This is a genomic window from Serratia sp. (in: enterobacteria), from assembly GCF_051654945.1.
Classification (GTDB): Bacteria; Pseudomonadota; Gammaproteobacteria; order Enterobacterales; family Enterobacteriaceae; genus Chania.
Map to the genome: position 1 here is coordinate 345,565 of NZ_JBOFZA010000118.1, position 57,671 is coordinate 403,235.

54 protein-coding genes (1 of these 54 running past the window's edge) are annotated in these 57,671 nt (G+C 54.1%); 31 read left to right on the forward strand and 23 right to left on the reverse strand.

Translation table 11 applies throughout. The features are described 5' to 3' along the window. The first annotated feature begins 204 nt into the window (after positions 1–204). Positions 205–684: a tetratricopeptide repeat protein gene (locus tag ACRDCA_RS26955; RefSeq protein WP_438692246.1), complete on the forward strand. Its 480-nt coding sequence runs from the start codon at positions 205–207 to the stop codon at positions 682–684. 10 nt (positions 685–694) lie between these two features. Beyond that, entirely contained in the window at positions 695–1,126 is a 432-nt protein-coding gene (locus tag ACRDCA_RS26960; RefSeq protein WP_438692514.1) for a GNAT family N-acetyltransferase, read from the forward strand. Between the two features lie 11 nt (positions 1,127–1,137). Here the strand turns inward: ACRDCA_RS26960 and ACRDCA_RS26965 are convergent, their stop codons facing one another. Further along, positions 1,138–1,461 (reverse strand): hypothetical protein, encoded by a 324-nt coding sequence (locus tag ACRDCA_RS26965; RefSeq protein ID WP_438692247.1) that lies wholly within the window; start codon positions 1,459–1,461, stop codon positions 1,138–1,140. Positions 1,462–1,635: 174 nt separating this feature from the next. Here ACRDCA_RS26965 and ACRDCA_RS26970 point away from each other — a divergent pair, with 174 nt between their 5' ends. Genes ACRDCA_RS26970 through ACRDCA_RS26985 form a run of 4 tightly spaced genes read left to right on the forward strand, consistent with a single transcriptional unit; the run spans position 1,636 to position 4,005 of the window. Further along, entirely contained in the window at positions 1,636–2,022 is a 387-nt protein-coding gene (locus ACRDCA_RS26970) for an ArsC family reductase (protein WP_438692248.1), read from the forward strand. Next, positions 2,019–3,146 carry a succinyl-diaminopimelate desuccinylase gene (dapE, locus tag ACRDCA_RS26975; RefSeq protein ID WP_438692249.1) on the forward strand — a complete coding sequence of 376 codons (1,128 nt, stop codon included), beginning with the start codon at positions 2,019–2,021 and terminating at the stop codon, positions 3,144–3,146. Before ACRDCA_RS26970 ends, dapE begins: the two co-directional genes overlap by 4 nt. Beyond that, positions 3,143–3,817 (forward strand): M15 family metallopeptidase, encoded by a 675-nt coding sequence (locus ACRDCA_RS26980; RefSeq protein WP_438692250.1) that lies wholly within the window; start codon positions 3,143–3,145, stop codon positions 3,815–3,817. The genes dapE and ACRDCA_RS26980 overlap by 4 nt, the downstream gene beginning before the upstream one ends. A gap of 2 nt (positions 3,818–3,819) precedes the next feature. Next, the gene (locus ACRDCA_RS26985) at positions 3,820–4,005 is read left to right on the forward strand and encodes a YpfN family protein (protein ID WP_438692251.1); all 186 of its coding nucleotides are present in this window, start codon (positions 3,820–3,822) and stop codon (positions 4,003–4,005) included. Positions 4,006–4,034: 29 nt separating this feature from the next. Here the strand turns inward: ACRDCA_RS26985 and ypfH are convergent, their stop codons facing one another. The 6 genes from ypfH to dapA form a co-directional block, all read right to left on the reverse strand. Then, complete coding sequence (gene ypfH, locus ACRDCA_RS26990) at positions 4,035–4,724, reverse strand: esterase (RefSeq protein ID WP_438692252.1); 690 nt, start codon at positions 4,722–4,724, stop codon at positions 4,035–4,037. Between the two features lie 107 nt (positions 4,725–4,831). Further along, positions 4,832–6,841 carry a tRNA(Met) cytidine acetyltransferase TmcA gene (locus ACRDCA_RS26995; RefSeq protein ID WP_438692253.1) on the reverse strand — a complete coding sequence of 670 codons (2,010 nt, stop codon included), beginning with the start codon at positions 6,839–6,841 and terminating at the stop codon, positions 4,832–4,834. A 183-nt stretch (positions 6,842–7,024) separates the two neighbouring features. Beyond that, entirely contained in the window at positions 7,025–7,891 is an 867-nt protein-coding gene (gene ypfJ, locus ACRDCA_RS27000) for a KPN_02809 family neutral zinc metallopeptidase (protein WP_438692254.1), read from the reverse strand. 279 nt (positions 7,892–8,170) lie between these two features. Next, the gene (gene purC, locus ACRDCA_RS27005; RefSeq protein ID WP_021178747.1) at positions 8,171–8,884 is read right to left on the reverse strand and encodes a phosphoribosylaminoimidazolesuccinocarboxamide synthase; all 714 of its coding nucleotides are present in this window, start codon (positions 8,882–8,884) and stop codon (positions 8,171–8,173) included. Between the two features lie 278 nt (positions 8,885–9,162). Continuing rightward, positions 9,163–10,215, reverse strand: a complete 1,053-nt coding sequence (bamC, locus tag ACRDCA_RS27010; protein ID WP_438692255.1) for an outer membrane protein assembly factor BamC — start codon at positions 10,213–10,215, stop codon at positions 9,163–9,165. 16 nt (positions 10,216–10,231) lie between these two features. Beyond that, a complete protein-coding gene (dapA, locus tag ACRDCA_RS27015) occupies positions 10,232–11,113 on the reverse strand; it encodes a 4-hydroxy-tetrahydrodipicolinate synthase (protein WP_025120778.1) in 882 nt (293 codons plus the stop codon). A gap of 109 nt (positions 11,114–11,222) precedes the next feature. Here dapA and ACRDCA_RS27020 point away from each other — a divergent pair, with 109 nt between their 5' ends. Together ACRDCA_RS27020 and bcp are read left to right on the forward strand one after the other, a co-directional pair. Further along, a complete protein-coding gene (locus tag ACRDCA_RS27020; protein ID WP_071998208.1) occupies positions 11,223–11,828 on the forward strand; it encodes a glycine cleavage system transcriptional repressor in 606 nt (201 codons plus the stop codon). Between the two features lie 2 nt (positions 11,829–11,830). Continuing rightward, entirely contained in the window at positions 11,831–12,295 is a 465-nt protein-coding gene (gene bcp, locus ACRDCA_RS27025) for a thioredoxin-dependent thiol peroxidase (RefSeq protein ID WP_021178751.1), read from the forward strand. 44 nt (positions 12,296–12,339) lie between these two features. On the opposite strand, the gene ACRDCA_RS27030 is transcribed toward bcp, so the two are convergent. Next, positions 12,340–13,416 (reverse strand): AI-2E family transporter, encoded by a 1,077-nt coding sequence (locus ACRDCA_RS27030; protein WP_438692256.1) that lies wholly within the window; start codon positions 13,414–13,416, stop codon positions 12,340–12,342. A gap of 302 nt (positions 13,417–13,718) precedes the next feature. Between ACRDCA_RS27030 and ACRDCA_RS27035 the strand changes: the two genes are divergently transcribed. Continuing rightward, positions 13,719–15,188: a beta-barrel assembly-enhancing protease gene (locus ACRDCA_RS27035; protein WP_438692257.1), complete on the forward strand. Its 1,470-nt coding sequence runs from the start codon at positions 13,719–13,721 to the stop codon at positions 15,186–15,188. 19 nt (positions 15,189–15,207) lie between these two features. Then, positions 15,208–15,561 (forward strand): arsenate reductase (glutaredoxin), encoded by a 354-nt coding sequence (gene arsC / locus ACRDCA_RS27040; RefSeq protein WP_438692258.1) that lies wholly within the window; start codon positions 15,208–15,210, stop codon positions 15,559–15,561. A gap of 44 nt (positions 15,562–15,605) precedes the next feature. On the opposite strand, the gene ACRDCA_RS27045 is transcribed toward arsC, so the two are convergent. The 4 genes from ACRDCA_RS27045 to ACRDCA_RS27060 are packed head-to-tail and all read right to left on the reverse strand — an operon-like array spanning position 15,606 to position 19,698. Beyond that, complete coding sequence (locus ACRDCA_RS27045) at positions 15,606–16,931, reverse strand: MFS transporter (RefSeq protein ID WP_438692259.1); 1,326 nt, start codon at positions 16,929–16,931, stop codon at positions 15,606–15,608. Continuing rightward, on the reverse strand, positions 16,928–17,581 hold the full coding sequence (locus ACRDCA_RS27050) for a hypothetical protein (RefSeq protein ID WP_438692260.1): 654 nt from the start codon (positions 17,579–17,581) through the stop codon (positions 16,928–16,930). Before ACRDCA_RS27050 ends, ACRDCA_RS27045 begins: the two co-directional genes overlap by 4 nt. Positions 17,582–17,632: 51 nt before the next feature. Then, positions 17,633–18,982, reverse strand: coding sequence for an amidase (locus tag ACRDCA_RS27055; protein WP_438692261.1), 1,350 nt, complete (start codon positions 18,980–18,982; stop codon positions 17,633–17,635). Continuing rightward, positions 18,982–19,698 carry a DUF2848 domain-containing protein gene (locus ACRDCA_RS27060; protein WP_438692262.1) on the reverse strand — a complete coding sequence of 239 codons (717 nt, stop codon included), beginning with the start codon at positions 19,696–19,698 and terminating at the stop codon, positions 18,982–18,984. Before ACRDCA_RS27060 ends, ACRDCA_RS27055 begins: the two co-directional genes overlap by 1 nt. Before the next feature lie 125 nt (positions 19,699–19,823). On the opposite strand from ACRDCA_RS27060, the gene ACRDCA_RS27065 reads away from it, so the two are divergent. Next, a complete protein-coding gene (locus ACRDCA_RS27065; RefSeq protein WP_438692263.1) occupies positions 19,824–20,504 on the forward strand; it encodes a GntR family transcriptional regulator in 681 nt (226 codons plus the stop codon). 36 nt (positions 20,505–20,540) lie between these two features. Here ACRDCA_RS27065 and hda read toward each other — a convergent pair whose 3' ends face one another. Next, entirely contained in the window at positions 20,541–21,242 is a 702-nt protein-coding gene (hda, locus tag ACRDCA_RS27070) for a DnaA inactivator Hda (RefSeq protein ID WP_025120768.1), read from the reverse strand. A 171-nt stretch (positions 21,243–21,413) separates the two neighbouring features. Here hda and ACRDCA_RS27075 point away from each other — a divergent pair, with 171 nt between their 5' ends. The 9 genes from ACRDCA_RS27075 to ACRDCA_RS27115 all read left to right on the forward strand — a co-directional run bounded on the left by ACRDCA_RS27075 (position 21,414) and on the right by ACRDCA_RS27115 (position 30,545). Beyond that, positions 21,414–21,908, forward strand: a complete 495-nt coding sequence (locus tag ACRDCA_RS27075; protein WP_438692264.1) for an E3 ubiquitin--protein ligase — start codon at positions 21,414–21,416, stop codon at positions 21,906–21,908. Between the two features lie 799 nt (positions 21,909–22,707). Continuing rightward, positions 22,708–23,088, forward strand: a complete 381-nt coding sequence (locus tag ACRDCA_RS27080; protein ID WP_438692265.1) for a hypothetical protein — start codon at positions 22,708–22,710, stop codon at positions 23,086–23,088. A 139-nt stretch (positions 23,089–23,227) separates the two neighbouring features. Further along, a complete protein-coding gene (locus ACRDCA_RS27085) occupies positions 23,228–23,785 on the forward strand; it encodes a helix-turn-helix transcriptional regulator (protein WP_438692266.1) in 558 nt (185 codons plus the stop codon). Positions 23,786–23,984: 199 nt separating this feature from the next. Next, positions 23,985–24,545 (forward strand): fimbrial protein, encoded by a 561-nt coding sequence (locus ACRDCA_RS27090; RefSeq protein ID WP_438692267.1) that lies wholly within the window; start codon positions 23,985–23,987, stop codon positions 24,543–24,545. Between the two features lie 58 nt (positions 24,546–24,603). Next, the gene (locus ACRDCA_RS27095) at positions 24,604–25,332 is read left to right on the forward strand and encodes a fimbrial biogenesis chaperone (RefSeq protein ID WP_438692268.1); all 729 of its coding nucleotides are present in this window, start codon (positions 24,604–24,606) and stop codon (positions 25,330–25,332) included. 46 nt (positions 25,333–25,378) lie between these two features. Next, positions 25,379–27,937 carry a fimbria/pilus outer membrane usher protein gene (locus ACRDCA_RS27100; protein ID WP_438692269.1) on the forward strand — a complete coding sequence of 853 codons (2,559 nt, stop codon included), beginning with the start codon at positions 25,379–25,381 and terminating at the stop codon, positions 27,935–27,937. Between the two features lie 2 nt (positions 27,938–27,939). After that, positions 27,940–29,091, forward strand: coding sequence for a fimbrial protein (locus ACRDCA_RS27105; RefSeq protein ID WP_438692270.1), 1,152 nt, complete (start codon positions 27,940–27,942; stop codon positions 29,089–29,091). A gap of 175 nt (positions 29,092–29,266) precedes the next feature. Next, positions 29,267–30,058, forward strand: a complete 792-nt coding sequence (locus tag ACRDCA_RS27110; protein WP_438692271.1) for a winged helix-turn-helix domain-containing protein — start codon at positions 29,267–29,269, stop codon at positions 30,056–30,058. Continuing rightward, complete coding sequence (locus ACRDCA_RS27115) at positions 30,048–30,545, forward strand: hypothetical protein (protein ID WP_438692272.1); 498 nt, start codon at positions 30,048–30,050, stop codon at positions 30,543–30,545. The genes ACRDCA_RS27110 and ACRDCA_RS27115 overlap by 11 nt, the downstream gene beginning before the upstream one ends. A 68-nt stretch (positions 30,546–30,613) precedes the next feature. Here the strand turns inward: ACRDCA_RS27115 and uraA are convergent, their stop codons facing one another. The 3 genes from uraA to ACRDCA_RS27130 form a co-directional block, all read right to left on the reverse strand. After that, entirely contained in the window at positions 30,614–31,903 is a 1,290-nt protein-coding gene (uraA, locus tag ACRDCA_RS27120; protein WP_438692273.1) for a uracil permease, read from the reverse strand. Positions 31,904–32,109: 206 nt separating this feature from the next. After that, entirely contained in the window at positions 32,110–32,736 is a 627-nt protein-coding gene (upp, locus tag ACRDCA_RS27125; RefSeq protein WP_024484908.1) for a uracil phosphoribosyltransferase, read from the reverse strand. Continuing rightward, on the reverse strand, positions 32,736–32,963 hold the full coding sequence (locus tag ACRDCA_RS27130) for a hypothetical protein (RefSeq protein ID WP_438692274.1): 228 nt from the start codon (positions 32,961–32,963) through the stop codon (positions 32,736–32,738). Before ACRDCA_RS27130 ends, upp begins: the two co-directional genes overlap by 1 nt. 27 nt (positions 32,964–32,990) lie before the next feature. On the opposite strand from ACRDCA_RS27130, the gene purM reads away from it, so the two are divergent. From purM to speG, 3 genes are all read left to right on the forward strand, one after another. Then, on the forward strand, positions 32,991–34,028 hold the full coding sequence (gene purM, locus ACRDCA_RS27135; RefSeq protein ID WP_438692275.1) for a phosphoribosylformylglycinamidine cyclo-ligase: 1,038 nt from the start codon (positions 32,991–32,993) through the stop codon (positions 34,026–34,028). Then, complete coding sequence (purN, locus tag ACRDCA_RS27140; protein ID WP_438692515.1) at positions 34,028–34,666, forward strand: phosphoribosylglycinamide formyltransferase; 639 nt, start codon at positions 34,028–34,030, stop codon at positions 34,664–34,666. The genes purM and purN overlap by 1 nt, the downstream gene beginning before the upstream one ends. Before the next feature lie 111 nt (positions 34,667–34,777). After that, a complete protein-coding gene (gene speG / locus ACRDCA_RS27145) occupies positions 34,778–35,335 on the forward strand; it encodes a spermidine N1-acetyltransferase (RefSeq protein ID WP_438692276.1) in 558 nt (185 codons plus the stop codon). A 40-nt stretch (positions 35,336–35,375) separates the two neighbouring features. On the opposite strand, the gene ACRDCA_RS27150 is transcribed toward speG, so the two are convergent. After that, positions 35,376–35,882 (reverse strand): DUF1993 domain-containing protein, encoded by a 507-nt coding sequence (locus ACRDCA_RS27150; RefSeq protein ID WP_438692277.1) that lies wholly within the window; start codon positions 35,880–35,882, stop codon positions 35,376–35,378. 364 nt (positions 35,883–36,246) lie between these two features. On the opposite strand from ACRDCA_RS27150, the gene ACRDCA_RS27155 reads away from it, so the two are divergent. Beyond that, positions 36,247–36,933, forward strand: coding sequence for a bactofilin family protein (locus ACRDCA_RS27155; RefSeq protein ID WP_438692278.1), 687 nt, complete (start codon positions 36,247–36,249; stop codon positions 36,931–36,933). A 12-nt stretch (positions 36,934–36,945) separates the two neighbouring features. Here ACRDCA_RS27155 and pstB read toward each other — a convergent pair whose 3' ends face one another. From pstB to ACRDCA_RS27170, 3 genes are read right to left on the reverse strand one after another with little or no spacing between them, the layout of a single operon-like run. Further along, entirely contained in the window at positions 36,946–37,758 is an 813-nt protein-coding gene (gene pstB, locus ACRDCA_RS27160) for a phosphate ABC transporter ATP-binding protein PstB (RefSeq protein ID WP_438692279.1), read from the reverse strand. 28 nt (positions 37,759–37,786) lie between these two features. Beyond that, positions 37,787–39,439: a phosphate ABC transporter permease PstA gene (pstA, locus tag ACRDCA_RS27165; protein WP_438692280.1), complete on the reverse strand. Its 1,653-nt coding sequence runs from the start codon at positions 39,437–39,439 to the stop codon at positions 37,787–37,789. Beyond that, positions 39,436–41,595: an ABC transporter permease subunit gene (locus tag ACRDCA_RS27170; protein ID WP_438692281.1), complete on the reverse strand. Its 2,160-nt coding sequence runs from the start codon at positions 41,593–41,595 to the stop codon at positions 39,436–39,438. The genes pstA and ACRDCA_RS27170 overlap by 4 nt, the downstream gene beginning before the upstream one ends. A 256-nt stretch (positions 41,596–41,851) precedes the next feature. On the opposite strand from ACRDCA_RS27170, the gene ppk1 reads away from it, so the two are divergent. Both ppk1 and ppx read left to right on the forward strand, forming a co-directional pair. Next, positions 41,852–43,915, forward strand: a complete 2,064-nt coding sequence (ppk1, locus tag ACRDCA_RS27175) for a polyphosphate kinase 1 (RefSeq protein WP_025123699.1) — start codon at positions 41,852–41,854, stop codon at positions 43,913–43,915. Between the two features lie 10 nt (positions 43,916–43,925). Beyond that, a complete protein-coding gene (ppx, locus tag ACRDCA_RS27180; RefSeq protein WP_438692282.1) occupies positions 43,926–45,485 on the forward strand; it encodes an exopolyphosphatase in 1,560 nt (519 codons plus the stop codon). 299 nt (positions 45,486–45,784) lie between these two features. Here ppx and ACRDCA_RS27185 read toward each other — a convergent pair whose 3' ends face one another. After that, entirely contained in the window at positions 45,785–48,028 is a 2,244-nt protein-coding gene (locus ACRDCA_RS27185; protein WP_438692516.1) for an EAL domain-containing protein, read from the reverse strand. A gap of 435 nt (positions 48,029–48,463) precedes the next feature. On the opposite strand from ACRDCA_RS27185, the gene ACRDCA_RS27190 reads away from it, so the two are divergent. The 3 genes from ACRDCA_RS27190 to ACRDCA_RS27200 all read left to right on the forward strand — a co-directional run bounded on the left by ACRDCA_RS27190 (position 48,464) and on the right by ACRDCA_RS27200 (position 53,850). After that, positions 48,464–48,631, forward strand: coding sequence for a YfgG family protein (locus tag ACRDCA_RS27190; protein ID WP_065686557.1), 168 nt, complete (start codon positions 48,464–48,466; stop codon positions 48,629–48,631). A 165-nt stretch (positions 48,632–48,796) separates the two neighbouring features. After that, the gene (mgtE, locus tag ACRDCA_RS27195) at positions 48,797–50,230 is read left to right on the forward strand and encodes a magnesium transporter (RefSeq protein ID WP_438692283.1); all 1,434 of its coding nucleotides are present in this window, start codon (positions 48,797–48,799) and stop codon (positions 50,228–50,230) included. Between the two features lie 278 nt (positions 50,231–50,508). Beyond that, a complete protein-coding gene (locus ACRDCA_RS27200; RefSeq protein ID WP_438692284.1) occupies positions 50,509–53,850 on the forward strand; it encodes a diguanylate cyclase in 3,342 nt (1,113 codons plus the stop codon). On the opposite strand, the gene alkA is transcribed toward ACRDCA_RS27200, so the two are convergent. Then, complete coding sequence (gene alkA, locus ACRDCA_RS27205; RefSeq protein ID WP_438692285.1) at positions 53,818–55,326, reverse strand: DNA-3-methyladenine glycosylase 2; 1,509 nt, start codon at positions 55,324–55,326, stop codon at positions 53,818–53,820. The genes ACRDCA_RS27200 and alkA overlap by 33 nt on opposite strands. Positions 55,327–55,510: 184 nt before the next feature. On the opposite strand from alkA, the gene yegD reads away from it, so the two are divergent. After that, on the forward strand, positions 55,511–56,863 hold the full coding sequence (gene yegD / locus ACRDCA_RS27210) for a molecular chaperone (RefSeq protein ID WP_438692517.1): 1,353 nt from the start codon (positions 55,511–55,513) through the stop codon (positions 56,861–56,863). A 40-nt stretch (positions 56,864–56,903) separates the two neighbouring features. Further along, the gene (locus tag ACRDCA_RS27215) at positions 56,904–57,452 is read left to right on the forward strand and encodes a GNAT family N-acetyltransferase (protein WP_438692286.1); all 549 of its coding nucleotides are present in this window, start codon (positions 56,904–56,906) and stop codon (positions 57,450–57,452) included. Positions 57,453–57,662: 210 nt separating this feature from the next. Here the strand turns inward: ACRDCA_RS27215 and ACRDCA_RS27220 are convergent, their stop codons facing one another. Beyond that, positions 57,663–57,671, reverse strand: the end of a protein-coding gene (locus tag ACRDCA_RS27220; protein ID WP_438692287.1) for an aldo/keto reductase. It continues 945 nt past the right edge of the window; 9 of the gene's 954 nt are visible here — the last part of the coding sequence; its start codon lies off the right edge, out of view — the gene reads right to left on this strand; its stop codon occupies positions 57,663–57,665.

Below are 57,671 nucleotides of genomic sequence, written 5' to 3' on the forward strand. Positions count from 1 at the left end.
CCTCCGTTATTGGACGCAGGGATTCTACGCCGGTTTTTTGACCAAGTGAAGCCTTTTGGGAACGATGCCGACGAGAGAAAGCGGGGGATAGCGCACATTTTCAAATTAATCAGAAATCTACCTGGTTTTGATATTTCTTGTCGGATCAATTTTCACGTAGTAGCGTGCTGATGGGGTTCTAAAACATCGTTGAAAGGGAACATCATGTCTTCGACCATCACCATCGAGCAACTGAAAAAGCAGGGCCGCTACCAGGAAGCCAGCGAACTCGCCCAGCAAATGCTGCAACAGGTACCGCTGGATGCCACGCTGCATTACCAGCTGGCCTGCCTTTACGATGTGCAAGGCTTTGAGCAGCAGGCCATTCCCTGCTATCTCGCTGCCTTACAGTACGACCTGCCTGCACCATTGCGCCAGGAGGCCTGGTTGGGCCTGGGCAGCACCTATCGCGCGTTGGGAGAATACCAGAAATCACTCGCCGCTTTCGATGATGGGTTAAACGAGTTCCCACAGGCTAAAGAGATCACGCTGTTTCGCGCCATGACGCTCTACAATCTGGGTGAAACCAAACAGGCGGTGGCCGATCTGCTGATCCTGTTGGCGGAGACTTCTGCACATACCGAGATCAGCAGCTACCAGCGTGCTATCCAGCAGTATGCCGCAGATTTGGATCGTATTGGTTGAGGAGAGAATGATGGAGATCATCACCGATTTACGTCGTTGTCATATCGATTGGCAGCAACTGGGCCAATTGCTGGCCGCTGCCGGGCTAGGCGAGCGCGATCCGCAGGTCTTACAGAAGGTGTATCAAAACAGCCAGTTCTGCTACTGGGGCTTTATTGAGGGGGAGTTGATGGCTACCGCTCACGCCATTAGTGATATGACCTCGGTAGCTTATCTGGCCGATGTCGCCATCCATCCGCGCTTTCAGGGGCAAGGTTATGGTCAGCAGTTGATGGATCGCGTCATGCAAGATCTGGCCCCATTAGGTAAAGTGTTTATTTACTCGGTGCCGGACAAATTGGCATTTTATAAGCGATATGGCTTCCACGATCTGACTACCGGCATGGTATATGCCGATGGGAACGCGCTGGAACGGTTACAGAACAGCGGATATGTGCGTTGAGTATCAATTGGCTAGCGATCTTTAAGGTAAAATAACGCAGATTTAATGTAGAGCCTCAACGGCGTAAGGTAATATGCAGGAATTATTACCATAAGGATCATCAAGACTATAATTCCGAAACCAAAAAATCCGTCTTTGAGAACTGTTCCAGTCGTAAAAATAATTAATATCACCGCTAAAATAAGACCTGCCCTAATCGTCCTTTTACCGATATCTCTGACTGAATACATAATATCAAGGTCAAAAGTTTTGGCATTTTCTGTTATTTTGCGGATCTCACGTTTGGTGAAGCCAGACTCCAATAGCAACCCGTTCACTCTTTTGATCTTTTTCATTAGCCAACCTCATAACACCAGATGCTATCGCCACTGAAAAGGTGTTGCAAGCCTCAAAACCCACAGCCGTCTGGATCTAAGCCCCGTTTTCCCGCATTATCTCTATATAGACGAGCGGTACCCTCACTCATCGTTCCGTACAGATTTTGACGATTAAAAGGTAGCTTTTACGCCATGACAGACAAACCGCAGCACGCCTCGCTGACCATGTTCGGCATCAAAAATTGTGACACCATCAAAAAAGCACGCCGCTGGCTGGAAGAACAGGGAGTGGCCTACCAATTTCACGACTACCGCGCAGACGGGTTGGACGAACAGCTGTTGCGTGATTTTGTCGCACGCCTGGGTTGGCAGCCATTGTTGAACACTCGTGGCACCACCTGGCGTAAACTGGATGAAGCCCAGCGCAATGCCTGCGACAACGCCGATGCCGCCATCGCCCTGATGCTGGAGCAACCGGCGATGATCAAGCGCCCCCTGCTGGATGATGGTAAAGGCCATGCCCTGCTAGGTTTCAGCAGCGAAAGCTATCAGCAATTTATTACCGAGGTTAATTCATGATCTGCCCTGTTATCGAGCTGGCACAACAGCTTATCAAACGCCCTTCTCTCAGCCCGCATGATGAAGGCTGCCAGGAGCTGATGATTGCCCGCCTGCAAGCGATCGGTTTTACCGTCGAACCCATGAACTTTGGCGATACGCAAAACTTCTGGGCCTGGCGCGGCCAGGGCAGCACGCTGGCATTTGCTGGCCACACCGATGTGGTGCCTACCGGTGACGAAAAAAATTGGGATAACCCACCGTTTGAACCGGTGATCCGCGACGGCATGCTTTATGGTCGTGGAGCCGCCGATATGAAAGGCTCCCTGGCTGCCATGCTGGTGGCTGCCGAACGTTTCGTTGCCGCCAACCCCGATCATCAGGGCCGTCTGGCATTTCTGATCACCTCGGATGAAGAGGCCAGCGCCACTCATGGCACCGTGAAAGTGGTGGAAGCCTTGATGGCTCGCAACGAGCGCCTTGATTATTGCCTGGTCGGCGAGCCTTCAAGCACTGACCGGGTCGGCGACGTGGTAAAAAATGGCCGTCGTGGCTCGATGACCGCCAACCTGCGCATCCACGGTATCCAAGGGCATGTCGCCTATCCGCATTTGGCTGATAACCCGGTTCATCGGGCTATACCTGCCCTAAACGAATTGGTCGCGATTGAGTGGGATCAGGGCAACGAATTCTTCCCGCCAACCAGCATGCAAATTGCTAACGTGCAAGCAGGTACCGGTAGCAACAACGTGATCCCGGGCGAACTGTTCGTGCAGTTCAACTTCCGCTTCAGCACCGAGCTTACCGATACCCTGATCAAACAGCGGGTACAAGAACTGCTGGATCGCCATAAGCTGAACTACAGCATCGATTGGTGGCTGTCTGGCCAACCTTTCCTGACCGCTCGTGGCGCCTTGGTTGATGCCGTAGTCAACGCGGTGGAACACTATGCCGAACTCACTCCACAGTTGCTGACCACCGGCGGCACCTCTGATGGCCGCTTTATCGCCCAAATGGGCGCACAGGTGGTTGAGCTGGGGCCGGTCAACGCCACCATCCATAAAGTGAACGAATGCGTACATGCGGCCGATCTACAGTTACTGAGCCGTATGTATCAGCGTATCATGGAACAGTTGGTCGCATGATCAGCGCAGAAATGCTTACCGGGCGCTCAACGGAGCATCTCACCGTGCTGAGCGGCAATCATCGGTTGCAACCCGCCGCAGTGCTGGCCTTTCAGGCCATGCAGCAGGCGGCGAAAACGGCAGGCTTTGATCTGCAACCGGCCAGCACCTTTCGCGATTTTGACCGACAATTGGCGATCTGGAATGGCAAGTTCTGTGGTGAACGGCCAGTATTAGATCAGCACAGCCAGCCAATGGATATCCAGCCGCTGTCTGCCGCCGAACGTTGCGAGGCAATTCTGCGTTGGTCGGCTTTGCCGGGTGCCAGCCGCCATCACTGGGGCAGCGATCTGGATGTCTACGATCCGTCGCTACTACCTGAAGGGCAAAAGTTGCAGTTGGAGCCTTGGGAATATGAAACCGGAGGTTACTTTTATCCGCTAAATCTTTGGCTGACAACGCATATGGCCGAATTTGGTTTCTATCGCCCGTTTACCGCCGATCAAGGCGGGGTGGCGGTGGAACCCTGGCATTTAAGTTATCGTCCGCTGGCGCAGGAGGCCGAACATTTACTGACGCCTGAGCTGCTGCTAGCGGCTTGGCGAGACAAGGACGTTGCAGGTGCATCGTGGCTCGCAGGCCATCTGCCCGCGATATTCTCGCGTTTTATTCGCCCTGAAGGAAAGGTGTAAACATGCATTGGTTAGCTGATTACTGGTGGATAATCCTGGTGATATTGGCCGGCATTATCATTAGCGGGATCAAAGAATTGCGCCGTCTTGATCACCGCAAATTTCTGGCTAACAAGCCGGAATTGCCGCCCCACCGCGATAACAACGCCAAGTGGGATGACGAAGAAGACTGGCCGAAAAAGAAATAACTTCAGGGCGCACACCAGCGCCCTGCTGTTTATTTAAAGGCGATCAGATCGCCTCGTTTACCAAACATCGCCTCTTCCCAATAGCGCTGCGGCACGTAGTAATGCAAACGTTCCAGTGCAGAGTTCATCATGCCTGAGCTGATCGCATGCCCGACACCTGGCTCAATATCCAACGTCATATCTGCACCAACAGCCTGCAACCGATCCGCAGCAGCTTGGGCCTGTTCTACAGCAATAACGCCGTCCGTCTCACCGTGGATCAGGTGAATCACGCTGTCACCGAAACCGGCTTCCGGCAACTGAGCAAAACGCCCGCTGAAGGCCACCACTCGCCCGGCCAGTTTGGCTTCGGCTTTTAAGCCTTCCAGTGCCATAATCGAACCCTGCGAAAAACCAACCAGCGCGGTGCCCGCATAACCCACACCGCTGTGTTGCTGCCAGTAGCGCACGGTTTCAACAAAGGTTGGCATCACTTCGGCAATACGCTGCATGCGGTTGCCTTCAGTGATCCCCTGAACCGAGAACCATTGGCGGCCATCACCGTTACCTAAAGCAAACGGACCACCAATGCTCACCACCAAGGCCTGCGGGAAATCTTTGGCGAAGTAGCTGCCGATCTCCCCCATCGCCACCGGGTTATCCCCTACGCCATGAAACAGCAGGATCAGTTGCTCTGCCGGTGTTGCGGGGCTTTGGACAACGAAATGTGAGTGCTTCATGGGGACTCCTCAAGTTGGGTACCTACCGGGAATGCCCGGTAACTGCCCATTACTATACGCCGCAGAGAAATCAGGAAAATCGGGTTTTATTGAACAACTCTTTCCATTTATTGCAACGACTGCGCCCATTGCTGCCAGTAGCGACAGCGTTGTGCATTAAGTTGCTCCAAAGCCTGCCCGGCTTCCTGTCGCCAAAGGCGCAGCAAGGCTTTTTGGCCGCTCAGGCCAGCTTGGGTAACACACTGGGCCGTGGTTTGTTGTTGCTGCAAATGCGCGCGCAATGCCGCACAGGGTAATTCACTAGCCAGCAGTAAACGTTGCAGAGCCCCCAGACTGGCCTCTAATGGCCGATGCGCAAAGGCAAAGCCAGCCAGCTCGCGCCAGTCTTCTTCGTTTAATACGGGATCGGCATCCTCGGCGAACTCCAGCAACAGATCGCTACGTTGCCGCAACCAGCGCCAATCGCGCGCCAGGTGCTTATGCGCCGCATGGCACAGGTCCTCACCTTGCTCGCTGATGGCTAGCAACGCCATTGCGGTATAACAGCCGCTACTGGCCTCCGGTTTGTTGCCGATCCGCACCAAGGTAAAACCACAGGACTGCCAAAACCGCCATAACGGTTCGGTATAACCGAAACTGACGGAAAGAAAGTCCAGCCCCTGTGCGCTACGTTTCTGTTGCTCGATCAACTGGCTGGCAATCCCTTGTTGACGTAGCTCCGGCAATACGGCGATACGGGTAATACGGCGGGAACACAACGTAGGTGCCCACCATTGGCCACTATGCGCCGCCAGAGATTGCGCCACCAGATTGCCACGCGGCCTTCGGCGGCCCGCCCAAACCTCGTGAGCCAGCTCAGCCTCCAGGCCGCCCTCATCTACCAGCCATAACGCCCCAACGACTTCATCCCCCAAGGTTGCCGCACTGAAATGCATTCCCGGCGCATCCATCAGGCGGCGCAAATCCAGCGGTGAAGTACGATAGTGTGCGCTACAGAGCAAGGCATAGAAACGCCGTAACCGTTGCGCATCGCCGCACAGTTCAGACTGTTCGATTGAGCCGATCGTTGGAGGTTGTCTAACTGCAGACCATACCGGCTCTTCGTTAAACAACAAGGCATGATCGATGACACGCTCCAGAGCATCGCCCTCAGCCCAACGCATGGGCTGCTGCAAACTTAGCGGCTGCCAATGCGCTAAACCGGCGCAAAACTTCAGCAAAAAGCCGCGCCCAGTACCTTCGTAGCCCTGCACCGTAGTAGTAAGCAAAACAAGTGGGAAGTAACTCATCAGCTGCTGCAACAACGGGCCAGGGATCGCTGCGGCCTCATCCACCAGCAGCCAACCAACCCCACTTGCCCCATGTTCAATACAATGTTGCAGCAAAGCGTCTGGTGCCCAAAACTGTGCTCGTCCTGCGGCCCACTCGCTGGCAACGTCGGTCGCAGTACGGCTCGGGCCGGTGATCCAACAGGTTAGCGGGGTGCTTGCCATCAGCATACCCGCCACCGTGGATTTCCCCCGGCCACGTGCGGCGGTTAATACCCAGATACCTGAGTCTGCTGCCAGCAACCGGCCTAAAATGGCCTGCTGTTCTGCCGTTGGGTTGCCGTCTGGCTCCTGCCACATCTGACGCTCCTGCAAGGGAGCTAGACACAGAGGTGTACCTTGCCGCCAGATTGACACTTCGCTATCAGCCAGCAGTTGCTGTTGCAGATGGTGGATAAAGTAGGGAGTAGCGATAGGCTGCGGGCAATCGCTCCAACGTAGGCTGTCACCATCGGGTTGCTGCGCCCAGCGTTGCCAGGAGGGTACTAACAGCAGCAACCAGCTTCCCGCACGTAACGCGCCGCAGAGCTGAGCCAATGCTTCGACGTCCAAGCCTGCTGTCGCGTCAAACACCGCGTGTAACCGCTCTTGCCCCAACAAAGTTTTGACCGCGCCACTCGCCAACGCATCGATTTCAGCGGGCGCGTCATTACCGACCCAAGGCCAGTCACCCGGCAATTGGGTCACCAGTTGTTGTGCCTGAGCTCGGCACCATTGCGGCTCACCGCTGAGCACCAACAGCCGCCGAATACCCTGCCGCTGCATGTGTTGCTGCATTGTTTGTAACATTAATATAAAACCTGAAAACAGAGTGCCGAGCTCTATACCCGTCGTCTTTCAAGCTGCAGCGTTGTTATCTGCACTATCTAACCCCAGTCACTTACTAAAAAGTAAGCTCCTGGGGATTAGATAGCTGGCCGCCTAGCTGCAACTTGAAATCCATAGGGCATTCAGCACCGGCACTGAGTCATATCAACGGGAGGCGAAGGTGTTGCAGGTATTAGGATCGCCGCTGTCGAAACCTTGTTTGAACCAGGTATAACGCTGCTGCGAGGTGCCATGGGTAAAGCTGTCCGGTACCACTCGCCCCTGGCTTTGCTGCTGCAAACGGTCATCGCCGATCGCCTGTGCGGCATTCAGTGCGGCCTGGAGATCGCCCGCTTCCAGCATCTGCTGTTTCTCGGCGTAGTGGCCCCAAACGCCCGCAAAACAGTCGGCTTGTAGCTCCATTTTCACCGACAGGCGGTTAACCTCGGCCTGGCTGGCCCCTTGCTGCATCTGACGAACCTTGCGCTCGATCCCCAACAGATTCTGCACGTGGTGGCCCACCTCATGCGCAACCACATAGGCCTGGGCAAAGTCGCCGCCCGCGCCCAGCTTGGTTTTCATATCCTGATAGAACGAGAGGTCGATATAGACCGTATCATCCGCCGGGCAGTAGAACGGCCCCATTACCGATTGGCCAGTGCCGCAGCCGGTACGCGTTGCTCCCCGGTACATTACTAATTTAGGGTCCTGGTAGTTTTTCCCCATCTGCTTGAAGATCCCCTGCCAGTTATCTTCGGTGGATGCCAGCACCACCGAGGTAAATTTGGCCAGTTGATCGTCCTGCGGGCTGATGCTGGCACTTTGCTGCTGAGTTTGTGGCGAGACATCTCCGCCGTTCAACAGGGGAGTCAGATCGATGCCGTAGTAGCCAGCAACCAGCACCACCACCAGAATAATCAGGCCGCCTTTGCCGCCCACCGGTGCACGAAACCCGCCACCGCCGCCCAGACCGGAAGACTGCCCACGGCGATCCTCGACATTGTCACTCTCACGACGCCCTTGCCAACGCATAAATAAACTCCAAATGTGATCGGAAAACTTGCTCTGGTTACTATTATAAGGCGTTGGCGGCGGAGGGAATGCAGTAATTTTCTGGAAAGTGGTGAATGAGGAGCGAGAGAGGATTATTTTGCTGATTTAGACCCTCACCCAAAAGGAATAATACCAGTCAGAATGCACAATAATGTGTTCCGTGATGCCCCTCTCCCTGAGGGAGAGGGGACTGAACGTGCCACAATCTGGCTACCGTTCCTGGCTTTCAAAGTGGAGGAGCACGTCACCTTACACGAATTAGTCCAGCTTCACACCGATACGGCGAGCGACTTCCTCGTAGGCTTCGATCAGGCCACCCAGGCTCTGCCGGAAGCGGTCTTTGTCCATCTTGGCCAGGGTATTTTTGTCCCACAGGCGGCTACCGTCCGGTGAGAACTCGTCACCCAGCACCACTTCGCCGTTGAACAACCCGAACTCCAGCTTGAAGTCGACCAGGATCAGGCCCGCATCGTCAAACAGCTTGCTCAACACGTCGTTCGCCATGTAGCTCAGCTCACGCATCCGCGCCAAATGCTCTTTGCTCACCCAGCCGAAGGTTTCACAATAGGATTCGTTCACCATTGGGTCGTGCATGGCGTCATTCTTCAGGAACAGATCAAACAGCGGAGGATTCAGCGGCAGGCCTTCTTCAATGCCCAGGCGCTTGACCAAAGAACCTGCGGCACGGTTACGGATCACACACTCAACCGGTACCATCTCCAGCTTTTTCACCAGCACTTCGTTATCTGACAGCAGGCGCTCCATCTGCGTTGGGATACCCGCCTCCTCCAGTTTGCTCATAATGAAATGGTTAAACTTGTTGTTCACCATCCCTTTACGATCGAACTGCTCAATGCGCTGACCATCCAGTGCTGACGTATCGTTACGGAATTCCAACACCAGCAGATCCGGGTTTTCGGTGGTGTAGACGGTTTTTGCCTTGCCGCGATACAGTTCAGCTAGCTTTTGCATCTTAACTTACTCCAATGAGGTGGTACCTTCCGGCTGCCAGGCAGCCTACCGGGCACAAAATTGACCTGATAAGTTCTTTGGTTTGCTGATAACTATTGTGCCAAATCTGCGACGCAAACGATACCGTATCAGCAAAACAAAAAGGGGCCATAGCCCCTCAGACCGCTGACATACTCCTCTGAGGTTAAAAGCCCCCTTTTCGGGGCTGATAAAGACCAAGGATGCTGCCTTTGAACTTCGCCAAACAGTCGAAAAGGGGCCGTAGCCCCTGGATGTAATTATTTAACGCTGGTTTTACTGAAAGCCGTCTGGAGCACCCCGACCAGGGCATCGTTCTGCGACTGGGTCAACGGTTTACCTTTGGAATCGATGAATTGCAAACTGGTACGGTTATTCAAATCACCGACCTGCAGTTTGTAATCACCCTCTTTCAGTTCAGGATCTTTGGCACCCAAGGCATCCCAATCGCTGGTGCTCAGGGATTTATAGGTAACGGCAACGGTACCCTGCGGACGGCTGCGGTCACCCACTTTCATCCCCATTTTCTCCAGTGCCGGTGGCAAACGATCCCACACAATCGTGTACGGCGCGCGCACGATCAGCGTCGGCAAGCCGGTGTCATCCGCACCGCTCTGCACATCCAACACGCCTACACGGTTGGCGGACTGGCTGCTCGATAAGGTGTCCTGCTTATCCAGGCCTTCAACGATGGTGTTCATCATCATCGTGTTATAGCGCTGAATTTGAGAAGGATCGGTCACCTTATCGGTTTGCCCTTGCTGGCGCAGTTCGAGGGTTTTCACCACCAGCGCCTGCTGGTAGCCTTGCTGCTGTACCGTGATCTGATAGCGGCCTTCGTACTGGTTATCTTCATCCAGACGGCTCCACTTCACCCAGTCGGTCGTCAGCGTTTGGCTGGCATCCGTACGTGAGGCGATCGGAATGTTTTTCGTCTGCAACAGGCTGGCGACGCGTGACCACAGGTTTTGGTTCTGCGGGCTGCTTTCCAGCAGCAATGTACCACTGTCACCCGCGTATTGAGCACGGGAACCACTCAACAGAGCCAGCGGCTGTGCCGGTGGACGAATATCCAGTTGCTTGCCAACCGCGCCTTTTTGCGCACTTGCCGGAACTTCATAATTACCAGTTTGCACCGGCAGGATCAGGCCAGACGGCGCGCTCATCGGTTTGAGCGGTGCGGCGTCAAGATAGGCCTCATCGCCACTGACCTGGCGTTTGTAGCGCTGATCGGTAGAACAAGCCGCCAGCGTCATCACCAGCGCTAATCCCACGACCGTTGCTAGCGTCGACTTTTGCAATGAATAAGCCATCAAATTTCCCTAAAAGTTACAGCAAACCGGCGCTTTTCAACGCACGCTCCACGACAGGACGGGCAGCGTCGGTCAACGGCGTCATAGGCAGACGCATCGTATCGGTTGCCATCAATCCCAATGCCTTACAGGCCCATTTCACCGGGATTGGGTTTGCTTCTACGAACAAATCCTGATGCAAAGGCATCAAGCGCTGATTCAAACGGCGGCCTTCGGCAAAGTTGCCTTGCGCCGCCAGGCGGCAAAGTTCAGCCATTTCACGGGCTGCCACGTTAGCCGTCACGGAAATCACCCCTTTGCCACCCAGTTGCATGAAGTCCAGACCGCTGGCGTCATCGCCGCTCAGCAAAATGAAGTCTTCATCATCAACCAGCACTTGGATCTGACTAACACGACTTAAGTTCCCTGTTGCCTCTTTAACGGCAACAATATTCTTAATTTTGGCCAAACGAGCGATCGTTGGCGGCAGCATGTCACAACCGGTGCGCGAAGGCACGTTATAGAGGATCTGCGGCAGATCGGTGCTCTCGGCAATGGCTTTGAAATGCTGATACAGACCTTCCTGGGTCGGCCTGTTGTAGTAAGGCGTAACCGACAGGCAACCCACGACACCGGTATTGCCGAAACGCTGCGTCAGCGAGATAGCCTCACTGGTGGCGTTGGCACCCGTGCCAGCGATTACCGGAATACGGCCTGCGGCCAGTTCCAGCGTCTGCAAGACCACGTCCACATGTTCGTCATGGGCCAGCGTGGCGGACTCACCGGTAGTCCCAACGGAAACGATCGCCGCGGTCCCACTGGCTACATGATAATCAATCAGTTTTTTTAGGCTCGCACGATCGACAGCACCTTTGGTGTCCATCGGCGTAACCAGTGCAACAATACTTCCCGTAAACATTGGCCGTCCCCTTCGCAAACAAGTCACCCATGGTACTTTTGTCACCTATTCAAAAGCAAGCAAACAACGTGTGCTAAGCGCTTGGCAGGCGGTTTTTTTTGTGTTTACCATGGTAACCCCATTCAGTACGACAGGAAGCTGCATTTTGCCTAAGCCTGATGAACACTATCTGGTGATCACCGCACTGGGCGCCGATCGCCCCGGTATCGTCAACGCCATCACCCGCCACGTCAGTAGCTGCGGGTGCAATATCGAAGATAGCCGTCTGGCCATGCTGGGTGAAGAGTTCACCTTTATCATGCTGCTTTCAGGTAGCTGGAACGCGATAACCCTGATCGAATCCACTTTGCCGCAAAAAGGCGCCGAGCTGGATTTGCTGATCGTGATGAAACGCACAAACTCGCAAGAAAGACCGCCAATGCCAGCTACAGTGTGGGTACAGGTTGAGGTAAAAGACTCCCCGCATATCATCGAGCGGTTTACCGGCCTGTTTGATTCGAGCCAGATGAACATTGCCGAGCTGGTGTCGCGGACTCAACCCGCCCAGGGCGAGCGCCCTTCCCAGCTCTATATCCAGATCACCGCTCACAGTTCCGGTGGCCAGGATGCGACAAATATCGAACAAGCCTTTTATCGCCTATGTACAGAATTGAATGCGCAAGGCAGTATTAGCGTGGTGAACTATCCACAGCATGATGAGAAAGATGGAGAGTAGTGATGAGCCCATTGAAAGCCGGTGATACAGCGCCGAAATTTAGTTTACTCGACCAGGATGGCGAGGAAATTAACTTGGCCGACTTCCAGGGACAACGAGTACTGGTTTACTTTTATCCCAAAGCCATGACGCCAGGTTGTACCGTACAAGCCTGCGGGTTACGGGACAATATGGACGAATTGAAGAAAGCGGGCGTCGAAGTGCTGGGTATCAGCACCGATAAACCCGAAAAGCTCTCGCGTTTTGTTGAGAAAGAACTGCTCAATTTCACTCTGCTATCCGACGAAGATCATCAGGTAGCTCAGCAGTTTGGCGTTTGGGGCGAGAAAACCTTCATGGGCAAAACCTATGACGGTATTCACCGTATCAGCTTCCTGATCGGCACCGACGGCAAGGTTGAGAAAGTGTTTGATGATTTCAAGACCACCAATCACCACGAAATCGTTCTGAACTACCTGCAGCAGTAAAATGGTAAAGCGCAGCAACTGATGCTGCGCTTTATTTTCCCGCCTTATTTCACCTCGTCGCCCACATCAACCAGCATGTCATCCGGCCAGGCGTGGATCACGGCTTTCACCAGCGTCGCCAACGGGATGGCAAAGAATACGCCCCAGAAGCCCCACAGGCCGCCGAAGATAATCACCGAAAGAATGATCACCAGCGGATGCAGGTTGACCGCCTCGGAGAACAGGATCGGCACCAGCAGGTTACCATCCAGGCCTTGCACCACCAGATAAGCGATAATCAGCGTCCAGAAGTCAGCACCAATGCCCCACTGGAACATCGCCACCACCACCACCGGGATCGTCACCAGCACCGCGCCGATGTAAGGGATCAGCACCGAAAGGCCGACCAACACCGCCAACAGCAGGGAATAGCGCATATCCAGAATGAAGAACACCAGATAGGTCGCGACCCCAACGATCACCATTTCCAGCACCTTGCCGCGAATATAGTTGGTGATCTGCTGGTTCATTTCGACCCACACCTGCCCTGCCAGCCCACGGTTACGCGGCAGCACACGGCGCACCGCATTGATCATCTGCTCTTTGTCCTTCAGCAGGAAGAACGCCATCAAAGGGACCAGGATCAGATAGATAGCCAGCGTCAGCAGCCCGACCAGTGAGGCAAGCGAAAATTTCACCACCGATTCGCCCATCCCCGACAGTCGCTCACGCAGGTTCTGCGCCATCATATCGATGATGCCCGCATCCACCAGCTCCGGATAGCGTTTCGGCAAGGTCGCCGCATAGTTGTAGAACTGATTAAGCATGCCCGGTAAATCGGTCATCAGGTTAATGCCCTGCTGCCAGGCAGTTGGCGCGACCACGAACACCAGCAACATGGCAATACCGCCAAACACAATCAGCATCAGGCTCGCCGCCCAGGTACGCGAACACCCTAGTCGCTGAAGGCGCGCGGTTGGCCACTCCAGCAGATAGGCAAGCACCAGCGCCACCAGCAAGGGGGTCAAGATACCGTGAAAAAAATAGAGGATGCAGAACCCGGCCACCAGGATCACCAACAGCGCGATTGCTTGCGGATCGGTGAAACGACGTCGGTACCACTGTAATAACATCTCCAACATCAGAGATTGCTCCTTATTCCATCAATGGGGGTGAGGCTCGCCAATCCCTGTGCGGCCGAGCAGGTTTGACATGATTTTTAAATAATTTTAGCCCGGTTATCACCGTGCAAACGTTTCAATGTGGGCTGCGGCTGGCTATGATGTGATAGCGTTATGCCGCTCAGGCGCACGATCCCCTGAAATGCATTTTTGTGAGCCAACGCACTTTCGCGCTGATTGTACTGGAGAGTCTGGCACGGAAGAAGAACTCTTATCTGATGCTGACGTCTTAGTTGATGACTTTATTGAGGGATTGCCAGACTATGACCATCCGGTTGACCAAAACAGCGCTAACAGTCCTGTTGCTCGGCTCGCTTTGCACCTCTGCGTTGGCGCCGGTAAACGCCCAGACGCAAGACCAACTGCCGGATATGGGCACCTCCGCAGGGGGAACGTTGAGCATCGGCCAGGAACTGACCATGGGCGATTTTTACGTGCGACAGTTGCGCGCTAGCGCCCCGTTAATTAACGATCCGTTATTGACCCAATATATCAACCAGTTGGGTAACCGGCTGGTAGCCAGCGCCTATTCGGTCCGCACCCCGTTCCACTTCTTTTTAGTGCGTAACGACGAGATCAACGCCTTTGCTTTCTTCGGCGGCAACGTGGTGCTGCACTCGGCCCTGTTCCGTGAAACCGACAACGAAAGCCAGCTGGCCTCGGTCCTGGCGCACGAAATCTCGCACGTTACCCAGCGCCATCTGGCTCGTGCCATGGAAGATCAGCAACGCAACGCGCCGCTGACCTGGGTGGGCGCACTAGGCTCGATCCTGCTGGCGATGGCTAACCCAACCATGGGTATGGCCGCGCTGAGCGGTACGCTGGCAGGTACACAGCAGGGGATGATCAGCTTCACCCAGGCGAATGAACAAGAGGCCGATCGTATCGGTATTCAGGTTTTACAGCGGGCAGGGTTCGATCCGGAAGCCATGCCTGACTTCCTGCAAAAGCTGGCCGATCAGTCTCGCTACGCCTCCAAACCGCCGGAAATGCTGCTGACGCACCCCTTGCCGGATAGCCGCCTTTCAGACGCCCGCAACCGCGCCAACCAAATGCCACGTCATCTGGTGCAATCCAGCCAGGACTATCTGCTGGCCAGGGTACGCGCGCTGGGCATGTACAGTTCGGAAGGCTACGGCCTGACCGAAGACGTACTGGATACCTACAGCAAAGGCAACATACGCGAACAGATGGCCGCCAAATATGGCCGGGCGATCCTGTTCTACGAAGCCAAAAAATACGATCAGGCCCGTAATCTCATCCAGCCAATATTGGCGCAGGAGCCGAAAAACGTCTGGATGCTGGATCTGATGACCGACATCGACCTGGGTCAAAATAAAGCGGCCCAGGCGATTGCCCGCCTTGAGGCTGCCAATGCGGCGCAAAGCAATAACCCGGTGCTGTTACTCAACCTGGCTAACGCCTATGTTGAAGGCGGCCAACCCGCCAAGGCGTCAAAAATCCTCAACCGCTACACGTTTGCCCATCCGGACGATCCAAACGGCTGGGATCTGCTGGCTCAAGCCAGTGCCGCCCAAGGGTTACGCGATGAAGAACTCTCTGCCCGGGCTGAAAGCATGGCGCTGGCAGGCCGCCTGGATCAGGCTATCGGTTTGCTCAGCAACGCCAGTTCATTGCAAAAGCTCGGTAGCCTGAAACAGGCTCGCTACGACGCACGTATCGATCAATTACGCCAATTGCAGAAAACCTTCAGCAAGTTCCAACGCAGCTGATGAACAAGGAAACAGAAAAATGAACAACGTCACCATTTATCACAACCCGCGCTGCTCGAAGAGCCGCGAGACGCTGGCGCTGCTGGAACAGCATGGCGTCGCGCCACAAGTGGTGTTGTATCTGGATACGCCGCCTTCCGTCACTGAGCTGAAAAAACTGCTGCAACAGCTCGGTTTCACTTCAGCCCGTGAATTGATGCGTAACAAAGAAGAGCTCTACAAGGAGCTGAAACTGGCGGATGAAACCCTGAGCGAAGAGCAACTGCTGCAAGCGATGGTGGCCAACCCGAAACTGATCGAACGCCCAATCGTGGTCAAAGGCGGCAAAGCCCGCATTGGCAGACCACCGGAGCAGGTGTTGGAGATCTTGTGATCCCTTGACGGCAAGCCGGGCGTTGATCCGCCCGGCGGCTGAATTTACAACGGGGTATGTGCTGTTTCCCGCGCGGCGAGCAACGCCCACAAGGTAATCAACAGAGCCACTGCGACATAGGCCGAAATCGCCAGCGTGCTGTCAAAAGAAGTAAATAGCGAAGCAATAATCAGCGGCGCAAAGCCTCCCCCGACGATCCCCGCCAAAGTATAAGCCAGCGAAGAACCCGCATAGCGCACCCTGGTCGGGAACTGTTCGGTGATAAAAGCCGCCTGCGGGCCGAACATCGCCGCATGGATCAGCAGGCCAACCACCACGGCGGTACAAATCAACACCGGCTGGCTGCTATCAAGCAACACAAAGAAAGCAAATGCCCAGACGATCCCCGCCAGCGCCCCGCCAATATACACGGGCCGGCGGCCAAAGCGATCGGATAAGGCGCCAAACATCGGCACGGTGATCGCATTGCCGATCGCCCCCAGCATGGTGGCCGTCAGCGCCAGTGGCCGCGGCAGGTTAAGTACCGTAGTCACATAAGTCAGGGTAAATACCACCACCAAGGCGTACAACACGTCAGAGCCAATACGTGAACCACCGGCGATCAATAACGAGCGTGGGTGTTGGGTGAAAACCTCGCGGATCGGGGATTGGGTAACATCCTTCGACGCTTCCAACTGCAGAAACGCCGGAGTTTCCCCCACTCCACGACGCAGCCACAGACCAAAGATCACCAACACCAGGCTCAGCAGGAACGGAATACGCCATCCCCATTGTTGGAAGTCGTCTGCCGACATGGCCATGGTCACCAGTGTGATCAGCCCGGTACCAATCAGCGAACCGCAAGAGGGGCCTACCTGTGCAAACGAGGCGTTACGTCCGCGCTGATGCGGTTTTCCATGTTCCATCGACAACAGCACGGCTCCGGCCCATTCGCCACCCAACGCAATGCCCTGGATAAAACGTAGTGCCACCAACAGCAGCGGGCTCCAAATCCCCCAGCTCGCGTAGCCGGGCAATAGCCCCATCAACGTGGTCGTCACCCCCATGATCACCAGCGTAGCAACCAGCACAAACCGCCTTCCCAACACGTCACCAAGATGCCCGAAGACGATGCCGCCGATAGGCCGCGAAACATAGCCGACCGCGTAAGTGGAAAACGCCAGAATGGTGCCGACCAGTGGATCGAATGACGGGAAGAACACATGGTTGAAAATCAGCGCCGCCATGATGTTGTAAACGGTGAAGTCATACCATTCCAGCGCGGTGCCTATTGAACTGGCTGCCGCCAGCCGGCCGGTTTTAGGCGGAGCTGCGGCGTGTTCCTGCACCGATAAATCTACAATCGGTGTCTCAGTAGTCGATGAATTCATGATGCCAGCTCCTGTGAAGTCAGTTGCCAGCCAAGTGCGTAATGCACCACCTCGTCAGCTGGGATTTTCAACGTGTGGCAAGCCACTCCACTCAATTGCAGCCCTGCCTCTGCGCTGCTGCTTTCAATCAATAACATCGGCAGCAACTGGCGATTTTCCCGTGACTCTTTCGGTAACGGCGAACTGAGCTCGGCATCCGGCACCAACAGGCTGCTACGGACGAAACCGGGCAGTTCGGCAAGCTGTGCTCCCAGGTGAGTAATGTGATCTTTCAGGATGCCCAGATCGGCGGGTTCCAGAGTGATAATGCTCAGATGGCTACCGCTGCCCTGTCCGGTGACGGCTTCAACCGTACAGACCCGGCGCATGGGATCGCGCATCTTGTCCAGGCTGGCAACCGACCACGGCGTCTGTTGGCTAAAAGCGTTGCGATAAGCCTGTGAGGTAAAGCTGGCCAGAGAAGCGGTTTTATACAGCCCAAGATATTTTCGCCCTCCCTGCAAAGCCTGGTAACGCGTGCCCGAAAGAAAACCGGGGACCCGCACCCGCTCTTCGACATGTTCGCGGTCATACCACTGATTGAAATCCGCCTCATCCTGCGCGGCGACATCCGTTGCGACAAACAGCATTCCGTTCGGGGAACTGGTCATAGGTAATCTCCTGGTAATATCAGTAAGGCAAGGCCGTACCCTGCAAAAAAATCACGCGCTGGCAAGGCAGCGCTCGATCGCCAACGCCCAACCCAGCAACGCCTGATCGTGCATGGGTAACCCGGCCACCATCAGACCTACGGGGGCTTCCCCTGGCCGTTGGCAGGGTAGTGATAACGCGCAGCCATCAAGAAAGTTGATCACGGAAGGATTACGTAGCGCTGCACCGTTGGCGTGGAAGTAGGCTTCATCGTCCTCTGCCAGTTCGGCAATGGTTGGCGCAAGCTGTGGCGCGGTTGGCATCAACAATGCGTCAAAGCCTTGTACCCTGGCTGTCACCCGCTGCTGCCAACTGGCACGTAACTGCCGTAGCTGCTGCAGATCGCCCTCACCCAGCGGCTGACCACGACGAATTCGTGACAACACTCGCGGGTCATAATCATCAGCATGTTCGGCAATCAACGACCGGTGCCAATGCCAGGACTCAAGTGCGGTAAACCCACCGGCAGCGTTGATTTGCGCCAATTCGGCGAATTCGCTACAGGGGATAGCTTCAATCTGCGCACCTGACTGTGCCAAACGCTGCAGACTGTGTTGGAACGCCGTGGCAACCTCTTCGTCCAACCCATCCAACACCAGCGTTTGCGGTACGGCAAAGCGCGCCTGCGCCAAAGATTGTGGCTCTGGTTGCAAGGCTTGTTCGGCAATGGCGGCATCCAGAGCAATACAACTGGCAACGTCGTGAGCGATCACCCCGATAGAGTCCAGCGAAGGTGACAGCGGCAACAGTCCAGTGCTGGCAATCCGCCTAGCGGTAGGTTTATAACCCGTCAAACCACAGAAAGCCGCCGGGATACGCACCGAACCACCGGTGTCACTGCCAACGGCACCGCAGCACATACCATCGGCCACCGCGACCGCTGCACCGGAAGATGAACCACCCGGTATACGTCGGGCGGCGCGATCCCAAGGGTTAGCCGGAGTGCCAAAGTGCGGATTGATGCCCAACCCGGAGTAGGCAAACTCGGTCATGTTGGTTTTACCGATCACCACGGCTCCAGCCTGCAACAGGCGCTCCACAATCGCAGCGTGCTTTTTGGCTACCGCAGCACCAGCCAACACCCGCGAACCGGCTGTAGTCACCTGCCCACTCACGTCAAACAGGTCTTTGATCGATACCGGTACCCCATCCAAAGCAGACAACGGTTTACCTGCCGCACGACGTTGGTCAGCCTCCTGTGCCTGCTGTTGTGCCCAATCGGCATAAACCTGGGTAAAGGTCCGTTTTCCTTCGCCTTGCGGATCGGCGATCTGCGCCAAGGCAGCGGCGATCAACTGCCTGGAGGTAAATTCCCCATTGGCCAACCCGGCTGCGGCCTGCACAAGCGTTAACTTTGCCATCACGCCACCACCGGCAGCTCGATGCTGCGATAACTATGGGCAATGGTGCGGCCCAACACTTCATCCACCAGTTCCATACGGAATTCGGCTGCGGGCCGGATCCCGCCAATTGCCGCTACCGTGCCACAGGTCATTGCCAAACCGTCACTCGGCAGCAGGGGGAGCGCCATGCCACTTTCAGGCAACTGCTGGCCAGCCAAATAACGTTCGAGTAAATCACCTGGGGTGCGCAGACTGGCAAGCGTCCCCTGCTGGTAAAGCTGAAACTCACCGTTTTCCTTGATCCATGAACGCAGGATCAAGCTGTCCCAGTGATCGCTCACTTCGCGTAACGGCCACGCGGCGCGCGCCACCGGTTTAACGCAGATCTGCTTGGACAGTGCTACGCTGTGTACTTCCAGCTGACGATCGGTATGGTCCGACGCCAGCGAAACATACAATTCACCGCCATGGCTGAAGATCAGCGGTTCCACTTCGCCGGAGGTCGCCTCGCCGATCACTTCGATGCAATCGCTTTGGCTGAGTTGGTTAACCGCCACACGGTAAAACAGCGGGACGCTGCTGGGCTGGGGAACGCCCAGCTCGGCCAGTTCCTGAATATGATGTTGAATTGCCTTATAATCACGGCCAGTCCAGCCAGCGATGACCAGATGATCGATTTCGGCATCCAACGTCTTGGCAATACAGGTTTCTGGTAAAGTAAAGGTCAGCCTCATGGCAATTGTGTCCCTTTGGTTAAAATGGTGTGAAATTTCACTATATCTTCAGTTACCAACTAAGCGACTGCCATGTGACGTTTTTGTGTACCATGTCTAAAAATTTCTTCTTGCAGGAGTAGCATGTGAAGACCATTGACGCAGAGGATCGGGGGTTCCCGGTAGCAGAGGAAGCTGGCTTGTCACTCAATGAAGTGGCCTACCGCCGCTTCAAGCAGGCCTTGGTGACGCTGAGTTACAAACCGGGTGAGTACCTCAATACCGCGCAGGTAATGAGTGAGCTGGATATGGGCAGAACGCCGATCAATCAGGCGATCCACCGTTTGGCGAATGAGGGCTTGTTGCAGGTGATCCCGCGCAAAGGGGTGATGGTCTCGCCGCTGTCGATAGACGATGCGCTAGAGCTGATTGATGTCCGCCTGGCCAATGAAATGCTGTGTATGCGGCTGGCCAGTGCCAAGATCACCCCGCCACAGGTGGCCGCGCTGAACGCGCTCAACCAGCAGATCGAAGCCGCCAGCCAGGATCGTGACCGGGTGCGGATGATGACGCTGGATCATCAGTTCCATCAAGAGCTGGCGCAGATCGCTGGCAATAACATGCTGACGGATATTCTGAGCGTACTGCACGCCAGAGCTCAACGTTTCTGGGCCAGCACGCTGTCGCGGGAAGGGCATATGCAGGAAGTTATCGACGAGCATCGGGCGATTATCAGCGCGTTGGCCGCACAGGACAGCGACGCCGCAGCAAGTGCAGCACAAGCGCATATCCTGTCATTTCGCAGTGCGCTGTTGCACGAAGGCTGAAAAATCCACGGGTGGGGAATGGGGAATAGTGGCTAGCTACAGCCCCAGAATTTCCTTCACAAACGGAATGGTCAGTTTGCGTTGTGCGGTGATCGACGCGCGATCGAGCTGATCCAACGTCATAAACAACGTGCGCATTTCACGATCCAGACGTTTGAGCAGAAAGCGGCCCACGTCTTCCGGCAGTTCAAAGCCACGCAGTTTGCCGCGCAGTTGCAACGCTTGCAGCTTCTCTTCGTCCGACAGCGGCTGTAGCTTGTAAATCTGCCCCCAATCCAGGCGCGAAGCCAGATCCGGCAAGTGCAGATTCAACTGGCGTGGCGGACGGTCGCCAGTGATAAACAGGCGGGTGCGGCCCGTTTCCAGAATGCGGTTATAGAGATTGAAAATCGCCATCTCCCACTCTTCATCACCGGCAATGCACTCGATGTTATCGATGCAGACCAGCGCCAGCTGTTCCATGCCGTCCAACACTTCAGGCACAAAATAGGCGCGTTTATCCAGCGGGACATAGCCCACCGCTTCGCCACGCTGTGAGAGTTCGGCACAGGCTGCATGCAGCAAATGGCTGCGTCCCCCGCCTTCGCGTGACCAGAAATAGATGTAGCTACCATGCTCCTGACGGACTGCGGATTGGATCGCGGCTAATAAGGATGGGTTCTCACCCGGATAAAAACTGGCAAAAGTTTCATCATCGGGTAGATAAAGTGGCAGTGAAAGCTGTGCCGGCGTATTCAGAAAAGCACCTCAACCAAAACTGGCAGGAAAACGCGCCCAGTCTAACACAGAAAACGGCCACTGTTGAACTGCCATGAGAACAACGCGATACGCTGGTCAAATTTGGCTTGTACGGCAAAGTTGCTCTAAGATGAATCTCGCAATCTCAAGATAACCGTAAGGAGCTAGACCGTGAAATCGTGGAATAAAGTGCTATTGGCCTCAATGGTAGGTTTACTGCTGGTGGGCTGCGATGATGCCAAGGTCGATTCCCATCTGGATAAGGCCAAAGACAGTGCCGAACAGATGAAAGACGCGGCGGAAAAGAAAGCAGATCAACTGACTGACGATGCCAAAGCCAAAGCGGAGCAAATCAAGCAGGCCGCCTCGGCTCAGACGGATCAGCTCAAAGATCAGGCCTCTGCCATTAAGGATGACGCCGCTAAACAGGCGGATGCGCTCACTGCTGAGGCCAAAGCCAAGGCCGCAGCGATCAAACAGGATGCGGATAAACAGAGCCAGCAACTGATCGATCAGGCCAAGAACATCAAAGCCGATGCAATCAACGGTGCCAACGATCTGGCGCAGCAGGCCAAGGCCAAGACCGAAGAGCTCAAGAATAGCATGGACGATAAAACTCAACAGGCAGACGGCAAAACAGAACAGCCAGCCCAACCGGCCAATTAATAACGCTTCGCACTACCGCTATTCCCTCCTTTCCTGAAGGGGGGAATATCACCCTGCGACATCCTTCCTGAGCGCTCCCAAAAAACTGCTGATACCGCTGCATAAATGATACCTGGCCAGGCTCACTGATTGCATTTGGTCAGAAATTTATCGCACTGCATCTAAATGTGAACATTAATCTCTCATTAAGATTTTTCTTGTTAACGCAGTGCTATTGATCTCAGCTCAATAGCGCATTCAAAAACAAGTAATTAAACGAAAAAACAACACAATCCTTACAGCGACCGCATGCCGTTTATAGCTACCTCATCTAATTGAGATCAAAAGATAAACTTTGAGTTTTATCCCGCTGGAATTTTCTTAGTATGGGTCCGGCAAACGGGGAGCCAGCTCATGATGTAGCAAAGTACCCTCTGGTAAACCAAGGATCAAAACGGGCATAAATCTGCCAAAATCACTGGCTAGAGATAAGAATTAACTCAGTTGCATACCGGAGCATATCTAATTGAATTAATTAAATTTAAAGCATTTCAGCAGTCAGTTACGCTATAAAATGTAATTTTTAAACTGTTTATGCTGATCAAGAAATCCTGATCAACCCTGGTGCAGAACTTAGCCAATCATCGTTATATGGATTTTTATTATGAAATTTTGTACTTTTCTAGTTAAAAGCTCTATTTAGTTACGTTTTAGCAACAATAAGATCGGGGTATCAGGCGTATTGTTTTATATGCCTATAACCCTAGAATTGTCTTACCAACGGATAGGACACCTTGCCTAATAACAGGAGTTTTAGGATATGGATAGGAAAAAACTATTTGGTTTCTGGGTTGAACCAGACCTGCAAATCGATGTTCAGCATAACAGGATTGTTCGCCTCAGTGCGGATAAACCTAGTGCCAACTTCTCCTGTGCAATTGTCTCTTTAAAAGAAGTGACGATGGCAATACTGACCTATTTACTCAAACACGCCAGCAACAAGTTCGTCAGCCGCCAGGAATTGCTGATCGAAGTGATTGGTAAAATGAACTATTCATCTTCCAACCAATTCCTGTGGCAAGAACTTAAAGAGCTCAAGTTAAAACTGGCATTATTAGGTATCCCCGAAGACATAATCATCACGTCAAGAAGCAAAGGCATCAGTATTTCAAGTGTCGATATAAAGCCTCTTTACTATTAAAACATGACCTGAAAAAGTAGATTCTGCCAACAACCCGATTGTCCCCTTGCAGTAAAAAGCATTAAACCGAATTAATGTTAATCCTGGTTCGTATTGTGTTCACTGCTAGAGTTGCATCTTTGAGGAAGAAATGAAGTATATGCCAACAATTAATATTTATGGGGTTGATTCATTTTTTAAACATGGCATAGAGAGCATCTTGGCCGATATTCAATTACGCATACCTTTCGAGCAAAAGCAGGTGATACCTCAAATCGACATATGGATAATAAGCCAGAAGTGCCTGACCGATGTGCTGCCTTTTGTTAACCGCCCGACCCCCAGGGTACCTAGCATCGTTTTTTGCTCAGAGCGCTGTCAGCGTTTGTTACAAGGTACCCCTATCGACTGGACCGTTTGCCTGTTTGGCCTGGACATATCGATCGCCAGATTTAAAAAAGAACTACCAAAGAAAATAGCGATACTATTGTTAACGGGCCGCTTTGATATACACAGAAACCCGCAACTCCATTTATCCACTATGGAAATTGAGACAGTACGACATTTATCGATGGGCTATAGCCCACACCGGGTTGCGCAGTTAACTCATAAAAGCGTTAAAACGATCAGCACCCATAAGCGCAATTCGATGAAACGGCTAGGCGTGTCCAGTAATCAAGAGTTAATGATGAAAGTAAAAATCCTCGGACTGCACTAAAAATAGGGTGCCGATCGTTTTTAAGTTTTATCGCTCGTTAATGCCACTGCATTAACGAGCGGCAGATTTGAACGTAGTTTTACGTTTAAAAAAGCAGACGCAACGAATAAATCAGCTGATGACTTTCGCTGCAATCTACTTACACACCAAGTATTACCATGATGGTAACAATACTCGATCTATAAAGGACGTTTTAAAGATGAAAAAAACAATTGTTAGTCTTTCTCTGCTGGCTGCACTGGGTTTGGCTACTTCTGTACAGGCTGCTTCAACCGGCACCATTACTTTTAATGGCCTGCTGACTGACAGCACCTGTGACGTAGACATCGAAGGTCAAGGCGCTGATGCCACCATCATTCTGCCTACCGTAAGCGTAACCGAACTGACCAGCGCAGGTGACACCACTGGTCGTGCATCTTTCAAGATGAACATCTCCAAATGTGTGATCGGTACTGCGGGTGGCCACTCTAAGGTTTCTGCATTCTTCCAACCGGGTAATACGGTAGACCTGAGCACTGGGCGTCTGAAAAACGTGGGCGGTAGCGCCACCCAGGTTGATCTGCAGTTACTGGATGTTTCCGGCAACTATAAAGTTATCGATATCGGTAGCACCAACCAGGTCAACGATATGACTTATATCGATATCGATCAGGCTAACGGCACCGCGCTGTTGCCGTACGCCGTTCAATATTACGCCAAGGGTCAAACCACGCCAGGTACCGTAACCAGCAGCGTAGTATATAACCTGCAATACAAATAATTATTTGATTTATCAGGGAGGGCAACCTCCCTGTTCATTGTTCAAGGATAGCGTATTTATGTTCACCAAATCATTCCCGTTAACACTCTGGGCCGTCTTGTGCTTCTTATTGATTTCCCCGCTGCCTGGTTCAGCCAGTATTGTGGTCAACGGGACCCGTGTGGTTTATCCAGGGAATGACAAGGAAGTGACCGTTAAATTATCTAATGTCGGTCAGGCTCCTATGTTGGTACAAAGCTGGATTGATACCGGCGACTCTGACGCCAAGCCAGAAAAGATCCGCGTGCCCTTTATTCTGACGCCGCCCATTAACCGCATCGATCCCAATAAAAGCCAGACGCTGCGACTGAGTTATACCGCATCTCCTACGCTACCTGAAAATAAAGAATCCGTGTATTGGTTGAACGTATTGGAAATTCCGCCGGTGAAAGACAATATTTCTCCCAATCGCCTACAGGTCGCCTTTCGTACCCGTATAAAGATCTTCTACCGCCCAGCGGCTATTGCCGACAGCACCAAAGCGGCCGAAGCCGCCAATAAGTTGGTCTGGTCCTTTAGCAACGGGAAACTTCAGGCAGCCAATGCCTCACCCTATTACGTTTCATTGGTCTCGGTGGTGGTGCATCAAGGAAGCAATACGCTCTCTGCAGAGGGCGAAATGGTGCCTCCTGGCGGAGTTCAGCATTTCACACTGAAAGACGCACGCACTTTACCTGCGGGAACCGCAATCTCTTACGAATACGTCAACGACTGGGGGGCGGTTAAAACAGTGAAGGCTGTTCTTTAATCCGTCGTTTTCTCTGGGATAAATATAAACAGGGTTGTTTATTTATATGCGTCATCCTTTCCATTACTCTCTGTTGGCTACCATGGTAATGTTGGCCGTGATGCCTGCGGCCCAGGCCACAGAAGATACGCCAGCGATATTGCGCAATGATGCTCCTACGGGAACAGGTGTGCGTTTCGACCCGATATTTCTAAGCTCGTCTGAGGCAGACGCGGTTGATTTATCCCGCTTTGAACACGGCGCGGCCGCTTCACCGGGCATCTACCCGGCCGATATCTTTGTTAATGGCGAATTGGCGACGCACGAAAAGGTGTTGTTTGTCGAACAGGCGGATAAACAGGTCTTGCCTTGCCTGTCGCCGGCCATCCTGAAAAAAATCAATTTTAACTACGGCCAATTGCCAGCCCCTTTTGCCGAAGCACTTCGCAGCGAACAACGTTGCTATCCGCTCACACAGCTGATCCCACAGGCGCAGGTTGCATTCGACTCCGGGTTGCAACGCCTGGATATCAGCATCCCTCAGGCAATGATGCAAAACAGTGCGCGCGGCTACGTCAGCCCGGAACTGTGGGATAAAGGCATTCCCGCATTGTTGTTAGGATATAACACCAGCGTCTATACCACGCACTCACGCGGGGAAAGCAGCAATTCCGTTTATGCCGGGATTAATGCTGGCATCAACATCGGTGCCTGGTACTTCCGCCACGACGGCAACTACAACTGGCAGGAGAAAATCGGCGGGCAATATCAGTCGATCAATAACTATGTGGAACGGGATATCCCGGCCATCCTGGGCCGTGTGCGCCTAGGGGAAACCAGTACTAAAGGGCAGGTGTTTGATACCTTGCCATTCCGCGGGATCGAACTGGTCAACGATGACCGCATGCTGGCCCCTTCCCTGCGTGGATATGCCCCCAACATTCGCGGGATCGCGCGGACCAATGCTCGGGTCACCGTGCGGCAGAACAGTCTGGTGATTTATGAAACCACAGTATCGCCAGGTGCCTTCGTGATCGACGACCTGTACCCGACCGGCTTTGGCGGCAATCTGGACGTTACGGTGAAGGAAGCAGACGGCAGCGTGCAGAACTTCCAGGTTCCTTATGCGTCGGTCGCCCAGCTGCTTCGCCCTGGAACTCACCACTATGACGTGGTGGCAGGTAAACTCAATGATATCTCACTGTCTTCAAACCCTACGCTGGTACAGGCCACTTACCAGCGCGGGCTGACTAATACCTTGACCGGTTATGGCGGCCTGCAAGCAAGTAATGATTATTATGCGTTGCAATTAGGGGCAGCATTGAGCACCACAATCGGTGCCTTCTCCGCCGACGTCAGCCAGGCACGAGTACACCTGGAAAGCACCAAAGAGCGGATGAACAGTGGGCAGAGCTTCCAGCTGAGCTACAGCAAGTTCCTGCCAGCCACCAACAGCAACCTGACCATCGCGGCCTATCGCTATTCAACCTCCGGCTATTACGACTATATGACTGCCATGCGGGCGATCGATGCCGAGCAGCACGGCCAGTCGGCCGACAATATCTGGCGACCTCGTAACCGCTTTAATATCACCATGAATCAGGGGTTACCCGCCGGGTGGGGGCAAATGTATGTCACCGGCTATACCCAGGATTACTGGAATCAGGGTAATACCGACCTTCAATATCAGTTGGGCTACAGCAATGAGTATCGCGATATCAGTTATAGCCTGAGTGCCGGGCGCGTACGCGGTATGCATGGCGAGATGGAAACCAACTGGCTGCTGAACCTCAGCATGCCATTAGGACGTAAAGAAAATGCCAATCTGCCATCGCTGACCGCCAGCCTGAATCACAGCACCACGGGGCAAAGTGGCCAGCAGGTCGGCATTTCTGGCAGCGCAGGGGAAGACTACCAATATAACTATGGTGCCAGCGCGATGCATTATAACCAGGGCGGTGGGAGCAGCATGGCGCTCAACGCTGGCTACCGCTCGGCTTACACCCATATGACAGCCACTTACGGTGCGGGTAAAAATTACCAGAATGCGTCTGCTGGGCTGAGTGGCACGATGATCGCCTGGCCGCAAGGTGTCGTCATGACACCTTATACCGGCGATACCTTCGCCGTGGTTGAAGCCAAAGGGGCGACCGGTGCCAAAGTGGGCGGCTATTCCGGAGTGCGCATCGATCCATGGGGACACGCTGCCGTGCCTTATCTGAACCCGTACGAGATGAATGAAATCACCATAGATCCGAAAGGCATGCCATATGAGGTCGAGCTAGAAAACACCAGTGACAAAGTTGCCCCCCACGCTGGTGCAGTAAGCAAAGTGACGTTCAAAACCCAACAAGGAACACCGTTATTGATCATGGCTCAACGAGCTAATGGCGAGGCAGTGCCGTTCGGGGCCGAAGTGTTCGACAGCTTGAAAAACAATATCGGCAGTGTTGGGCAGATGGGGCAAATCTATGCTCGGGTAGAGAAGCAACGGGACCAACTCACTGTCAAATGGGGCGAACAGCAGGGCCAATACTGCCAGTTGAATTATATTTTACCGCCTAAACCGAAAGGCTCGACCATTAAAAACATTATCCGCTTTGATTCAATCTGCCGGGAGGAGTAATAATGAACAGATTTACCAACGGGTGGCTTGAAAGCATTCGGACCACTTTGATTAAGCGAAGCTTACACGCCTTATTTGTCGTGCTAGTTGCCTACAGCTCAGCGGGTTTGGCACTAACCTGTAAGATAAATGTGCCAGTCAGAACCGATGCGTTCCCATTACAGGGCGGTAATATCACCGTGGGCAACGAACTCCCACTCGGCACCATCATTTATCGACAGAATATTACTTCAACCAAGGATTATGCCAAAGCGCCCCATGGCCTTTGTGATGGCACCGGCCCGCATACGGACAGACAATATATTTACCTCACTAAAATGCCACAGTCGCTTTCCAGCTGGCAAGGCGGAACTTATTCCGGGAAAATTTACAATACCAATATCCCGGGCGTTGGCGTGGTGATTGCCAGAGGCAACACGGGCCTGAATGCCTCCGCCTTTCAATGGTATAGTGAAACCCGAGCCAGCATTGGAGATATACAGGTTTGGACCACCATCACGATGCTACTGATAAAAACCGGTAATATCACACCAGGCACGTTGAATGGCAGCTCCTTACCCACCGCTACCATCCGTAACGATTACACCGTTGCCAACGGCAGTAGCGTACTTTTTTCATGGAAGCCTTACACCGTGAATTTTAGTGGCAGCTTAAGGATCATCTCTCAAACCTGTAGCGTACCGGATTATTCTGTCGATCTCGGCTCATGGGATATCTTTGACATGATGGCAAAAGGCTCCAGCGAATGGCGTGATGCCTCAATCAAGATGACCAACTGCCCAAGGTTCTACGGTTATATCGATAATGCCTTTAATACGGTGCATTTAACCGGTGCAATTTCGGGACTCAAATATACCGGTAATGCTATTGGGCTGAAACTTTCTGCGTTATATGGCAACATCAACGCGGCAAATGGCATTATAAAACTAGAGCCATCGATCAATACTGCCAACGGTGTAGGCATACAGCTTGCTTCAGGAAATAAGACTACCAACACCCTGTTCAACCTCAGCAATGAGCAACGGCTCAGCGTGAGCAATAATGCCAACACCAGCCTTACTATTCCTTTGGTTGCTAGATATATCAAGACAGAAAACAAGGTAACTCAGGGAAAAGCTGACAGCAAAGTTGTATTTACAATAAATTATTATTAGCAAGCTACCCATATCCACCAACTAAATACGACTGATAATCACCACCTTTAATGCCGCCAGTATGGCGGCATTTTTATGTTGCAAATTGACATCAATCAACCCATCTACAAATAAAAAACAATAACATCGATTAGGAACTTTCATTTATTGTGTTTTTATTTATTTGGAGATTGTAATGTCTAATAACTACTTAATAGATAATAAAATTATTTATGATGGTCACAGTAGAGAAATCTCCAAGATTGATGACCCGGCAAGAAAGATAAAGCTCTCTAAGGCTGGTGCGCAATGCTTACAGATCCTTATTGAAGCTAAGCACAAAGTGGTCTCGCAAGATAACCTCTCTGAGTATATTTGGGGCGTAAAAGGTATTATTGTTGGTTCAAATACACTTTATCAACACATTTACATATTAAGGAAATGCTTAAGCGAACTCGGGGCAGATAAGGCCATGATCAGAACCATCCCTCGTTTAGGGATAAATATCCCAGAAATATTTACTATTGACCTGCTGGATAACATCCCAGAACATCATGAATGTAATCGCGATGTGACTCCCCTACCCAATTGCTCAACAATACACTTAACAGCGAATTTTCCAGCTAAAAACGGCAATCCAACGCTTACCTTTAACAAGGTAATTTATTATATATCTTTCATCCTCAGTTTAACTGCGCTGCTTCTCTACCTCTACCGATTTCATAGCCCATACAGCGGGAAGTATTCTTATTTAGGCCAATATCAGAACTGTGTAATTTATCGATATCCTGACAGCCTTAAATTATCAGATGTAAAATCAAAAGTCATCAATCTAGGGATGAAGTGCGATAGTCCAAAGAAACAGTTTCTCTATTACTCCGGGAATAAAAAAAGCAGAATGGAGTCCATTATTCTATGCGATAACAGAATTATTTGGAATACAAAAAACAAGTGCAAATCATTTCATTGGAGCGGTTATGAACAATAAAGAAATATCTCTACTGCCTATCTTGATTTGTATAACAGCCTTAATAACCCTGTGTATAGTCATGTTAAAAGATAGCAATAGCGGTCTATCCTGCGAAGCGGAAACTTATTATAAGTGGCACTTTCCTGCGCCTGGAAAAACGGTCAACCGGTACATAGCCATCCATTTAGAAAAAATCAATAATGCAGGGGAGGGAAAGGGTCGAATTTCATTTACGTCAATTATTTACTATGAAAAAAAAACCTATTATCTCAGGCGCGATATCCTTGTGAACTATCAAGTCAGCAATGATAAATTGTATTTCTTTAAAACGCTTTATATTAATAAAGACCCTAGAGACAGCATTTCTGAGGAGATGGAAAAAAAGCTGGTTCCTGAGATATTGTATAAAGTCGGCAACCTATCAAGTTTCACCATACTTAAGGCGGGCAATGGGTATTTCTTCTCTCTTACCGATACCCCGCTGTTCTATTGTAATCGACTCTGATAGCGAGTTACAGCCCTGTTTTACAGCGCCAGCGACTCCGCGTAGAGAGTGCTGGCGTTCCCTATATTTTACTTATGATCAAGGCGCTCTTCCGGCACGTCGATCACTTCTTCCTCTTTGCGGTACAGGCTAATCAGTTTGAACAGCAGGCTCAGGCCGATCCCGACGATGGTCGCCAGCGCCATCCCTTTCAATTCCGCCGCGCCGATATGCACTTTCGCACCGCTAACGCCGATAATCAGGATCACCGAGGTCAGGATCAGGTTTTGTGCCTTGTTATAATCCACCTTGGATTCGATCAATACGCGAATACCCGAAGCGCCAATCACACCGTACAGCAGCAGGGAAACGCCACCCATCACCGGCACCGGTACCACCTGGATCGCCGCCGCCAGCTTGCCGACGCAGGAAAGCAGAATGGCCAGAATAGCCGCCCCGCCGATCACCCAGGTACTGTAAACCTTGGTGATGGCCATAACGCCGATGTTTTCACCATAGGTCGTGTTAGGCGTGGAGCCGAAGAAGCCGGAAATCACGGTCGAGATCCCGTTGGCAAACATTGAGCGGTGCAGGCCCGGATCGCGCAGCAGGTCTTTTTTAACGATGTTCGCCGTGACCACCAGATGGCCAACGTGCTCGGCAATCACCACCAATGCCGCAGGCAGAATAGTGAAGATGGCAAACCACTCAAAGCGTGGCGTGTAGAATGTCGGCAAGGCAAACCAGTGCGCATCACGGATTGGCGTCAGATCGACTACGCCCATAAAGAACGACAGCGCATAACCCACCAATACGCCAATCAGGATCGGGATAATCGCCAGGAAACCACGGAACAGCACCGAACCCAAGACGGTTACCCCCAGCGTGACCAGCGAAATGGTGATGGTGGTGCTATCCGCGGAGGTGCCTTCCGCCGGTAAAAGCCCGGCCATATTAGCCGCCACACCTGCCAGCTCCAAACCGATGACGGCAACGATTGCGCCCATCGCCGCAGGCGGGAACATCACGTCCAGCCAGCCGGTACCGGCCTTCTTGACGATCAACGCCACCAGACAGAACAACACCCCGCACATGATAAACCCACCCAATGCGACCTCATACCCCAGCGGTAACAGCAGCAACACCGGTGAAATAAACGCAAAACTGGACCCCAGATAGGCTGGTATCTTGCCCTTACAGATAAACAGATACAGCAATGTCCCCACGCCGTTGAACAGCAGCACCGTTGCCGGATTGATCTTGAACAGGATGGGGACCAGCACGGTGGCCCCAAACATGGCAAACAAATGCTGGAAGCTGAGCGGGATGGTCTGGAGCAGCGGCGGGCGTTCACTAACGCCGATGGCGCGACGGGTCATGGAGTGTTTTTCCTCTGAGTTAGTATCAGTTGTGTTGGTTTAACTATGAATGCTCTATGGATTTCAAGTTACAGCTAGGCGGCAAGGGCGTTAATCCCCAGGAGCTTATTTATAATAAGTGACTGGGGTTAGCGCCCGCAGACAACAACGCTGTAGCTTGAAAGACGACGAGCATTAAAAAGCCGACTCTCTGGTCGGCTTATTTATTATTTGGTACCAAATATCTTGTCGCCTGCATCACCCAGGCCAGGCACGATGTACCCTTTGTCATTCAGACACTGGTCGATCGAGGCGGTATACAGCTCAACATCCGGATGCGCTTTCTCCAGCGCGGCGATCCCTTCAGGAGCAGCAACCAGCACCAGCACCTTGATGCTGCTGCAACCGGCCTTCTTCAACAGGTCGATGGTGGCGATCATCGAACCACCGGTAGCCAGCATTGGGTCAACTACCAGCGCCATACGCTCGTCGATGTTGGAAACCAGTTTCTGGAAGTACGGTACCGGCTCCAGGGTTTCTTCGTCGCGATAAACCCCAACCACGCTGATACGAGCGCTTGGGACATGCTCCAGCACCCCTTCCATCATGCCCAGACCGGCACGCAGGATTGGCACTACGGTAATTTTTTTCCCTTTAATCTGCTCAACTTCAACCGGCCCACACCAGCCTTCGATGGTGACTTTCTCTGTCACTAGATCGGCTGTCGCTTCATAGGTCAGCAAACTACCCACTTCAGAAGCCAGCTCACGAAAGCGTTTGGTGCTGATATCGTGTTCACGCATCAGGCCAAGCTTGTGTTTCACCAGCGGGTGTTTCACCTCAACGATCTTCATCATTTTTCTCCTATTAAGGTGGTTGCGGCCAAAAAAATCGCCGGATTATACCGCCTTTTGCGCTTCGCGCCACTACCAATAGCCGGATCGAGATCAACAAAAGATTGATCAACAGTATAGAAGACGAAAAGTTCGAGCGGGCTCACATGGTTCTCGCAAACGTTTGCTTGCGCTGTTAGAATTGCCGCGCCTGGTTCCGGCACCACCGCCGGAAGCACCGTTCTCAAACCGCAAACCGTCGTGGGGATCGCGCAGTGACCGACAAAACCTCTCTCAGCTATAAAGACGCAGGTGTCGATATCGATGCTGGCAACGCATTGGTAGACCGCATCAAAGGTGTAGTGAAACAGACCCGCCGCCCGGAAGTGATGGGTGGGCTGGGCGGTTTTGGCGCCCTGTGCGCGTTGCCGCAGAAATACCGCGAGCCGATACTGGTTTCCGGCACCGATGGCGTGGGCACCAAGCTGCGTCTGGCGATGGATTTGAAACGCCATGACACCATCGGTATCGATCTGGTGGCGATGTGTGTTAACGATCTGGTGGTTCAGGGCGCAGAGCCGCTGTTCTTCCTGGATTACTTTGCTACCGGCAAGCTGGATGTGGATACCGCCTCCAGCGTGATCACCGGGATCGCCGAAGGCTGTAAGCAATCCGGCTGTGCGTTAGTCGGTGGTGAAACCGCCGAAATGCCTGGCATGTACCACGGTGAAGACTACGACGTCGCCGGTTTCTGTGTGGGCGTGGTTGAGAAATCCGAAATCATCGACGGCAGCAAAGTTCAGTCTGGCGACGCACTGATCGCTCTGGGCGCTTCAGGCCCACACTCCAACGGTTATTCGTTGGTACGCAAGATCCTGGAAGTGAGCAAGACCGATCCTGCTACCACTGACCTGGATGGCAAGCCGTTGGCGGACCACCTGCTCGAGCCAACCAGGATTTACGTTAAATCCGTGCTGGAATTGATTGAGAAAGTGGACGTGCACGCTATTGCTCACCTGACCGGTGGCGGCTTCTGGGAAAACATCCCACGCGTACTGCCAGAAGGCATGCAGGCGGTGATTGACGAATCAAGCTGGCAATGGCCTGCCGTATTTGGTTGGTTGCAGCAGGCAGGCAACGTGAGCAGCCATGAAATGTACCGCACCTTTAACTGTGGTGTTGGTATGGTGATCGCGCTGCCGCAAGAATCGGTAGAAAAAGCCATCGCAATATTAACTGCCGCAGGTGAAAAAGCCTGGCAGATTGGTAAACTGACCGCTTCTTCTGACGAACAACAAGTGGTCATTCAGTGATGAAAAAGATTGTGGTGTTGGTCTCCGGCCAGGGGAGTAATCTCCAGGCGCTGATCGATGCCTGCCAACAGGGCCGGATCGCCGCCACTCTCGTGGCGGTAATCAGCAATAACGCACAGGCTTACGGCTTGCAGCGTGCCGAGGAAGCTGGCATTGCCGCTCAGGCGCTGGATGCCAAAGCCTTTGCCGATCGTGAAGCCTTTGACGCTGCGCTGGCGCAGGCCATCGACCAGTATCAGCCCGATTTGGTGGTGTTGGCCGGTTATATGCGTATTCTCAGCAACGCGTTTGTGCAGCACTATGCCGGACGCCTGTTGAATATCCACCCTTCCCTGCTGCCGAAATATCCAGGGCTGCATACCCATCGTCAGGCTATCGACAACGGCGACGCCGAGCATGGTACTTCGGTGCACTTCGTGACGGAGCAGCTCGACGGTGGCCCGGTGATCCTGCAAGCCAAGGTGCCAATCTTCCCCGGTGACGAGGAAGACGAGGTGATTGAGCGGGTGCAGACCCAGGAACACACCATTTACCCCCTGGTAGTGAGCTGGTTTATCGAAGGGCGATTGGCGATGCGTGACAACGCTGCCTGGTTGGATGGTGTACGCTTGCCAGCACAAGGTTATGCAGCCGACTAACCTGCAACTAGCTGCAATCTAAACGGTACCCTTCGCGGTGCCGTTTTTTTTCGCCTTGCATCAGCGGCTGGGGTTATACTTTGGCCAGATTAATGACATTGAGGAGACGGTATGTCGAGCACCACCAACGTCAGGCTGCGCCCGCTGGAGCGGGAAGATCTGGCGTTTGTTCACCAGATGGATAACAACGCCAGCGTAATGCGCTACTGGTTCGAAGAGCCTTATGAAGCCTTTGTTGAGCTTTCCGACCTGTACGATAAACACATTCACGACCAGAGCGAGCGGCGCTTTATCATCGAGCATGAAGGGGCCAAGGTCGGGCTGGTTGAACTGGTAGAGATCGACCATATTCACCGCCGCGCCGAATTCCAGATCATCATCGACCCCGCGCATCAGGGCAAAGGCTATGCCAGCACCGCTGCCAAGCTGGCGATGGACTATGGCTTCTCCGTGCTTAACCTCTATAAGCTGTATCTGATCGTCGACAAAGAGAACCCGAAGGCGATCCATATTTACAGCAAGCTGGGCTTTGAAGTGGAAGGTGAGCTGATTGACGAATTCTTCGTTAGCGGCGCATACCGCACCGTGCTGCGCATGTGTATCTTCCAGCCGCAGTATCTGGCGAAGTTCAAGACGGCTCTGGCTAGCGATAAGCCTCTGGTTAAATAACCGCAAACCGGGGAGATAGGCTTCTCCCCGAAAACCACAATTACCTGGCGCCCAGATAATCCCATTTACCCACTTCCACGCCCTGATTACGCAGGATGTTGTAAGCGGTAGTCAGATGGAAATAAAAGTTGGGAATGGCGAAAGTCAGCAGGAAATCTTGTGCGGTGAAGTGGAAATCACGCGTCTTGCTTTTAATCTCAATGTTGCGGCCATCGGCCTCGGCAAAATCGGCCGCCTGGAAACCCTGCACATAGGCAATCGTTTTCTCAATGCGCTGGTAAAGATCGGCAAAGCTGGCTTCGTTATCCGGCATAGAGGGCACTTCCTGCCCGGCCAATCGGGCCACGGCACCTTTGGCAGCATCGCTGGTAATCTGTACCTGCCGCAGCAGAGCGAACATATCCGGTGCCAGTCGCGCTTCTAACAGCACGCTTTCCGCCTGCTGCTTCTCTTGCAAGAACTGTTCACCTTTTTTCAGCAACGCTGACAGGATCTGCAAACCACGGACAAACTGCGATGGACAATGGGCATAAATCGACAAAGACATACAACCTCCAGGTGTGAGTGACCAGCCATCTTACGCCGGTTGTCAGGTTAATGTCGTTGAGTTGTTTGACAGGTTGTGTCGGCTTGCGCTAATCCATGCAAAAAATCCATTCATTGCCGATTGCCATACAGTTAATGGTTTGTTTACGCCGATTAAGATGATCCTTGTTCGGCCAACGGAGTGGTGAATTAACTCGCATAATTAGGTATCATCCCTGCCACTAGGGATAGCCCTACAGGAACCGTCATGCTGGTTGCCGGCAGAGAACCTCTGGCATCTCGCGCTTTCGCCTGGAATGGACTTCAAACGGCCTGAAAACATGCGTAATTACAATTTATTATGGTGTGTATGGGGATTATGGGCTTTGTCCATCGTTCTCTGGCTGACAGGGATCAGCTTCACCGGGATCGACTTAAAACGCGCGCTGCTGGCCGCCTTGATCTTGGCGCTGCTGGCAACGCTGGCGTTTATCTACAAAATTACAAGGATGAATAAAATGTTGTCATTCAATAAAAAAAATAAATCGGCTGCGGCGGAAAAAGCGCAGGAGTTGATCGATCAGCCTGCACCGCAAGCCTCTGCCCACGCCGAACCGACCCCATCAAGCGATGTCCTTGACGCGATCAAGCCCATCCGCGCCAAGAAAGACACCTTTATCTCCAATGGTGCGCTGTTCACCGGCGTGATCGAAGGCGACGGCAATATCATTGTCGAAGGCCGGGTTGAGGGAAATATCATTTGCAGCCATATGGTGCGTATTGAAACCAGCGGCTATGTCAAAGGTGAGATCCGCGCCCAGCAGATCATGATTAATGGCCCGGTTGAAGGCCGTTGCTTCGCCAATTCACTGTGCATCCAGCCTAAAGGCAGCATGCACGGGGATATCTTCGCCGACGAAATCTCCATCGAGAAAGGTGGCCTGTTTATTGGCCAGTCACAACTGATGCAAAAAACGGCCCCTCAGGCCCAACCCGCTCAGGCAAAAGTGACCGCGTTGAAGAAGGTAGAACCTGAGCAGCAGGCCGCACAGCCGAGCCAGCAAGCCAATTAAGCCGCTCGCCCGTCAACCATAGCGGCCAGTAATATAATCCTCTGTACGGCGTTGGCGTGGCGAAGTAAAAATCGCATCGGTATCATTATATTCCACCAGCGTCCCCTGGTGGATAAACGCCGTGTAGTCGGAAACCCGCGCCGCCTGCTGCATATTATGGGTGACCAGCACCACGCTGTAGCGCTGTTTCAGCACCGAAATCAACTCCTCGATGGTCAAGGTGGAGATCGGATCCAGTGCAGAGGTCGGTTCGTCGAGCAGCAACACTTCTGGCTCCACCGCGATGGCCCGGGCAATCACCAACCGCTGCTGTTGGCCGCTGGAAAGGCGAAACGCATTTTCCCGTAGCCGATCTTTCACCTCATGCCACAGCGCAGCGGCTCGCAAAGATCGCTCCACGGCTTCATCCAGAATGCGCCTGTCACGAACGCCCTGTAAACGCAGGCCGTAAACCACGTTTTCATAGATCGATTTCGGGAACGGGTTGGGTCGCTGGAACACCATCCCCACCCTCCGCCGTAAAGCGGCCACGTCAATCTGCGGGCCGGAAATGTTTTCACCGTTAAGCTGTAACTCGCCGTCGATCCGGCAGCGATCTACCAGATCGTTCATTCGGTTAAAGCAGCGCAACAGCGTAGATTTGCCGCAGCCAGACGGGCCAATCAGCGCCGTCACCCGATGTTTGGGAATGCGCAGGGAAATATTGTGCAGCACCTGCTTGTCACCATAAAACAGATTGAGGCCATTGACCGCCAGCGCGGTATCCTCATCGGCCAGATGCTGGACATCCAACCGGGGTAAACTACCCGGCGTTATCAGACTCATTTGGCACTCCCTAAAAGATCCCATCGTGTTACTGCGACCATGCTTTATACCTCTCCCTTAACGAATGCCGGATAGCCATTGCCGTCAGGTTCAGCCCAACGACGATCAGCACCAACAGGAATGCCGTGGCAAACACCAGCGGCCGAGCCGCTTCTACGCTGGGACTCTGGAACGCCATATCGTAGATCTGGAAGCTCAGGTGCATGAATTTACGCTCCAGGTGCAGATATGGGAAAATATCGTCCACCGGCAGTACCGGGACGGACTTCACCACGCCGACCAGCATCAGCGGTGCCGTTTCCCCCGCCGCTCTCGCCACGGCCAGGATCAGCCCGGTCATCATGGCCGGCGCCGCCATCGGCAAGACGATGCGCCAGAGCGTTTCTGCCCTGGTAGCCCCCAGCGCCAACGAGCCCTGACGCAGCGAAACGGGAATACGCGACAGCCCTTCTTCGGTAGCGACAATCACCACCGGTAAGGTCAGCAAGGCCAAGGTCAATGCGGCCCACAGCACGCCCGGTGTTCCGAAGGTCGGATTGGGCAAGGAATCGGCGTAAAACATCCGGTCAAGCGAGCCCCCTACCATATAAACGAAGAACCCCAAACCGAATACGCCGTAGACGATCGACGGTACCCCCGCCAGATTCACCACGGAGATACGGATCAGCCGTGTCAGCAGATTATTGCCAGCATACTCGTGCAGATAGACGGCAGCGATCACGCCAAACGGCATCACCACGATTGACATCAGGATCACCATCAGCACCGTGCCAAAGATCGCCGGGAACACGCCCCCTTCGGTATTGGCTTCCCGCGGGCTGTCGGTCAGGAATTTTTGGATCTGCTTGGCCCAGTGTGCCAGCTTCTGCCCGCTGCTCATATCATTGGGATACCAGGCATCACGCACCTGGCTCAGGGCAATGGTGTGCACCTGCCCGTGCATGTCACGCAGCAGCAAGGCATCACGCTGGCGATCGCGCTCTAACCCTTGCAACTTGCCAGCCAGAAGGTGGTATTGGCGCTGCAACTCCAGCCGTTCGGCACGGATAGAGGCTTGCCAACGCGCATCCAGCTTGTTCTCCCGCAGCAGGCTCTTTTCATGCAGGCGCAGGTCTTCAAACTGTTCGTTAATCCGTGCCATATCGCGGAACTGAATATCGCGCGCCTGCCGGGTCAACGCCGCGATCTGCGGCAAGCGCTGCTGCAACGCCTGGCTCAGATCGCTACCGGTCAACGGTTGGCCATCTTCCAGCAAACCTGCCAGGTAGCCATAAGCGGTGCCATTACTGTTACGCTCCAGCACCAATAAATCGCGTGGGGTGGTCATGTTACTGACATCGCTGGCCAGTAAGGTTCGGAAATCCTGCCCTTCGCTTTCCCGGTTACCCACTTTGATCAGATAGCGGATAAAGCTTTGCGCGTCCCCCGGAGGCAATGCGACACCGGCGTCTTGCAGCTGCTGGCGCGAGATTGTCTGCCGTTGATACAGTTCGCCCACTACCGTCACCGGGCCTGCGGCCGTCTGGTTCAGTTCGAACTGATAAACCGGGCTGGGCCAGAAATAACGCGTCCCCTGCCCGGCCAACAGCAACATAATGCCGATCAGTGCCAGCAGGCTGATGGCCACCGATGCCGCCGTCAGCCAAATCCACGGGGAGCCGCTTTTTAACCAGCCTCTCATGGTGTCTCCTGGTTCAGCGTATAGCGCTTACGCAGGCGTAAACGCACCGCCTCCGCCAGCGTGTTAAACACAAAGGTAAAGATAAACAGCACCAGCGCGGTCAGGAACAGCACCCGATAATGGCTGCTGCCCGTGACGGCCTCCGGCATTTCAATCGCGATATTGGCCGCCATGGCACGCAAGCCCTGGAACAGGCTGCCGTCGATCAGCGGCGTATTGCCGGTGGCCATCAGCACGATCATGGTTTCCCCCACTGCGCGGCCAAACCCAATCATCAACGCCGAGAAGATACCGGCACTGGCGGAAGGTAACACCACACGCAATACGGTTTGCCACTGGGTGGCCCCCAGGGCCAATGAACCCCGGCTAAGCGAGGCGGGAACGCTGAACAGCGCATCTTCTGCCAGCGAAAAGATAATCGGTACCAGTGCAAAGCCCATCGCCACACCCACCACCAGCGTATTACGCTGATCGAAGTCCTCACCCAACCAGAAATGCAGCGGCTCACCAAACAGCTTCAGCTCCAGCCATGGCCCAACGGCAAGCGCCAGCCAAACGGTCAGCACCACCACCGGTAACAGCAGCAGCAAATCCCAACCTGGCGACCAGGGCCGCGCCGTAAATCGATTGACCAGCCAACTGCATAACAGCACGGCACCAGCCAACAGGAACGGCAAGGCCAGCACGGCCAGCAGATAACGTTCGATCATCGGTGCCAGCCAGATCCCGGCCACCAGCCCAATCACCACCGTTGGCAACGCGCCCATCACCTCGACCGCCGGTTTCACTACCCGCCGTAACCCCGCCGACATAAAGCAGGCGGTATAAATCGCCCCGGCCAGCGCCAGCGGAATGGCGAATAACATGGAATAAGCGGCCGCTTTGAAGGTGCCGAAGATCACCGGCATCAGGCTGAATTTGGCCTGGTAGCTATCTTCACCCGAGGTGGATTGCCACACATAGGCCGGTTCAGGGTAGTTCTCGTACCATAGCCGCTGCCATAGCGAACGCCAGGTTACGTCTGGATAGAGATTATCCACCGCGTAATGCTGCCAGCCTTGGGCGGTTTCCAGCAATAGCCCGTCGCCACGCGGGGCAAATGCCATTTGCTGCACGTTGGCAGGCAGTTGGTCCTTCAGCAACGGTTTGGACTGGATGCTGGAGAACAAGGCGAACTCCCCCTGCGGCTGCAAGGTGGCGAAGACCCGCCGATACGGCTCGGCCACCAGCAGTTCTTGCGAGGTTGTCTGATGGATAAATTGCTGGATCGGTGTCAACCGATAGCGCTGGTTTTTCTCCACGTCAAACCATTCACGCAGGCTGCCGTCGCTGGACTGGATTAGCAATGCGCTTCCCCCAGGTAACGCCGTCAGGCGATAGGGAGGATGTTCCCCAAGGGTGCGTGTCTCACGCAACTGCGGCTGTTTCCCTTCAATCTGATAGCGAGCCAGTTGGTTGCCGGTTAACAGATAAAGCTGGCGACCATCCGGCGTTAGCAGCAGTTGTTGAGGGGCCGCGGCCAAAGGGATTTCCGTTGGTTGGCCCTGAAGCGTTGGGTTGAAACGCCCAAACAGCAGCCGGTTGTCGTCCGTTACCGCTGCCAGCAGGAAATTCCCCTGGCGGACTTGCGCCAGACTTAGCAATGCCAGCGCATGCCCATGGGGATCAAACGCCAAGGGTTCTTGCCCCAGCGGGAAACGCCACTGCGGTTCGCCCCCCCCCATCGGTGCAAAATCGGCCTGGGTAACCATCAGCCTGCCATCCGCCTGCGCCAGCACAAACAGATCGCGCTCCCCAACCGCCTGCGCAAATGATGTGGGTTGACCCAATAGCGTTTGCGGTGCCGGGTTAGGGTCCGATGACTGCAACGAATAAAAACGCCCTTCCCCTTGGCGATCGATGCGATAGCCAATACGCTGCTGCACATCCATCCCGATCGCCAGCGCCGGGGCAGTGTGGGCCATCGGCAACGTGCGTGAAGCACCTAGCGATGCCGGTTTGAACAGCGGCAATACCGAAAGTAAGAGATAGACAAAGATCAGCATCAGCGTCATCAATACCAGCAGCCCGCTGACCGTCACGGCCCCCTGCACGCCACGATCAACGCGCGCGCGCAGGCGATCCCGGGGATGTTGGTTAAGGGTTGTCTGTGCCATTTGCCTGTCGTCGGTTCCGTTGCCGGGCTTGTGCCCCAAAGATAACCGGGCATCTTATGTCAGTTTTGTGACGTTTGCATGACAAAGTTGCCGGGCGAGGTGCAAGATGAAGAGCAAATTGCAGCGGGCATCGCGGCGGGATAACTCCGCAGTTATGTTGGACATTGTTGTCAATCTCTCGCAATAATGTCGCAGGACACTAAAGCGGTATTCGGCATCAAGTCCGATCCTTTTCTAAAATCGAACTGGAGTAGCAATGGGTCAGGAAAAGCTCTACATCGACAAAGAATTAAGCTGGTTATCCTTTAATGAACGCGTATTGCAGGAAGCCGCAGATAAGAGCAATCCCCTGATTGAGCGCATGCGATTTCTGGGCATTTACTCCAATAACCTGGATGAATTCTATAAGGTCCGCTTTGCCGATCTGAAACGACGCATCCTGATCAGCGAAGAACAGGGTTCGGGTGGTGCTTCGCGTCATTTGCTGAAAAAAATTCAGGCCAAGGTGCTGAAGACCGATCAGGAGTTCGACGGCCTGTACAACGATCTGTTGTTGGAAATGGCGCGCAACCAGATCTTCCTGATCAACGAACGCCAGGTGTCGGAAAACCAGCAAATCTGGTTGCGGCAGTACTTCAAGCAGCACCTGCGCCAGCACATCACGCCGATCCTGATCAATCACGACACCAATCTGGTGCAGTTCCTGAAGGACGATTACACCTATCTGGCGGTGGAGATCATTCGCGGTACGCGCATCGATTATGCGTTACTGGAGATCCCTTCCGACAAGGTGCCCCGTTTCGTCAACCTGCCGCCGGAAGCGCCACGCCGCCGCAAACCGATGATCCTGCTGGATAACATCCTGCGCTATTGCCTGGACGACATCTTCAAGGGCTTCTTCGATTACGACGCGCTCAACGCCTATTCGATGAAAATGACGCGCGATGCGGAATACGATCTGGTGACCGAAATGGAATCCAGCCTGTTGGAACTGATGTCGTCGAGCCTGAAACAGCGCCTGACCGCCGAACCGGTGCGCTTTGTATATCAGCGCGATATGCCCAATGAGATGGTGGAACTGCTGCGCAACAAGCTGGGGATCTCCAACTACGACTCGGTGATCGCCGGTGGCCGCTACCACAATTTTAAAGATTTCATCAGCTTCCCCAACGTCGGCAAGGCTAATCTGGTCAATCGGCCGTTACCACGCCTGCGGCATATCTGGTTCGATAAATTCCGCAACGGCTTCGACGCCATCCGCGAAAAAGACGTGCTGCTGTACTATCCGTATCACACCTTTGAACACGTGCTGGAACTGCTGCGCCAAGCGTCGTTCGACCCGAGCGTGCTGGCGATCAAAATCAATATCTATCGGGTAGCCAAAGACTCGCGCATCATCGAATCGATGATCCATGCGGCGCATAACGGCAAGAAAGTCACCGTGGTCGTGGAGTTGCAGGCACGCTTCGACGAAGAGGCCAACATCCATTGGGCCAAACGCCTGACCGAGGCCGGAGTGCACGTCATTTTCTCTGCACCAGGGCTGAAAATCCACGCCAAACTATTCCTGATCTCACGCCGTGAAGGCGAAGATATTGTGCGCTATGCTCATATTGGTACCGGCAACTTTAACGAAAAAACCGCCCGTATCTACACCGACTACTCGCTGCTGACCGCCGATTCGCGTATCACTAACGAAGTACGCCGGGTATTCAATTTTATTGAAAATCCGTACCGGCCGGTCTCCTTCGACAACCTGATGGTTTCGCCGCAGAACTCCCGCCGTATGCTGTACGATCTGATCGATCGTGAGATTGCCAACGCCCTGGCCGGTGAAAACGCCGCGATTATGTTGAAAATAAATAATCTGGTGGATAAAGGGCTGGTAGATCGGTTATATACCGCTGCCGCTGCCGGCGTGAAAATCCGTCTGTTGGTGCGCGGCATGTGTTCGCTGATCCCCAACCTGCCGGGCATTAGCGACAATATTCAGGTTATCAGCATCGTCGACCGTTATCTGGAACACGATCGGGTATACGTATTCGAAAACAAAGGTGACAAACGGGTTTACCTCTCGTCCGCCGACTGGATGACCCGCAATATAGATTACCGTATCGAAGTGGCCGTCTCGCTGCTGGATCCGGCGCTCAAGCAGCGCGTTCTGGACATTCTGGAGCTGCTGTTCAGCGATACGGTCAAGGCCCGCTATATCGATAAAGAACTGAGCAACCAGTATGTACCGCGCGGTAATCGCCGTAAGGTCCGTGCGCAGGTGGCCATTTATGAGTATTTAAAAGCTCTGGAACAACCGGAAAACTAGGCCAGCAACTATGCCGCTAAAAAGCACCGCCACCAATAACAAGCCACAGGAAATCGCTGCCATCGATCTTGGCTCGAACAGTTTCCATATGGTGATCGCCCGCGTCGTTAACGGCGCTCTACAGGTGTTAGGCCGTTTAAAACAACGGGTCCACCTTGCCGATGGATTGGACAGCAACAACGTGCTCAGTGACGAAGCCATGGAACGGGGGCTGGCCTGCCTGGCGCTGTTTGCCGAGCGGCTTCAGGGTTTCCCGGCGGATAACGTCACCATCGTGGGGACCCACACCCTGCGTCAGGCGGTGAATGCCGAAGTGTTCCTCAAGCAGGCGGAAAAAGTGATCCCCTATCCGATCGAAATCATCGCCGGGCAGGAAGAGGCCCGTCTGATTTTTATGGGGGTCGAGCATACCCAACCGGAAAAAGGCCGCAAGCTGGTGATCGACATCGGCGGCGGCTCGACCGAACTGGTCATTGGTGAGGATTTCGAACCTCTGCTGGCTGAAAGCCGCCGGATGGGCTGCGTAAGCTTTGCCCATCTGTTCTTCCCTGATGGGGAGATCAGCAAAACCAACTTTAAGCGCGCACGTTTAGCCGCCGCGCAGAAGCTGGAAACGCTGGCCTGGCAATACCGCATTCAGGGCTGGCAATATGCCTTGGGCGCGTCTGGTACCATCAAGGCCGCTCATGAAGTGCTGGTCGCAATGGGCGAAAAAGACGGGCTGATTACCCTTGAGCGGCTGGAATTGCTGGTCGAACAGGTGCTGCAGTTTAAAAACTTCAGCGCCTTGAGCCTGCCTGGGCTGTCAGAAGATCGCCAATCGGTGTTTGTGCCGGGGCTGGCGATCCTGTGCGGGGTATTTGATGCGTTGGCCATTCGCGATCTGCGCCTGTCCGACGGTGCCCTGCGCGAAGGCGTGCTGTATGAAATGGAAGGCCGCTTCCGCCACCAGGATATCCGCAGCCGCACGGCCAAAAGCCTGGCCGATCACTACAATATCGACCGCGAGCAGGCCAAGCGCGTGCTCGACACTACCGAGCTGTTATACGCCCAGTGGATGGCGCAAAATACCAAGCTGGTGCAGCCACAGCTGGAAGCCCTGTTGAAATGGGCCGCCATGTTGCATGAGGTGGGCCTGAGCATCAACCACAGCGGTATGCACCGCCACTCCGCCTATATTCTGCAAAATACCAATCTGCCGGGCTTCAATCAGGAGCAGCAGTTGCTGCTGTCGGCACTGGTGCGCTTCCAGCGTAAAGCGATCAAGCTCGAAGAGTTACCTCGCTTGAACCTGTTCAAGAAAAAGTATTATTTGCCGCTGATCCAGCTGTTACGCCTGAGCACCCTGCTCAACAATCAGCGTCAGGCCACCACCACGCCAGAGACCCTGCGTCTGGAAACCGATGATAATCACTGGACGCTACGCTTCCCAGCGGGCTATCTGACGCAGAACAACCTGGTGCAGCTCGATTTTGAACGTGAGCAGGAATACTGGAATGACGTGGTTGGCTGGAAACTGATGATAGAAGAAGAAGGTGAGCAGGACGCAGACGCTGAACCTAAGGCGTAATCCCCTCACCCCAACCCTCTCCCAAGGGAGAGGGAGCTGTAAGTCCCTGCTCTGCTGGAAGAAAGGAGGTTGTCTCAGCAAAATCGGAGCGCCGCTTCCACCACAAACACGTTAATTCAGTCCAACTCGATCGGTCCCCTCTCCCAAGGGAGAGGGAGCTGTAAGTCCCTGCTCTGCTGGAAGAAAGGAGGTTGTCTCAGCAAAATCGAAGCGCCGCTTCCACCACAAACACGTTAATTCAGTCCAACTCGATCGGTCCCCTCTCCCTTTGGGAGAGGATTAGGGTGAGGGGGCAATACTCATTCGGACTCTTCGTCGTGCGGTAACTCCAGCATCGGCACTAAAGACGCCAACAGCTGCGGTTTACCGATAAAGTAGCCCTGCATATAATCCACGCCCAGGCTTTTGAGCGCATCGCGCTGCTCGGCCGATTCCACATATTCCGCCACAATCGACAGTCGTCTCATCAACGCCACCTTACAGATGGACGAAATGATCTGATAATCCACCTTGCTGGTCAGCATCTCCTGCACAAAGCTGCCGTCGATTTTCAAAATATCCACATGCAGTTCTTTCAGGCGATCGTAGGTAGCATAGCCGGTGCCGAAATCGTCCAGGGCAATACGACAACCTAGCTGACGCAGCTCTTTCAGCGAGCTCTTGGCATATTTTACGTCCTGCACCAGATGAGACTCCGTCACCTCCAGCACCAGTTGATAAGGCTCAATCTGATGTTGGCGCAAAGCGTGGCGTATGTCTTGACACAACCCAGGACGACATAGCGACAACGGTGACAGATTCACGGCAAAGCGTGCGCTAGGCATGGCTTCGCGGTGCTGTTCCATAAACTGTAACGTTTGACGCAGTACCCACATATCCAACTGATAAGCCAAACCAAACTCATGTACCACCGGTAAAAATTCGTTGGGGGGAATGATGTTGCCTTCATCATCCAGCATACGCAGCAGGATCTCGTGGTAAGAATCGCCGCGCACCCCGACAATCGGTTGAGCCATCAGCAGAAAACCGTCGTTATCCAACGAACGCTGTACCCAATGTAACAAGGCGACCTTGCGCTTGATTTCATCCTGAACCACATGATGGTCGTTCTGCACGTTTTCAGGCCGGCCACTGGTCAGTGACATCTCCGCCAATGAGCTTAATTCCCCCAGCAACAGATGCAGGTGTTCCACTTCCGAATAAACGCCGCAGTAGCTTATCCCCAGCGGTGGGTGAATGGGCAGGCCGTTCCACACCAGACGAAACTTCTCCAGCGTGCTGTGGATCTTGGCGACCCGGGCCTCACCATCGGAGCCATTCAGGCGCAGCACCAGATCGTACCCTGGCAGGTGGTAGACATCTTCCCCTTCCTCCAGCACCGTGCGCAGGCTGCCCGCCAGCTTTTGTTTGAAGCGGATGCGCAACTGCATACCATAGTTACGGCTGAGCAAATCCAGTTCGGAAATGCGCAGGAAGCACAGCGTTGAACGCGGCATCTTGGCCAGATCGCGTTTCAATGCCCGCAGGTTCGGTAAGCCAATAACCGGATCTTTCAACGATGCATTTTGTGCCTTGGCATGATCCATCCGCTGGCGAGTATGCACCGCAGAGGTCAGCAAAATACTGAGGGTGAACGCCAGCATCATTGACGAGATCATGGTCAGGTTATGCAGCAGGCTGTCCCACTGTACATAACCCGGATAGTTAAAGAACAGCACCAGCAGGGTTGCCGCCCAGATAATGCAGTTGAACAGGTAGCCAAAACGCATGGCGCTGTACAACATGACCGGCAGCAACAGCGTCAGGCTGTAATCGGGCACCTGCATCGCGTTGGTGTCTGCCGTGTGATAGGAGAGCACGACCACCAGGGCAATCAGTACCACCAACCACAGTTGCAACTCGCTCTTTTTGACCGAGGGAGCCATCTCACGGCTGATCCGCCCCCATAATACCCAGGCAAACTTTGGGTTTTTGACGATCCGCAAGGCGAAATAGAACAACTGCATGGACGACAGGCAGCCAATCAGGATGGCCTGGAAGTTGATCAGGGCATGCAGATGATTGCCGTTACCAGAAAGCATACCGAGTTCGTCCGGCAATAAATCGAGGCCAATCGTCAACTGCAAGCCAAAAATAAACAGCACCGGGGGCATCAGCACCAGCCATATCAGACGGTGTTTACCCAGCTTCAACTCGGTGAACCCGACACACCAGCGGCGCTGCGACTGACAGCGATAGCCCCACCAGCAAATGCTCAGACAACCCACATACAGCAACGTCATGATCACATCGATTTCGGTGCTTGAACGATTGGAATAGCGGATCAGCACGGCCAAAGCAATGCCTGGCAGCGCACGCCAGTCATAAACCATCAGCAAGGAAAAGCAGACCACCAGCGGCAGATAGACCAGATAAACTTTGCCATCAGGCAGCATCAGGCGCGGCGAAAGCCAGCCAGCAAGCGGCACCAGTAGCAGGCTCAGCACAATAGGCTGCCCCCACCAACGGTCACGTAAATTATTCCAGAACTTTAAAATACCCATCAAGACACTGTATCCGCTAAGGCGTGATTCACTTCGTCGCTTAAGCGTTTTAAATCGTAGAGAAGGCAGGATCCGATCCCACCACAGAACCATTCGGGGAACAGGCTGAGACATGCGGTTCCAGCATCAAGAATGGCTGTGAATTCTATTCTCTGCGATAGCTTAAGATTTGACCACGATCAATTAATTGAGAAAAGGCCAATAAAAATCCATAAGACACTTTATGAACCGATAATAACCTATTAATACACAACAAAAAATCAGACAAAATCTATTTCCGATGGATTTTAAGAAACCGCCTAAAAGGTGACGCTCCTAAACTCCAACTAAATAACTCGCTCAAGCTCGCGGAAATAAATGGACATCTTTTGTCATCAGAGCCTAGAATTCCATTTACAATTTTAATCAATGTTAGCCGTGGCAGGCGCAACAATCATGAGAAAAACCACGACCGGGCGCATGACCAAAGTAGTGCTACTGATCAGCTTTATCATTCTAGTCGGTCGCCTGCTATATGCCGCCATTGCCGCTATCCCTCATCATCAGGAAAAAAGATCGCTGCCTGAACCGCAGACCCAAGAGGCCCGCGTGGATAATCGGTGATTATCCTGACCGACCAAGCGCTCATCACCCTGAGTCACTGGCACGCCAAAGCTTCTGACACTGCACCATCAGATTGATAAAAATCACGCCAGCCACTGCTATGCTCTATCTTTTAAAGATAGTCTAAAAGGAACCCGGTGTGCCAAGTCAGCGTTAAGGAATTCCATGTCCGCCGCAACACATAATGTCAAAAAAGTCGCTGAGTCTCGTCAGCGCATTCTGAGCCTGTTGTTAAATAACGCCCCGTTGATTGATGGCATTCTTGGCCGTTCGGGAGATGAAAAACAACTCAGCGAAGGCGAACTGCTTAATCATACCGCCGAAATCTCTCACCTGCTGCAAGATATGCACGCCGCTGACCTCGCGGACCTGCTGGAGGCCTTGCCGCAGGATGAGCGTCTGGCGCTGTGGCGGCTGGTGGATAACACCAAGCGCGGCCAGACCTTGGTAGAGGTGGCCGAACCCGTCTGGGACAGCCTGATCGAAGAGATGAGCGATAAGGACCTGCTCAAGGCGATCAAAACCCTGGATGTCGATGAACAGGCCTATCTGGCGCAATACCTGCCACGTAACCTGATGGGCCGCCTGCTGACCTCACTGGATCCGGAACAGCGTGAACAGGTTCGTGAGATGGTGCATTACGGCAAGGATACCGTCGGCTGGATGATGGATTTCGAGCTGGTCTCGGTTCGCCCGGACGTGTCTTTGGGAGCCGTGCACCGCTTTTTGCGTCAACGCAAAACCATCCCGGATGCCACCGATAAAATCTTCGTCACCGATCGTAAAAACACCCTGCTAGGCGAACTGCCGCTGACCGCGATCCTGCTTAACGATCCGCAAACCCCGGTGTTTAAGGTGATGGACAGCGATCCCACCACCTTTCAGCCGGAAGACAAAGCCGAAGCCGCGGCCAGCGCGTTCGAACGTTATGACCTGATCAGCGCCCCGGTGATCGATGCCAAAGGCAAACTGATGGGCCGATTGACCATCGAAGAGATCGTTGACGTGGTTAACGAAGAGAGCGACACCACCCTGCGCCGTATGGGGGGGTTAAGCCCGGAAGAAGACGTATTTGCTCCAGTCAGCAAAGCGGTGAAAACCCGTTGGGCCTGGCTGGCGATCAACCTGTGTACCGCGTTTGTCGCCTCCAGGGTGATTGGCCTGTTTGAACACACCATTTCACAATTGGTAGCGCTTGCCGCTTTGATGCCGATCGTTGCCGGTATCGGCGGTAATACCGGTAACCAGACCATTACCATGATCGTGCGCGCTCTGGCGCTGCATCAGATCGAAGAGGGCAACATTTCACGCCTGTTGTTCAGAGAACTGGGTGTCGCCATCATCAACGGCGTGGTCTGGGGCGGCATCATGGGGTTCGTCACCTATCTGCTGTATGGCGATCTGGCGATGGGGGGCGTGATGACGCTGGCGATGATGCTCAACCTGCTGGTCGCGGCGCTGATGGGAGTGATCATACCGATGACCATGATCAAACTGGGGCGCGACCCTGCAGTGGGCTCCAGCGTGTTGATCACCGCCCTGACCGATACCGGCGGCTTCTTTATCTTCCTGGGGCTGGCGACGATTTTCCTGCTTTAGTCCATAGGCGCAGCATGCAGCGCCTCTACGTTTGAACCTGACGGGAAATGTTTACGGTCTCAGCAACCCACCGATGTCAATTCGTAGCACGTTTGGCCCCCTCTCCCTCTGGGAGAGTTGGGTGAGAGGCTTGCGGAGATACCGAATCGAGCGCAATCGTGCACCTTGATAGCGGTTGAGTATATAATTGAATAGGTATTCCTCGCGCACTGTACTACCCTCTGATTAGTCACATGGCGGCAGGTTATTCGTAGTCTATAGCTCAGTGAAGGTTACCGATGGATCTCAGCGCAACACAGCCCCCAATCAAAGCTAAAGGTACCTTGTTCACCTACTCGTTGTTGAGCGCACTGGTGGTGTTTCTGCTGGCCTATCTGTGCCTGATGCTGTCTGCAGAATCCAGCCACTTTACCCCACTGTGGTTCCCGACTGCCGCCGTCATTATGCTGATGTTCCATCAGCCACCGCGCAATTGGCCATTGCACTTGGTCTTCAGCGGGATCGGCATGTGTCTTGCCAGTTTCATGCTGTTCGGTCTCAGTTGGTTCCCGGTCAAACTCACGCTGATTAACCTGCTGGAAGCCACCGCCTGTACCCTGCTGTTGCGGCGAATCCTGCAACCAGACGATCCGTTAAACGGCTTGGCCAGCTGGCTGAAATTTGTGTTCTGCGCCGTGATCTTCACGCCAATGCTCAGCGCACTGCTGGCAGCGACACTGGCGCCTGCCCCGGGGGAAACCTTTTGGCAGCCCTTCAGCACCTGGTTTATTTCCGAGGCGATCGGCGTATTGGCGCTGGCACCGATCGGGCTGGTTTATCGCCGCTCAATGTTAAGAACGCTGAACCTGTTCGAACTGCTGTTGGTGATGCTGGGAACACTGACCTTCAGCTATCTGGCACTGCTCAACCTGCCCTTCCCGTTTACCTTTATCATCCTGCCGTTACTGTGGGCTGCGATCAGCCTGCCTCGGCTTGAAGCCTTTATCATCTGCTTTACCACGACCCTGATGATTACCGTGATGATCTCACTCGGCCTGCTGCATTTTCAGGATCGCGGACAGTTTTTAAGCGATATAAAAATCTACCTGCCACTGATGTTGATCCTGATCCCGGCCCACGCCATGGCGATGGTGATGCATGCTTTTCGGGTGGAAAAAGGGCATATCGTGGAAAGCGAAGCGCGTTTTCGTAATGCATTGGAGTATTCGGCCATCGGCATGGCCCTGGTATCCCCCGAAGGGAAATGGTTACAGGTCAATCAGGCACTGTGCAAACTGCTGCGCTATACCCCGGAAAATCTGCGCCGCCTGACGTTCCAGGAAATCACCCATCCCGATGATTTAAATGCCGATCTGACACAGTTACAAGACCTGCTGGACGGTCATATCAGCAGCTACACCATGGAAAAACGCTATATCCGCAGTGACGGTGAAAGCGTCTGGACATTGCTGGCGGTCTCACTGGTGCGCGATCCCCAGGGCCAACCGCTGTACTTTATTTCGCAAGTAGAAGATATCAACGAGCTAAAACGTACCGAGGCAGAAAACCGCAGCCTGGTAGAACGCATAACGTTAGCCAATCAGGCTGGTGGGATCGGCGTGTGGGAATGGATGCTGGACGGGGATAAGCTCACCTGGGACAAGCGGATGTTTGAACTCTACGAACTGACGCCGGATCAAACGCCGACTCTGGCCCTGTGGAGTTCTCTGTTACTGGAGGAAGATCGCGAACGCATCGGGCGGCAAATGGCGACGCTCACCGACCGACACCGGCCATTTGTGATGGAGTTCCGTATCAAGACCCGGCTGGGGGGCGTTCGGCATATTCGCGGCCAGGGTAATACCATTCTTGATGAACACGGCGAGCCGAAGCGCATGATTGGCACCAATATCGATATGACGGAAATCAAATCGCTGGCCGAAGCGCTGCACGAAGAGAAGGAGCGCCTGCACATTACGCTGGACGCCATCGGTGAAGGGGTGATCTCAACCGACCGCGACATGCGTATCACCTTTATGAACCCGATAGCCGAACAGATGTGCGGCTGGCCGTTGCAGATGGCACTCGGGATGCCGATCAACGGCGTGGTACGGATGACCAACGGTAAGGATGGTCCAGAAGTCGAAAATCCGGTGCAGAACTGCCTGCAAGACGGCTCGCCACTGCCAGCTGACTACGCATTGGTACTGCATAGCCGCGATGGCCGCCGCTTCGACGTACAGGAGTCGGTCTCCCCGCTGAAAACCATCGAGGGCGAGGTGATGGGGGCGGTGATGGTATTGCAGGACGTCAGTGCTTCGCGCGAGTTGATGAAAAAGCTCAGCTACAACGCCTCACACGATGCGTTGACCAACCTGAAAAACCGCACCAGCTTCGAGAAACGGTTGCAAGGGGCTATTGCCAATGCGGTCGATCACCAACAACAGCATTCGCTGGTGTTTCTCGATCTCGACAGGTTCAAGGCAGTTAACGATAGCGCCGGGCACGCGGCGGGCGACGCCCTGCTCAGGGAAATTGGCCAGTTGATGCAACGCCAACTACGTAACAGCGATTGCCTGGCAAGACTCGGCGGCGACGAATTCGGCCTGATCCTGTTCGATTGTTCATTGGAACAGGCCAAGCTGCTGATGCAACAGATGATTGAACACATCGGCGAGCATCCCTTCTGCTGGGCTGGCAAGATTTATCATGTTGGTGCCAGCGCCGGTATTACGCAAATCGGTGCCACCAGCGGCAAGAGCAGCGAGCTGTTGGCCCAGGCCGATATCGCCTGTTACACCGCCAAGCACCACGGCCGCGGCCAGGTGTTTATTTATGAAGCCCGGCAAAAACAGCAGATGGAACGCCAGCATGAGCTGCTGACGCGCCAGGAAATCCTCAACATTATCGATAATCAGCAGTTGCTGCTACGCGTCAGGGCCGCCTCCCCCCCCAAAACCCCGCAAGCGGTCTGTTTTTATCAGCTAAAGCTGCATGTCAGCCCACCGGATGAACGCATACTGAGCTCTGAAGCCTTCTTCGCCGCAGCCCAACTCTACGGCCTGCTGCCAGATATCGATCGCTGGGTCGTTAGCCAGGTGCTGGAAACTCATGCGCAAGCCCTGCACCACAAGGGAACGGCTATCGCGCTGCCGTTGGCTACGGACAGCGTGCTCGATACCGATTTTCAACATTATCTGCTGGATAAGCTGGCCGCCTCCAAGCTACCGGCCAGTGCATTGTATCTGTTGGTGGATGAGACCATCGTGCTCGATCATCCAGATGACGGCGGTGCCTTTATCCGTCGTTTGCAGCAGTTGGGTTGTAAGCTGATCGTCAATGGTTTTGGCCGTAACCTGAACGCCTTCGATCGGTTAAACGGCCAGACCCTCGATTATATTCGCATCGACGAGCGCTTTATCACCGACGTGCATTGTAATCAGATGGATGAACTGATGGTGTCGATGATCCATGGCGCGGCGCATCGGATCAAGGCCCAAACCCTGGCCGGGCCAGCGCATCAACAGGCCACGCTGAGTGCATTGACCGCTATCGGCATTGATTTGGTAGACGGTGACGCTATTGCGCTGGAGCTACCGCTGAGCGATTTACTCAGCGGTGGTTATTTCGGGGTCCGCTGAAGGTGCCCAGCGATCGTTATGCCACAGATGCAAGGTGGCATAGGAACGCCAAGGCCGCCAGCGTTCGGCATAGCGCTCAATCTGGCGTGGCGTCATGCCGGGGAAACGCTGTTTGATCAGATAGTCTCCCGCCAGAAAAACGTCCGGCCATGACCAGGCCCGCATGGCGATATAGCTGGCAGTCCAACTGCCTATCCCCGGCAATGCGGTCAGATCCTTGATGCCCTGCTCGATATCCAGCACGTTATCCAGTTGCAAACGCCCCTCTGACACCCTGCGGGCAATTTCAATCAGCGCCGCCGCACGCTTCAGTTGAACGCCCAATGGACGCAGATCCTCCGGCTCCAGTTGGGCGATCCGCGCCGCTTGTGGAAACACATGGGTGATGTCGCCAAATGGCTGCTCCAGTGCCGTTCCCCAACGCTCCGCCATCCGCCCGGCAAAGGTAGCCGCCATTTTGACGCTGACCAACTGCCCCAACACCGCACGGGTGGCCTGCTCAAAGCTGCTGACGCAGCCTGGCAAGCGCAAACCGGGTGCATCCGCCGCCAGCGCGCCCAACGCTTCGCAAATACGGTCTGGTGCGGCATCCAGATCGAACAGTTGACGAACGCGCCGCAGCACTTCAGTCGTCACCCGGCTGAGTGACGGAGCAATTTCCACCCGCACCCGGTTACGCACCTCTTCCGGCTGGACGCTGACCCAACCGCAATAATCAACGCCAGCCTGATTCACCGCGATGGATCGACAATACTGCTGCCCTACCACGCTTTCCACACCGCTGACCGCACGCGCCTGCAAAAACCCCAACATGCGCGGCCAATCGTAAGGAGGCCGATACCCCAGATGAAATACCAGGCCGCTGGTGGCGGCACGCTCACTGCGGCCAGCGGTGCTGCGTAGGACCGAAGGGATCAGACGGTAGCGGGCTTTAAACAGCTCATTGAAACGCCGCAGGCTGCCAAACCCGGCAGCAAATGCCACTTCACTCAACGGCAGATCGGTATCCGCCAGCAGCCGCTTGGCCTGCAACAGGCGGTGCGACTGGGCGTAATCGATGGGAGATGCGCCGAACTGTTCGGCAAAAATACGCCGCAGATGGCGATCGGAAATCCCCAGACGAGTGGCCAGTTGTTCACAGCTGTGCTCTGAAAGATAACCCTGTTCGATCAACTGCACTGCAACCTGAGCATAGCGATTCCCCAGATCGATCAACGCCAGTCCCGGAGCCAATTCGGGGCGGCATTTCAGGCAGGGGCGAAAGCCGGCCAGTTCGGCGGCGGCGGCGCTGGGGTAAAACGTACAGTTTTCGATTTTCGGCGTACGGGCACTGCATACCGGCCGGCAATAGATCCCGGTGGAAGAAACACCGACAAAAAATCGCCCGTCAAACTTACGGTCACGCGCACTCAGCGCGCTGTACAGCGCCTGTTGTTGATTGTTCATGGCATCGCTCGGAGTCAGTTTTTTGGTCATTATGGCGCTCGATCCTGTGGCTGACGTGCGGGAATCGGACATTAACCTGTTTGACAATACTCCAATCCCATAAACCCTGCCGCTGAGATTGCCGCTAAATTTTTCGCCAGTTAGCAGCCCACTCGTTGCTCGGCAGGCCAGTCTCGGGTAAAGTCGCCCCCCTTCATCGGCATGGGGAATGAAAATGTTTATTGGCTTCGATTATGGCACTGCCAACTGTTCGGTCGCCGTTATGCGCGACACCGGCCCGGAATTACTGACGTTAGAAAACAACGAGCCGTACCTCCCTTCAATGCTGTGCGCACCGACGCGTGAGGCGGTGAGTGAGTGCCTGCATCGCCACTGGCAGGTACCTACGGGTAGCGAAGAAAACCAGCAGTTGCTGCGCCGCGCCATCACCTTCAACCGCGAAGAAGATATTCCGGTCAACGGCGATAGCGTGTTGTTCGGCCTGCAGGCGCTAGCCCACTACATCGAAGATCCGGAAGAAGTCTATTTCGTCCGCTCCCCTAAATCCTTCCTCGGGGCTAACGGCCTGAAGCCGCAACAGATTGCACTATTTGAAGATCTGGTGTGCGCCATGATGTTCCACATCAAGCGCCAGGCGGAAGGCGTGTTACAGTCCAGCATCGATCAGGCCGTGATTGGCCGCCCGATCAACTTCCAGGGTACTGGCGGTGAAGAGGCCAACCAGCAGGCGCAGGGGATCTTACACCGCGCTGCGCAGCGGGCGGGTTTCAAGGAGATCGAGTTCCAGTTCGAGCCGGTTGCCGCCGGGCTGGACTTTGAAGCGACGCTGAGCGAAGAGAAAACCGTGCTGGTAGTCGATATCGGCGGCGGAACCACCGACTGTTCGGTGCTGCTGATGGGACCACAATGGCGCGATCGCGCCGATCGCCAGCAAAGCCTGCTGGGACACAGCGGTTGCCGCGTGGGCGGTAACGATCTGGATATCATGCTGGCGTTCAAACAGCTGATGCCGCTGTTTGGCATGGGCGGCGAAACCGAGAAAGGCATCGCCATGCCTGCATTGCCTTACTGGAATGCGGTAGCGACCAACGATGTTCCAGCCCAAATCGATTTCTACAGCACCGCCAATGGCCGTATGCTGCGCGATCTGATCCGTGACGCTGCCGAACCCGAGAAGGTGAAACGTCTGCTGAAAGTGCATCAGCAGCGTTTGAGCTATCGGCTGGTGCGGGCGGCGGAAGAGAGTAAGATCGCCTTGTCCGCCCAGGAAAGCATCAGCGCCCAATTAGGCTTTGTGCAATCGGAGCTGGCCGAAACCATCAGCCAGACGCAGTTGGCCGACGCTATTGCTCAACCGTTGTTGCGCATCCAGGAACAGGTTACCGCTGCACTGGCCACCAGCCAGAGTACACCACAGGTTATTTACCTGACCGGTGGCAGCGCACGTTCACCGCTGCTGCGCACCGCCTTGCAACAGCAGTTGCCGGGGATCCCTATCGTCGGTGGCAACGATTTTGGCTCGGTCACCGCCGGGTTGGCACGCTGGGCCCAGACGCTGTTTCGTTGATTCATACAGGGGCGGTTCGCGCCCCTGACAATGGAGCATTATGGCTATCATCACTTTTGAGACACCCCGATTGCAGCTGCGCGGTTGGCAAGAAAGCGATCTGCCCGCTTTCGCCGCGCTGAATGCCGATCCCGAGGTAATGAAATACTTCCCGGCAACGCTAAGCCGTACGGAAAGCGACGCTCAAGCCAGCCGCATACGCCAATTTATGCAACAGCACGGTTGGGGGCTGTGGGCCGTTGAGGTGAAGCAGCAGGCGGCCTTTATCGGCTTTGTCGGGCTATCCGTTCCTGGTGACGATCTCCCCTGCTCACCCTGTGTGGAAATTGGCTGGCGGGTGGCGAAAGAGTATTGGGGCCAAGGCTATGCCAGTGAAGCAGCACGTGGCGCGCTTGATGTGGCTTTCACTACGCTGCAACTGCCAGAAGTGGTGTCCTTTACCGCCGAGATCAATCAGCCATCGCGCCGCGTGATGGAGCGTATCGGAATGACCTTCAGCGGTGAAACCTTCGAGCATCCCCGCTTACCACCGGGCGATCCGTTACGTACGCATGTGTTGTATCGGAAATCTCGCTACCATTTGAATTAGCAGCATTTTCCCCCTCACCCTAACCCTCTCCCACAGGGAGAGGGGACCGATCGAGTATGTTTGGAATGATAGTGATCTACTTTGGATGAGGAGCGATCGGATTTACTGATGTGAACTCTTTACTTCCAAAAGAGCAGGGGCTAACAACTCCCTCTCCCTGTGGGAGAGGGCTGGGGTGAGGGGGATCGGCTAGCCCTGTTCAGAAGAGAATTACCAGGC

Coding starts and splice junctions, on each gene's coding strand:
- ACRDCA_RS26955 (WP_438692246.1), top strand. CDS start 205: ATGTCTTCGACCATCACCATCGAGCAACTGAAAAAGCAGGGCCGCTAC.
- ACRDCA_RS26960 (WP_438692514.1), top strand. CDS start 695: ATGGAGATCATCACCGATTTACGTCGTTGTCATATCGATTGGCAGCAA.
- ACRDCA_RS26965 (WP_438692247.1), bottom strand. CDS start 1,461: ATGAAAAAGATCAAAAGAGTGAACGGGTTGCTATTGGAGTCTGGCTTC.
- ACRDCA_RS26970 (WP_438692248.1), top strand. CDS start 1,636: ATGACAGACAAACCGCAGCACGCCTCGCTGACCATGTTCGGCATCAAA.
- dapE (WP_438692249.1), top strand. CDS start 2,019: ATGATCTGCCCTGTTATCGAGCTGGCACAACAGCTTATCAAACGCCCT.
- ACRDCA_RS26980 (WP_438692250.1), top strand. CDS start 3,143: ATGATCAGCGCAGAAATGCTTACCGGGCGCTCAACGGAGCATCTCACC.
- ACRDCA_RS26985 (WP_438692251.1), top strand. CDS start 3,820: ATGCATTGGTTAGCTGATTACTGGTGGATAATCCTGGTGATATTGGCC.
- ypfH (WP_438692252.1), bottom strand. CDS start 4,724: ATGAAGCACTCACATTTCGTTGTCCAAAGCCCCGCAACACCGGCAGAG.
- ACRDCA_RS26995 (WP_438692253.1), bottom strand. CDS start 6,841: ATGTTACAAACAATGCAGCAACACATGCAGCGGCAGGGTATTCGGCGG.
- ypfJ (WP_438692254.1), bottom strand. CDS start 7,891: ATGCGTTGGCAAGGGCGTCGTGAGAGTGACAATGTCGAGGATCGCCGT.
- purC (WP_021178747.1), bottom strand. CDS start 8,884: ATGCAAAAGCTAGCTGAACTGTATCGCGGCAAGGCAAAAACCGTCTAC.
- bamC (WP_438692255.1), bottom strand. CDS start 10,215: ATGGCTTATTCATTGCAAAAGTCGACGCTAGCAACGGTCGTGGGATTA.
- dapA (WP_025120778.1), bottom strand. CDS start 11,113: ATGTTTACGGGAAGTATTGTTGCACTGGTTACGCCGATGGACACCAAA.
- ACRDCA_RS27020 (WP_071998208.1), top strand. CDS start 11,223: ATGGTAACCCCATTCAGTACGACAGGAAGCTGCATTTTGCCTAAGCCT.
- bcp (WP_021178751.1), top strand. CDS start 11,831: ATGAGCCCATTGAAAGCCGGTGATACAGCGCCGAAATTTAGTTTACTC.
- ACRDCA_RS27030 (WP_438692256.1), bottom strand. CDS start 13,416: ATGTTGGAGATGTTATTACAGTGGTACCGACGTCGTTTCACCGATCCG.
- ACRDCA_RS27035 (WP_438692257.1), top strand. CDS start 13,719: ATGACCATCCGGTTGACCAAAACAGCGCTAACAGTCCTGTTGCTCGGC.
- arsC (WP_438692258.1), top strand. CDS start 15,208: ATGAACAACGTCACCATTTATCACAACCCGCGCTGCTCGAAGAGCCGC.
- ACRDCA_RS27045 (WP_438692259.1), bottom strand. CDS start 16,931: ATGAATTCATCGACTACTGAGACACCGATTGTAGATTTATCGGTGCAG.
- ACRDCA_RS27050 (WP_438692260.1), bottom strand. CDS start 17,581: ATGACCAGTTCCCCGAACGGAATGCTGTTTGTCGCAACGGATGTCGCC.
- ACRDCA_RS27055 (WP_438692261.1), bottom strand. CDS start 18,982: ATGGCAAAGTTAACGCTTGTGCAGGCCGCAGCCGGGTTGGCCAATGGG.
- ACRDCA_RS27060 (WP_438692262.1), bottom strand. CDS start 19,698: ATGAGGCTGACCTTTACTTTACCAGAAACCTGTATTGCCAAGACGTTG.
- ACRDCA_RS27080 (WP_438692265.1), top strand. CDS start 22,708: ATGGATAGGAAAAAACTATTTGGTTTCTGGGTTGAACCAGACCTGCAA.
- ACRDCA_RS27085 (WP_438692266.1), top strand. CDS start 23,228: ATGCCAACAATTAATATTTATGGGGTTGATTCATTTTTTAAACATGGC.
- ACRDCA_RS27090 (WP_438692267.1), top strand. CDS start 23,985: ATGAAAAAAACAATTGTTAGTCTTTCTCTGCTGGCTGCACTGGGTTTG.
- ACRDCA_RS27095 (WP_438692268.1), top strand. CDS start 24,604: ATGTTCACCAAATCATTCCCGTTAACACTCTGGGCCGTCTTGTGCTTC.
- ACRDCA_RS27100 (WP_438692269.1), top strand. CDS start 25,379: ATGCGTCATCCTTTCCATTACTCTCTGTTGGCTACCATGGTAATGTTG.
- ACRDCA_RS27105 (WP_438692270.1), top strand. CDS start 27,940: ATGAACAGATTTACCAACGGGTGGCTTGAAAGCATTCGGACCACTTTG.
- ACRDCA_RS27110 (WP_438692271.1), top strand. CDS start 29,267: ATGTCTAATAACTACTTAATAGATAATAAAATTATTTATGATGGTCAC.
- ACRDCA_RS27115 (WP_438692272.1), top strand. CDS start 30,048: ATGAACAATAAAGAAATATCTCTACTGCCTATCTTGATTTGTATAACA.
- uraA (WP_438692273.1), bottom strand. CDS start 31,903: ATGACCCGTCGCGCCATCGGCGTTAGTGAACGCCCGCCGCTGCTCCAG.
- upp (WP_024484908.1), bottom strand. CDS start 32,736: ATGAAGATCGTTGAGGTGAAACACCCGCTGGTGAAACACAAGCTTGGC.
- purN (WP_438692515.1), top strand. CDS start 34,028: ATGAAAAAGATTGTGGTGTTGGTCTCCGGCCAGGGGAGTAATCTCCAG.
- speG (WP_438692276.1), top strand. CDS start 34,778: ATGTCGAGCACCACCAACGTCAGGCTGCGCCCGCTGGAGCGGGAAGAT.
- ACRDCA_RS27150 (WP_438692277.1), bottom strand. CDS start 35,882: ATGTCTTTGTCGATTTATGCCCATTGTCCATCGCAGTTTGTCCGTGGT.
- pstB (WP_438692279.1), bottom strand. CDS start 37,758: ATGAGTCTGATAACGCCGGGTAGTTTACCCCGGTTGGATGTCCAGCAT.
- pstA (WP_438692280.1), bottom strand. CDS start 39,439: ATGAGAGGCTGGTTAAAAAGCGGCTCCCCGTGGATTTGGCTGACGGCG.
- ACRDCA_RS27170 (WP_438692281.1), bottom strand. CDS start 41,595: ATGGCACAGACAACCCTTAACCAACATCCCCGGGATCGCCTGCGCGCG.
- ppk1 (WP_025123699.1), top strand. CDS start 41,852: ATGGGTCAGGAAAAGCTCTACATCGACAAAGAATTAAGCTGGTTATCC.
- ppx (WP_438692282.1), top strand. CDS start 43,926: ATGCCGCTAAAAAGCACCGCCACCAATAACAAGCCACAGGAAATCGCT.
- ACRDCA_RS27185 (WP_438692516.1), bottom strand. CDS start 48,028: ATGGGTATTTTAAAGTTCTGGAATAATTTACGTGACCGTTGGTGGGGG.
- ACRDCA_RS27190 (WP_065686557.1), top strand. CDS start 48,464: ATGAGAAAAACCACGACCGGGCGCATGACCAAAGTAGTGCTACTGATC.
- mgtE (WP_438692283.1), top strand. CDS start 48,797: ATGTCCGCCGCAACACATAATGTCAAAAAAGTCGCTGAGTCTCGTCAG.
- ACRDCA_RS27200 (WP_438692284.1), top strand. CDS start 50,509: ATGGATCTCAGCGCAACACAGCCCCCAATCAAAGCTAAAGGTACCTTG.
- alkA (WP_438692285.1), bottom strand. CDS start 55,326: ATGACCAAAAAACTGACTCCGAGCGATGCCATGAACAATCAACAACAG.
- yegD (WP_438692517.1), top strand. CDS start 55,511: ATGTTTATTGGCTTCGATTATGGCACTGCCAACTGTTCGGTCGCCGTT.
- ACRDCA_RS27215 (WP_438692286.1), top strand. CDS start 56,904: ATGGCTATCATCACTTTTGAGACACCCCGATTGCAGCTGCGCGGTTGG.